At 58.5% G+C, this 55,455-nt stretch carries 64 protein-coding genes, 1 tRNA gene and 2 pseudogenes (1 of these 67 only partly in view); 6 read left to right on the top strand and 61 right to left on the bottom strand.

All coding sequences use genetic code 11. The features are described from left to right. The 6 genes from aroB to pilM form a co-directional block, all read right to left on the bottom strand. Positions 1–182 carry the 5' portion of a 3-dehydroquinate synthase gene (gene aroB, locus ASG35_RS08465; RefSeq protein WP_056355634.1) on the bottom strand. It extends 895 nt beyond the left edge of the window, so the window shows 182 of its 1,077 coding nt (coding positions 1–182); the start codon lies at positions 180–182; the stop codon falls past the left edge of the window. Between the two features lie 8 nt (positions 183–190). Next, positions 191–697 carry a shikimate kinase gene (locus tag ASG35_RS08460; RefSeq protein ID WP_442854819.1) on the bottom strand — a complete coding sequence of 169 codons (507 nt, stop codon included), beginning with the start codon at positions 695–697 and terminating at the stop codon, positions 191–193. 174 nt (positions 698–871) lie between these two features. After that, positions 872–2,383: a type IV pilus secretin PilQ gene (locus ASG35_RS08455; protein WP_056355486.1), complete on the bottom strand. Its 1,512-nt coding sequence runs from the start codon at positions 2,381–2,383 to the stop codon at positions 872–874. 80 nt (positions 2,384–2,463) lie between these two features. After that, positions 2,464–3,318: a type 4a pilus biogenesis protein PilO gene (gene pilO / locus ASG35_RS08450; RefSeq protein ID WP_056355483.1), complete on the bottom strand. Its 855-nt coding sequence runs from the start codon at positions 3,316–3,318 to the stop codon at positions 2,464–2,466. Beyond that, positions 3,315–4,016, bottom strand: coding sequence for a hypothetical protein (locus ASG35_RS08445; RefSeq protein ID WP_056355480.1), 702 nt, complete (start codon positions 4,014–4,016; stop codon positions 3,315–3,317). The genes pilO and ASG35_RS08445 overlap by 4 nt, the downstream gene beginning before the upstream one ends. Further along, a complete protein-coding gene (gene pilM / locus ASG35_RS08440; protein WP_056355475.1) occupies positions 4,013–5,002 on the bottom strand; it encodes a type IV pilus biogenesis protein PilM in 990 nt (329 codons plus the stop codon). The genes ASG35_RS08445 and pilM overlap by 4 nt, the downstream gene beginning before the upstream one ends. Before the next feature lie 301 nt (positions 5,003–5,303). On the opposite strand from pilM, the gene ASG35_RS08435 reads away from it, so the two are divergent. Then, the gene (locus ASG35_RS08435) at positions 5,304–7,721 is read left to right on the top strand and encodes a penicillin-binding protein 1A (RefSeq protein WP_056355473.1); all 2,418 of its coding nucleotides are present in this window, start codon (positions 5,304–5,306) and stop codon (positions 7,719–7,721) included. Between the two features lie 32 nt (positions 7,722–7,753). Here the strand turns inward: ASG35_RS08435 and cyaY are convergent, their stop codons facing one another. Further along, positions 7,754–8,071: an iron donor protein CyaY gene (cyaY, locus tag ASG35_RS08430; protein WP_056355470.1), complete on the bottom strand. Its 318-nt coding sequence runs from the start codon at positions 8,069–8,071 to the stop codon at positions 7,754–7,756. Between the two features lie 35 nt (positions 8,072–8,106). Here cyaY and lptM point away from each other — a divergent pair, with 35 nt between their 5' ends. Together lptM and lysA are read left to right on the top strand one after the other, a co-directional pair. After that, on the top strand, positions 8,107–8,406 hold the full coding sequence (gene lptM / locus ASG35_RS08425) for an LPS translocon maturation chaperone LptM (RefSeq protein ID WP_056355467.1): 300 nt from the start codon (positions 8,107–8,109) through the stop codon (positions 8,404–8,406). A gap of 65 nt (positions 8,407–8,471) precedes the next feature. Continuing rightward, positions 8,472–9,734, top strand: coding sequence for a diaminopimelate decarboxylase (gene lysA, locus ASG35_RS08420; RefSeq protein WP_056355464.1), 1,263 nt, complete (start codon positions 8,472–8,474; stop codon positions 9,732–9,734). Between the two features lie 63 nt (positions 9,735–9,797). Here lysA and msrQ read toward each other — a convergent pair whose 3' ends face one another. From msrQ to ASG35_RS08395, 5 genes are all read right to left on the bottom strand, one after another. Then, a complete protein-coding gene (gene msrQ / locus ASG35_RS08415; RefSeq protein WP_056355461.1) occupies positions 9,798–10,469 on the bottom strand; it encodes a protein-methionine-sulfoxide reductase heme-binding subunit MsrQ in 672 nt (223 codons plus the stop codon). A gap of 10 nt (positions 10,470–10,479) precedes the next feature. Beyond that, positions 10,480–11,469 (bottom strand): protein-methionine-sulfoxide reductase catalytic subunit MsrP, encoded by a 990-nt coding sequence (gene msrP, locus ASG35_RS08410; protein ID WP_056355632.1) that lies wholly within the window; start codon positions 11,467–11,469, stop codon positions 10,480–10,482. 159 nt (positions 11,470–11,628) lie between these two features. Further along, entirely contained in the window at positions 11,629–12,831 is a 1,203-nt protein-coding gene (gene ccsB / locus ASG35_RS08405; protein ID WP_056355458.1) for a c-type cytochrome biogenesis protein CcsB, read from the bottom strand. A gap of 4 nt (positions 12,832–12,835) precedes the next feature. Then, positions 12,836–15,061, bottom strand: a complete 2,226-nt coding sequence (locus ASG35_RS08400) for a cytochrome c biogenesis protein ResB (protein ID WP_056355455.1) — start codon at positions 15,059–15,061, stop codon at positions 12,836–12,838. A 206-nt stretch (positions 15,062–15,267) separates the two neighbouring features. After that, positions 15,268–15,954: a c-type cytochrome gene (locus tag ASG35_RS08395; protein ID WP_056355452.1), complete on the bottom strand. Its 687-nt coding sequence runs from the start codon at positions 15,952–15,954 to the stop codon at positions 15,268–15,270. Positions 15,955–16,275: 321 nt separating this feature from the next. Here ASG35_RS08395 and yihA point away from each other — a divergent pair, with 321 nt between their 5' ends. Beyond that, positions 16,276–16,941 carry a ribosome biogenesis GTP-binding protein YihA/YsxC gene (gene yihA / locus ASG35_RS08390; protein WP_056355450.1) on the top strand — a complete coding sequence of 222 codons (666 nt, stop codon included), beginning with the start codon at positions 16,276–16,278 and terminating at the stop codon, positions 16,939–16,941. A gap of 286 nt (positions 16,942–17,227) precedes the next feature. Continuing rightward, on the top strand, positions 17,228–18,226 hold the full coding sequence (hemB, locus tag ASG35_RS08385; RefSeq protein WP_056355447.1) for a porphobilinogen synthase: 999 nt from the start codon (positions 17,228–17,230) through the stop codon (positions 18,224–18,226). A gap of 68 nt (positions 18,227–18,294) precedes the next feature. On the opposite strand, the gene dsbD is transcribed toward hemB, so the two are convergent. The 40 genes and pseudogenes from dsbD to rpoB all read right to left on the bottom strand — a co-directional run bounded on the left by dsbD (position 18,295) and on the right by rpoB (position 50,829). Continuing rightward, a complete protein-coding gene (gene dsbD / locus ASG35_RS08380) occupies positions 18,295–20,148 on the bottom strand; it encodes a protein-disulfide reductase DsbD (RefSeq protein ID WP_082508291.1) in 1,854 nt (617 codons plus the stop codon). Next, entirely contained in the window at positions 20,141–20,473 is a 333-nt protein-coding gene (gene cutA, locus ASG35_RS08375) for a divalent-cation tolerance protein CutA (protein WP_056355444.1), read from the bottom strand. The genes dsbD and cutA overlap by 8 nt, the downstream gene beginning before the upstream one ends. Positions 20,474–20,635: 162 nt before the next feature. Then, positions 20,636–21,031, bottom strand: coding sequence for a 50S ribosomal protein L17 (gene rplQ / locus ASG35_RS08370; protein WP_056355441.1), 396 nt, complete (start codon positions 21,029–21,031; stop codon positions 20,636–20,638). Positions 21,032–21,194: 163 nt separating this feature from the next. Next, the gene (locus ASG35_RS08365) at positions 21,195–22,172 is read right to left on the bottom strand and encodes a DNA-directed RNA polymerase subunit alpha (RefSeq protein WP_047845349.1); all 978 of its coding nucleotides are present in this window, start codon (positions 22,170–22,172) and stop codon (positions 21,195–21,197) included. Between the two features lie 124 nt (positions 22,173–22,296). Continuing rightward, positions 22,297–22,920 carry a 30S ribosomal protein S4 gene (gene rpsD / locus ASG35_RS08360; RefSeq protein ID WP_056355438.1) on the bottom strand — a complete coding sequence of 208 codons (624 nt, stop codon included), beginning with the start codon at positions 22,918–22,920 and terminating at the stop codon, positions 22,297–22,299. Positions 22,921–23,078: 158 nt separating this feature from the next. Further along, the gene (gene rpsK / locus ASG35_RS08355; RefSeq protein ID WP_006052224.1) at positions 23,079–23,483 is read right to left on the bottom strand and encodes a 30S ribosomal protein S11; all 405 of its coding nucleotides are present in this window, start codon (positions 23,481–23,483) and stop codon (positions 23,079–23,081) included. Between the two features lie 26 nt (positions 23,484–23,509). Continuing rightward, complete coding sequence (gene rpsM, locus ASG35_RS08350) at positions 23,510–23,875, bottom strand: 30S ribosomal protein S13 (protein WP_047845347.1); 366 nt, start codon at positions 23,873–23,875, stop codon at positions 23,510–23,512. A gap of 41 nt (positions 23,876–23,916) precedes the next feature. Beyond that, positions 23,917–24,033: a 50S ribosomal protein L36 gene (rpmJ, locus tag ASG35_RS08345; protein ID WP_004199844.1), complete on the bottom strand. Its 117-nt coding sequence runs from the start codon at positions 24,031–24,033 to the stop codon at positions 23,917–23,919. 20 nt (positions 24,034–24,053) lie between these two features. Then, positions 24,054–24,128: pseudogene (gene infA / locus ASG35_RS31235) on the bottom strand (translation initiation factor IF-1); the annotation flags it as partial. Between the two features lie 62 nt (positions 24,129–24,190). Continuing rightward, positions 24,191–25,537 carry a preprotein translocase subunit SecY gene (secY, locus tag ASG35_RS08340; RefSeq protein ID WP_056355435.1) on the bottom strand — a complete coding sequence of 449 codons (1,347 nt, stop codon included), beginning with the start codon at positions 25,535–25,537 and terminating at the stop codon, positions 24,191–24,193. A gap of 41 nt (positions 25,538–25,578) precedes the next feature. Beyond that, on the bottom strand, positions 25,579–26,013 hold the full coding sequence (gene rplO / locus ASG35_RS08335; protein ID WP_056355432.1) for a 50S ribosomal protein L15: 435 nt from the start codon (positions 26,011–26,013) through the stop codon (positions 25,579–25,581). 29 nt (positions 26,014–26,042) lie between these two features. Further along, on the bottom strand, positions 26,043–26,225 hold the full coding sequence (rpmD, locus tag ASG35_RS08330; protein ID WP_056355429.1) for a 50S ribosomal protein L30: 183 nt from the start codon (positions 26,223–26,225) through the stop codon (positions 26,043–26,045). 14 nt (positions 26,226–26,239) lie between these two features. Next, the gene (gene rpsE, locus ASG35_RS08325) at positions 26,240–26,758 is read right to left on the bottom strand and encodes a 30S ribosomal protein S5 (RefSeq protein ID WP_031361566.1); all 519 of its coding nucleotides are present in this window, start codon (positions 26,756–26,758) and stop codon (positions 26,240–26,242) included. 14 nt (positions 26,759–26,772) lie between these two features. Beyond that, complete coding sequence (rplR, locus tag ASG35_RS08320) at positions 26,773–27,138, bottom strand: 50S ribosomal protein L18 (RefSeq protein ID WP_056355425.1); 366 nt, start codon at positions 27,136–27,138, stop codon at positions 26,773–26,775. 12 nt (positions 27,139–27,150) lie between these two features. After that, positions 27,151–27,684, bottom strand: a complete 534-nt coding sequence (gene rplF, locus ASG35_RS08315; protein ID WP_056355422.1) for a 50S ribosomal protein L6 — start codon at positions 27,682–27,684, stop codon at positions 27,151–27,153. 19 nt (positions 27,685–27,703) lie between these two features. Then, positions 27,704–28,099: a 30S ribosomal protein S8 gene (gene rpsH, locus ASG35_RS08310; protein ID WP_031361569.1), complete on the bottom strand. Its 396-nt coding sequence runs from the start codon at positions 28,097–28,099 to the stop codon at positions 27,704–27,706. 14 nt (positions 28,100–28,113) lie between these two features. Continuing rightward, entirely contained in the window at positions 28,114–28,419 is a 306-nt protein-coding gene (gene rpsN / locus ASG35_RS08305; RefSeq protein WP_031361570.1) for a 30S ribosomal protein S14, read from the bottom strand. Positions 28,420–28,426: 7 nt separating this feature from the next. Continuing rightward, positions 28,427–28,966 carry a 50S ribosomal protein L5 gene (rplE, locus tag ASG35_RS08300; protein ID WP_035933066.1) on the bottom strand — a complete coding sequence of 180 codons (540 nt, stop codon included), beginning with the start codon at positions 28,964–28,966 and terminating at the stop codon, positions 28,427–28,429. 13 nt (positions 28,967–28,979) lie between these two features. Beyond that, complete coding sequence (gene rplX, locus ASG35_RS08295; protein WP_056355419.1) at positions 28,980–29,288, bottom strand: 50S ribosomal protein L24; 309 nt, start codon at positions 29,286–29,288, stop codon at positions 28,980–28,982. 9 nt (positions 29,289–29,297) lie between these two features. Next, positions 29,298–29,666, bottom strand: a complete 369-nt coding sequence (gene rplN / locus ASG35_RS08290) for a 50S ribosomal protein L14 (protein ID WP_006052212.1) — start codon at positions 29,664–29,666, stop codon at positions 29,298–29,300. Between the two features lie 288 nt (positions 29,667–29,954). Then, on the bottom strand, positions 29,955–30,227 hold the full coding sequence (gene rpsQ, locus ASG35_RS08285; protein WP_056355415.1) for a 30S ribosomal protein S17: 273 nt from the start codon (positions 30,225–30,227) through the stop codon (positions 29,955–29,957). Beyond that, positions 30,224–30,418, bottom strand: a complete 195-nt coding sequence (gene rpmC / locus ASG35_RS08280) for a 50S ribosomal protein L29 (RefSeq protein ID WP_047845339.1) — start codon at positions 30,416–30,418, stop codon at positions 30,224–30,226. Before rpmC ends, rpsQ begins: the two co-directional genes overlap by 4 nt. A gap of 9 nt (positions 30,419–30,427) precedes the next feature. Beyond that, positions 30,428–30,844, bottom strand: a complete 417-nt coding sequence (gene rplP / locus ASG35_RS08275) for a 50S ribosomal protein L16 (protein ID WP_031361576.1) — start codon at positions 30,842–30,844, stop codon at positions 30,428–30,430. A 2-nt stretch (positions 30,845–30,846) separates the two neighbouring features. Continuing rightward, entirely contained in the window at positions 30,847–31,665 is an 819-nt protein-coding gene (gene rpsC, locus ASG35_RS08270) for a 30S ribosomal protein S3 (protein WP_056355412.1), read from the bottom strand. Between the two features lie 11 nt (positions 31,666–31,676). Next, positions 31,677–32,006 (bottom strand): 50S ribosomal protein L22, encoded by a 330-nt coding sequence (gene rplV / locus ASG35_RS08265; protein ID WP_031361578.1) that lies wholly within the window; start codon positions 32,004–32,006, stop codon positions 31,677–31,679. A 12-nt stretch (positions 32,007–32,018) separates the two neighbouring features. Next, positions 32,019–32,294, bottom strand: a complete 276-nt coding sequence (gene rpsS / locus ASG35_RS08260) for a 30S ribosomal protein S19 (RefSeq protein ID WP_031361579.1) — start codon at positions 32,292–32,294, stop codon at positions 32,019–32,021. A 10-nt stretch (positions 32,295–32,304) separates the two neighbouring features. Then, positions 32,305–33,132 carry a 50S ribosomal protein L2 gene (gene rplB / locus ASG35_RS08255; RefSeq protein ID WP_056355410.1) on the bottom strand — a complete coding sequence of 276 codons (828 nt, stop codon included), beginning with the start codon at positions 33,130–33,132 and terminating at the stop codon, positions 32,305–32,307. 2 nt (positions 33,133–33,134) lie between these two features. Beyond that, positions 33,135–33,449 (bottom strand): 50S ribosomal protein L23, encoded by a 315-nt coding sequence (gene rplW, locus ASG35_RS08250; protein WP_031361581.1) that lies wholly within the window; start codon positions 33,447–33,449, stop codon positions 33,135–33,137. Continuing rightward, a complete protein-coding gene (gene rplD, locus ASG35_RS08245) occupies positions 33,446–34,066 on the bottom strand; it encodes a 50S ribosomal protein L4 (RefSeq protein ID WP_056355407.1) in 621 nt (206 codons plus the stop codon). The genes rplW and rplD overlap by 4 nt, the downstream gene beginning before the upstream one ends. Continuing rightward, positions 34,066–34,725: a 50S ribosomal protein L3 gene (rplC, locus tag ASG35_RS08240; RefSeq protein WP_056355628.1), complete on the bottom strand. Its 660-nt coding sequence runs from the start codon at positions 34,723–34,725 to the stop codon at positions 34,066–34,068. The genes rplD and rplC overlap by 1 nt, the downstream gene beginning before the upstream one ends. 183 nt (positions 34,726–34,908) lie before the next feature. Further along, positions 34,909–35,220 (bottom strand): 30S ribosomal protein S10, encoded by a 312-nt coding sequence (gene rpsJ / locus ASG35_RS08235; RefSeq protein ID WP_056355405.1) that lies wholly within the window; start codon positions 35,218–35,220, stop codon positions 34,909–34,911. Between the two features lie 138 nt (positions 35,221–35,358). Next, a complete protein-coding gene (locus ASG35_RS32595; protein ID WP_088249726.1) occupies positions 35,359–35,439 on the bottom strand; it encodes a hypothetical protein in 81 nt (26 codons plus the stop codon). 51 nt (positions 35,440–35,490) lie between these two features. Next, positions 35,491–36,649, bottom strand: a 1,159-nt coding sequence (tuf, locus tag ASG35_RS08230) for an elongation factor Tu (protein ID WP_235527492.1), incomplete at its 3' end; no start/stop codon positions are given. Positions 36,650–36,684: 35 nt separating this feature from the next. After that, positions 36,685–36,880, bottom strand: a 196-nt coding sequence (locus tag ASG35_RS31230) for a GTP-binding protein (protein ID WP_229448425.1), incomplete at its 3' end; no start/stop codon positions are given. A gap of 52 nt (positions 36,881–36,932) precedes the next feature. Beyond that, complete coding sequence (gene fusA, locus ASG35_RS08225; RefSeq protein ID WP_056355401.1) at positions 36,933–39,035, bottom strand: elongation factor G; 2,103 nt, start codon at positions 39,033–39,035, stop codon at positions 36,933–36,935. A 132-nt stretch (positions 39,036–39,167) separates the two neighbouring features. Beyond that, the gene (rpsG, locus tag ASG35_RS08220) at positions 39,168–39,638 is read right to left on the bottom strand and encodes a 30S ribosomal protein S7 (RefSeq protein WP_031361587.1); all 471 of its coding nucleotides are present in this window, start codon (positions 39,636–39,638) and stop codon (positions 39,168–39,170) included. Positions 39,639–39,819: 181 nt separating this feature from the next. Next, positions 39,820–40,200: a 30S ribosomal protein S12 gene (gene rpsL, locus ASG35_RS08215; RefSeq protein WP_035935550.1), complete on the bottom strand. Its 381-nt coding sequence runs from the start codon at positions 40,198–40,200 to the stop codon at positions 39,820–39,822. A gap of 213 nt (positions 40,201–40,413) precedes the next feature. After that, the gene (gene recQ, locus ASG35_RS08210; protein ID WP_056355624.1) at positions 40,414–42,261 is read right to left on the bottom strand and encodes a DNA helicase RecQ; all 1,848 of its coding nucleotides are present in this window, start codon (positions 42,259–42,261) and stop codon (positions 40,414–40,416) included. A gap of 192 nt (positions 42,262–42,453) precedes the next feature. Beyond that, positions 42,454–46,701 (bottom strand): DNA-directed RNA polymerase subunit beta', encoded by a 4,248-nt coding sequence (gene rpoC, locus ASG35_RS08205; RefSeq protein WP_056355400.1) that lies wholly within the window; start codon positions 46,699–46,701, stop codon positions 42,454–42,456. 21 nt (positions 46,702–46,722) lie between these two features. Continuing rightward, positions 46,723–50,829, bottom strand: a complete 4,107-nt coding sequence (rpoB, locus tag ASG35_RS08200; protein ID WP_056355397.1) for a DNA-directed RNA polymerase subunit beta — start codon at positions 50,827–50,829, stop codon at positions 46,723–46,725. Positions 50,830–50,951: 122 nt separating this feature from the next. Here rpoB and ASG35_RS31225 point away from each other — a divergent pair, with 122 nt between their 5' ends. Continuing rightward, the gene (locus ASG35_RS31225; RefSeq protein ID WP_156393055.1) at positions 50,952–51,167 is read left to right on the top strand and encodes a hypothetical protein; all 216 of its coding nucleotides are present in this window, start codon (positions 50,952–50,954) and stop codon (positions 51,165–51,167) included. 30 nt (positions 51,168–51,197) lie between these two features. On the opposite strand, the gene rplL is transcribed toward ASG35_RS31225, so the two are convergent. The 9 genes and pseudogenes from rplL to ASG35_RS31895 form a co-directional block, all read right to left on the bottom strand. Further along, a complete protein-coding gene (rplL, locus tag ASG35_RS08195) occupies positions 51,198–51,566 on the bottom strand; it encodes a 50S ribosomal protein L7/L12 (protein WP_056355393.1) in 369 nt (122 codons plus the stop codon). A gap of 75 nt (positions 51,567–51,641) precedes the next feature. Next, positions 51,642–52,172, bottom strand: a complete 531-nt coding sequence (gene rplJ, locus ASG35_RS08190) for a 50S ribosomal protein L10 (RefSeq protein ID WP_056355392.1) — start codon at positions 52,170–52,172, stop codon at positions 51,642–51,644. Positions 52,173–52,469: 297 nt separating this feature from the next. Further along, positions 52,470–53,165, bottom strand: a complete 696-nt coding sequence (gene rplA / locus ASG35_RS08185; protein ID WP_056355390.1) for a 50S ribosomal protein L1 — start codon at positions 53,163–53,165, stop codon at positions 52,470–52,472. Further along, entirely contained in the window at positions 53,166–53,597 is a 432-nt protein-coding gene (gene rplK, locus ASG35_RS08180; protein WP_056355388.1) for a 50S ribosomal protein L11, read from the bottom strand. Positions 53,598–53,752: 155 nt separating this feature from the next. Then, on the bottom strand, positions 53,753–54,310 hold the full coding sequence (gene nusG / locus ASG35_RS08175; protein ID WP_047845328.1) for a transcription termination/antitermination protein NusG: 558 nt from the start codon (positions 54,308–54,310) through the stop codon (positions 53,753–53,755). Position 54,311: 1 nt separating this feature from the next. Next, positions 54,312–54,692 (bottom strand): preprotein translocase subunit SecE, encoded by a 381-nt coding sequence (gene secE / locus ASG35_RS08170; protein WP_056355385.1) that lies wholly within the window; start codon positions 54,690–54,692, stop codon positions 54,312–54,314. Between the two features lie 34 nt (positions 54,693–54,726). After that, positions 54,727–54,802: transfer RNA gene (locus ASG35_RS08165), tRNA-Trp, on the bottom strand. 74 nt (positions 54,803–54,876) lie between these two features. Further along, a pseudogene (locus ASG35_RS32590) lies at positions 54,877–55,007 on the bottom strand (elongation factor Tu); the annotation flags it as partial. A gap of 1 nt (position 55,008) precedes the next feature. Beyond that, positions 55,009–55,455 (bottom strand): EF-Tu/IF-2/RF-3 family GTPase (locus ASG35_RS31895; RefSeq protein ID WP_268761113.1); only part of this gene is annotated, 447 nt, incomplete at both ends.

Below are 55,455 nucleotides of genomic sequence, written 5' to 3'. Positions count from 1 at the left end.
CCGAGCGGTTTAAGCGCCGCGCGCAGTGCATCGCCATAAAGCGGATCGACCGTCGTGTTGGTGACGATCGCAACCGACGACCCCGCAATATGCGGCGCATACAGCTCCGTGCGGCCAATCAGTTCGGCACCAATATGGATGGGATAGGCGCGATCGCCCAGTTCGACATTTACGGTAATCATGGCCAACATTATGACGTAGCCGGCTTGGCGATGCCGGCCATCTCCAGTTGCATCAACACCATGTTGACGAGGTTGTTCACCGTCGGCCGCCCCGTTTCCACGATGAAATGCGCGCACTCCTGATACAGCGGATCGCGCGCCTTGTAGAGCGCTTCCAGCTTGCCGCGCGGGTCGTCGGTCTGCAGCAGCGGCCGGTTTTTGTCGCGCCGCGTACGCTGCCACAGTTCGTGCGGCGTGGCGCGCAGATAGATCACGAGGCCGCGACTCTTCAGATGATTGCGGTTCTCCGGCCGTAGGATCGCGCCGCCGCCCGTCGCGAGCACTATATTCTCGCGTCGCGACAACTCCTCGATCACATCCGCTTCCCGTTGCCGGAAACCTTCTTCGCCCTCGACTTCCCAGATCACGGGAATGCGCGCGCCCGTTCGCGCCTCGATCTCGAGGTCGGAATCGATGAACGAACGCTGCAAACGGCGCGCAACCGCCCGCCCCACGGTGGTCTTCCCTGCCCCCATGAGTCCGACGAAAAATACGTTCGAGTTCGTTTGCCCGGCTTCCAACTCGCTTACCTTTGCATTGATTCCGGTCCCGATTCTGGTCCCGTTCGTGCGGGAGCTTAAAGGCAAAAGGACCGCTTTGTCGAGCCGAAGGGGGGCGCCGAACGCTCGCCACAGGCTTGCCGGCGGCCTTCACAAGCGCGCCGGGACGATATGTGGGGTGATGAAAATGACCAGTTCGCTGCGCGAATTGCGGCGCGCGGAGTGACGAAAAAGCCAGCCCAATCCCGGAATTTTACCGAGTAGCGGAACGCGGGTAACGTCATCGCGCTCGTCGCTCGAATATATCCCGCCAATCGCCACCGTGCCGCCGTCTTCCACTTCCACGCGCGTCTGGACGTGTTTCGTGTTGATCGCCGGACCCGCGGCGGTCTGCTCGCCAACACTGTCCTTCGATACATCCAGGTCCAGGATCACATGCCCATGCGGCGTAATTTGCGGCTCGACCTCCAGTTTTAGCGCGGCGCGGCGGAACTGCACGCCCGAAACGCCGTTTCCGACCTTCGCCTGATACGGCAATTCCGTGCCCTGCTCGACAATCGCCTTCACGCGGTCGGCCGTGACCACGCGCGGACTCGACACGATCTCGCCGCGCCCTTCTGCTTCGAGCGCGCTCAGCTCGACATTCAGCAGCCGCGTCGCCTGCGCGGCGAAGAGCGTGAGGCCCGCCGTCGCTGCATCGAATCCGCCGATGGGCCGCGCCGACAGATCAAGCACCGCGCCGTCCGGGCCCGCCACGAGGCCACGCGCGGTGCCCTCGCCCGTGGGTGTCATCGACAGCTTCACGCCGAGATTGCGCGAAAAGCCGGTATCGCCTTCCACGATGCGCGCCTCGATCATCACTTGCGGCGTCGGCTGGTCGATCCGCGCGATCAACTCCGCAATCTGCGCGACGCGCGCTTCGAGGTCAGTGACGAAGAGCAGGTTCGTGCGGGCGTCTGCCATGACGGAACCGCGCTTCGACAACACTCGCTGGCTGCCCGAGCCAGTGAGCAATTTTCTTACGTCGTCGGCGCGCGGGTAGCGCAGCACGAATGTGCGGCTGCCGAGCGGCTCAAGGTCGGCGGCACGCGCATGAGCCTCGTAGCGAAGGCGCTCGCGCGCTGCCAACTCGGTCAGTGGCGCGACCCAGATCACGTCGCCGTGCCGTTCCATGGCGAGGCCGTGGACGTCGAGAAGCGTGTCGAACGCGCGCCGCCACGGGACATCGACGAGATTGATCGATACCTGTCCGCGAATCTTGTCGCTCGCCACGATGTTCACGCCCGAAAACTTCGCGAACGTTTGAAGCACGGCGCTCAGGTCCGCGTTTTTCAGATTCAGCGAGATCGGCTTGCCGTCGTCGTTCGCCGCGCTCGAAGCACCGGGCGCGCTGCGGCTCATGCGCTGAACAGGCGGCAACGGCGTGGGCGGACCTTCCAGTGGCGGGGCGGCGTCGATGGTTGCAGCGGGTGCGGCGGGTGCGGGAGCTATCACCGGCGCGAGCCAGCCGCCATCGTCCCCGGACGGCTCGGCCGCCGATTGCGTCGGAACTTCCACCGATGTGTTTTCCGCAAACTGATCAGTAGGCAGCGTCAGCGGGAGGTTCGCCGGCAAAGGTGGCAAGGGCGGAATGGCTGCACCAACGCCGAAAGCCTGCAGCATCAAAATAGCGACGACACAACGTACCGTCGTCGTCCGCCAAAGCGCCGCTCGATTCCGCCGAGCCATGAAACGTACACAGCTCATGGCCGATCCTCGACAAAACCAATCGTCCGCACAGCGCCATCGCCACGACGCAATTCGATTGATCGCGCACGAACGCGGCCAACCTGCTCCTCGCCGACCGTTTGACCCGGTGCAAATCCAGCAACGCCCGCCGCGGTTTCCAGCAGCGCCATCGATCGACTCTGGCTTCGCAAAGTGCCGACGAGAAGCATCTCGCCAGCTTCGCCAGTGCCGGCGCCGTTTTTCACGCCGAATGGATCGATCGCGAATGCGTCCCGCCGCGATGGCTCCGGACGCGATACTGCCGGCAACGTCTCGAATACCCGCAGCGTCGCGTCGAGTCCAAGCGAATTACTGACCAAAGGATCTCGCTTCATTTGCACATCGGCGGGAACGACCAGACGCGGCAATCCCTCGAGCGCATCCATGAAGCGCCGGATCTCGCCGAACGAACCTTCCGCGCGAAACCGCAACGGCCGCTCGATTTCGATGCCCTCGCCCTTTTGGACCGATGGCTCCACTGCCCCGATCCGCAATCCGCTTTGAGCGGCGAGCGCAGTGATTTCGTGAAGCGCGTCGGCGATGGTCCAGCGCAACGGACTCGCGTCACGTCCGAGCCGCGTGCGCATGGCGGGCAGTTCGCCGGCCACGGCGCGAGCGCGATCAAGCCGATGCTGGACATCGGCAAGCGCCGAACGGCTTGCTTGCGTGCCGCTCAGATCGGACGAGCGCCATAACGCAACACCCGATGCAAACACCAGAGCGCCCACGGCAACGCCTGTCACTGCAATCCTGCAGTTGCTCCAGGCATCGAGAGGCTCGGCCAGCAGTGCGAAAATACTTGCGCGCTGAAGTACATGTGGCGTTTTCATCGCGCGTCTCTCCGGGCCGCAGATTTAGACGAAGAAAGCCCGCGCTTGCCAACCTTGAGCTCCTTCGCGTTCTTCGCGCTGGCAATGCCGTCGGTCCATCGAACCACCGCGATGAAGTCATACCCGCCAGACTTGTCCTGCATGCCCGCCGAAGCTGCCCGCAGGTCTTTTACTGACGGCGACCGCACTGCAGTCACTCGCCGGCGCATATCGATAATCTCGACAGCCCGCACACCCGGCACATCTTCAAGCGCCTTTAGCCAAGCTGCAGCCGCCTGGGAATCCGGCGCGCTTGCGGCAAGCTCTACCTCGCTCGAGCGTTGCGTGACGCGCTGCAAACTCACGTTTCCCTGCGACGCGCCTTGCGCCAGCGCATCGAGCAAACCGAGAAACCACGCACGTGGCTCGGCGATCGGCACAGCGGCACTTTCGGCGCGCCGCCGCGACGCTTCCTGCTCGACCAGACGCGTGTGCTCTGCCAAAGGCCCGTTCAACCTGGTAAGCGCCTGATCAAGCACAGCACGATGTTCCTCCAGCCGAGCGCGCGTCAGCGCATCCCAACCGGCAACGGCGCCGACCGCGCCGCATCCCGCAACGCTCGCACCGGCGAGCAGCGCCAGCGCGCGATTGCGCGCCCGACGCCGTGCACCCGGCCGATACGGCAGCAAATTGAAAGCATGCAATGCGACTGCGCTCATGGCATGACCTCGCGCAGCGCAAGGCCTAGCGCAACGGCAAACAAAGGTGAATGTGCGAGGCGTTCGTCCACGCGTTGCGCGCCATTGCAAAACGGCGCGCATTCGAACGGCATGACGGGGCACCCGAACGCGGCGACGAGCATTTGCGTCGATACCCCCGCTCGCTGCAGCAGCTCGATATCGCCGCCTATGTAAATCCAGTTCACGCGCGGCCCACTGCCGACAAGATCCGTCAACGCCTCGATCGCGCTCGAGTATTCCGGCGACGGATATCGCATCTCGTTCTCAACGCCGTCTTCGCCGACAACCCACGCATGCAGCCCCGAACTTTCAACCCAGCACGCGATAAAACGCTCCTCCCGATCGATCTCCATAGCAGCCGAATAACACAACGCGCGCAACGCGGCGCCGGGCTCGCCATCGATTGCGCTCAGCACAATATCGGCGCCCGCCGCCGCCTCCACGCGCGACTCCACGTATTGGCGCGCAGTGGCGGCAATCGAAACCTCGGTACAGCCGTCATCGCGTTCATAAATTGCCCAATCCACGGACAGCGCGCCACGTTCGATACCCGCCAGGCGCTCGGCCTCGGCCAGAACTGCCGGTTCGAGCACGCCCCGCGGATCGCGCCCGGGCTTCTGCCGCTCGTTCGTCAGCTTGTCGAGCAATACGCGCGTAGTGAGCGTCGCCGAAGCAGGCAACGCCATGGCGCACCGAAGCGAGCGCAGGGCGCCCCGCGCCGGCAGCCGCGAAAACGCCTCGCGCAACGCCGCTGAAATAATGGCGCGATCGATAAAATCGCCACTAACCACAGCGCCCCTTGGCAACAAGACTTCCTCCAGCCGCTCGACACAAACCGGCCGGTTTGCCTGCAGCCGCTTGCTGACGACCGCCAATCGAACGGCCCGCTCGCTCACGTCGATACCCGCCGCGAACCGCCGCGTCACCGTCAAAACCGATCCACGCAATGCCGCTTGCGTACCCATGCTCTACCTCACTTGTCCGGCCGCGCGCCGAACTGTTCGGGCACTGGCAATGACAGAATTGTGAGCAGCAAGAGCGGTTGTCACCATTCAGCCAAATGGCTAACGTAAAGGCATTAAGTGTCTGCAAACGGCGGCATTACGGCTCCGATACACGCGTCGCAAACGTTAGACTTCGTCATTCAGTCAACGCTTATTCCAACAAAATCAACGCTTCCGAGACCTCCGCGCAACAGCCGAGTAAGCCGGGCGAAAGCCGCAAAGTCGGGCGGCTATAATCGCGGGACCGTTTTTTGGTGGTGCCATGCAATCTCAGTCTCCGTCGTCCCCGCCGTCCCGTCAGTCCGAACCTGGCAAGCGTCGTCCGCTCTGGATCAGGCTTCTGCTCGGGCTGATGATCTGTATTTTCGGATTGATCGCCAGCGCGGTACTCGTGCTCGGTTACGCGCTCGTTGTAGCGCAGCCGAACCTGCCGTCGCTCGATGCGCTCACCGACTATCGTCCGAAAGTGCCGCTGCGGGTGTACACCGCGGATCACGTGCTGATCGGAGAGTTCGGCGAGGAACGGCGCAGCGTCGTGCGCATCCAGGACGTGCCGGATTATCTTAAAAAGGCGGTACTCGCCATCGAGGACGCCCGTTTCTACGATCACGGCGGCGTCGACCTGACCGGCATCCTGCGTGCCGGCACGGTTGCGTTGACAAACGGCCATGCATCGCAAGGCGCGAGCACGATCACCATGCAGGTCGCGCGCAATTTCTTCCTGTCGAGCGAAAAGACCTACACTCGCAAGATTTACGAGATGCTGCTCGCGTACAAGATCGAGCGCGCCCTGACAAAAGACCAGATTCTCGAGGTCTATATGAACCAGATTTACCTGGGACAGCGCGCGTACGGTTTCGCAAGCGCCGCCCGGGTTTATTTCGGCAAGGACATCAAGGACATCACGCTTGCAGAAGCCGCAATGCTCGCCGGCTTGCCGAAAGCGCCGTCGGCGTACAACCCGGTCGTTAATCCGAAGCGCGCCAAAGTGCGTCAGCAATACATCCTCGAGCGCATGTACGAGTTGCGCTACATCACGCGCGAACAGTACGAGGAAGCCGCGAAACAGCCGCTGGTCGTGAAAGGCGCGGGGCGCGAGTTCAGCGTGCACGCCGAGTACGTGGCCGAAATGGTTCGCCAGATGATGTACGCGCAATATCGGGAAGAGGCTTATACGCTCGGCCTCAACGTGGTGACGACCATCGATTCCGCCGATCAGGACGCGGCCTATCGCGCCGTGCGAAAAGGGCTGATGGACTATGAACACCGGCATGGGTATCGCGGGCCGGAAGGTTTCATCGATTTGCCGGCCGATCCCGACGATCGCGAACAAGCCATTGACGACGCCCTCGTGGACCATCCGGATAACGGCGAGATCGTTGCAGCGGTCGTGACATCGGCGAACGTGAAGCAGGTCAAGGCGAGTTTTATCGATGGCAACGTGGCCACGGTTCAAGGCAACGACTTGCGCTTCGTCGCGAGCGCGCTGAGCACGCGCGCACAGCCGAATCAGCGCCTGCGCCCAGGCGCCATCGTGCGCCTGATGAAAAACGAAGACGACAACTGGGTCATCACGCAGCTTCCGCAGGTTGAAGGCGCGTTCGTTTCCATCGTGCCGCAGGACGGCGCAATTCGCGCGCTCGTCGGCGGCTTCGATTTCAACAAGAACAAGTTCAATCACGTCACGCAGGCGTGGCGCCAGCCGGGCTCCAGCTTCAAGCCGTTCATCTATTCGGCATCGCTGGAAAAAGGCTTGTCGCCGGCGACCATCATCAACGACGCGCCGCTTTATTTCAGCGCCTCCGAGACCGGCGGCCAGGCATGGGAACCGAAGAACTACGGCGGCGGTTTCGACGGCCCCATGCCCATGCGCACCGCGTTGATGAAGTCGAAGAACCTCGTGTCCATTCGCATTCTGAACAACATCGGCACGAAGTACGCGCAAGGTTATGTGACCAAGTTCGGATTCGATGCCGCCCGCCAGCCCGCCTACTTGCCCATGGCGCTCGGCGCCGGACAGGTCACGCCGCTGCAAATGGCGACGGGATATTCGGTGTTTGCCAACGGTGGGTATCGCGTGAATCCGTATCTGATCGCCGATATCACCGACCCGCGCGGCGCCGTGGTCTCGCATCCGCAGCCGCTGGTTGCCGGAGAAAGCGCGCCGCTCGCGATCACCCCGCGAAACGCATACGTGATGAACAGCCTGCTGCAAAGCGTGGCGCAGCGCGGCACGGGCGCTCGCACGAATCAGCTGAAGCGTTCGGATCTTGCGGGAAAAACGGGAACGACCAACGACTCGCACGACGCGTGGTTCGCCGGCTACCAGCATTCGCTGGTCGCGATTGCGTGGATTGGCTACGACTCGCCGCGTAGTCTCGGCGACAAGGAAACGGGCGGCGGTCTCGCCCTGCCCGTCTGGATGGATTACATGACCCGGGCATTGCGCGGCGTGCCGGAATACAAGTCGAGCATGCCACCTGATGTGGTGTCGCTGGGCGGCGAACTGTACTTCGATGACCTCACGCCGGGGCATGGATTTATTGCGACCATCGGCGTGAGCCAGGCGCCGCCGGAAGGCGCAAGCGGTGCATTGCCTGGAATGCCTGCAGCGCCCGCGCCGCAAGTTGGCGATCAGGAAAAGCAGGACATCATGAATCTGTTCAAAGGCGGCAATTAAAGACGCGCAGGCCTGAGCTTTTTACATAAATCTCAGGCTGAAAAGCGGACTGGCTCACCGGCCTGTTCCGTGGCGTACTGGCTGAGCGCTTCGAAGAACTCGCTGCCATCGCGTGTGTTGCGCCATGCGCCATCCACGTATTTGTAGTGAAATCCGCCCGACTTCGCCGCGAGCCACAACTCGTGCATGGGCGGCTGCAAATTGACGATCAGCTTCGTGCGATTCTCGAATTCCAGCGTCAGCACATTGCCGCTTCGCTCGAATTCCACGTCGGCATCCAGGCCGTCCACATCGCGCTCGATGGCCGCCAGCGCGGCCTCGGCGAGCGTCAGGTATTCGTTGTCGGTCATGCTAAACTCCGTCGATTAATTATTCAGGGACAGTGATGCAAGTCGTCTTCAGGATGAGCGCGATTGTAGCGGCTTTGGCCATTTCCGCCGGGACGCTGCTCACCGCGTGTGGTCAGCGCGGACCGCTTTATTTGCCCGTCGCTCCGCCCATTCCGCCGCGTCCCGCCAGCATGCAACCGTTGCCCGCAACCAATGCCGTTGCACCGGTCGCCGCGTCATCAGCGTTCGATTCCAGCGACGTCCCGGACACCTCCGGCGAGGCGCTGTCGCTTTCCCCCGACGACAACCTGAAACCGTCCGCGTCAGTACCCAAAGCCGCTTCAGCCGGCTACTAACATTTCGCCACGCCGCGCCTGGGGCTTCCATCTAGCGTCAAGCGCGTCAGCCGGACCAAAAAGTCATGACTCAATCCGTATTTTCGCGCGCCGATGGCGTGCTGCAAGTCGAAGGCGTTTCGGCGGCGTCGCTGGCCGAACAGTTCGGCACGCCGCTTTACGTATATTCGCGCAGCGCGCTGACCGACGCGTATCAAGCTTACGCCGATGCCGCGAAAGGTCACCGCGCCACGATCCACGTCGCCGTAAAAGCGAACAGCAATCTTGCCGTGTTGAACGTGTTCGCGCGATTGGGCGCGGGCTTCGACATCGTTTCCTCGGGGGAACTGGCGCGCGTTCTGGCTGCCGGCGGCAAGGCGGAGAACACGGTGTTTTCGGGCGTGGGCAAGTCGGCGCCGGAAATGCGCGAGGCGCTCGATGCAGGCGTGAAATGCTTCAACGTCGAGTCGATTCCCGAACTGCACGCGCTTAACGAAGTCGCCAGATTGGCGGGCAAAAAAGCGCCGGTTTCACTGCGCGTGAATCCCGATGTCGATGCCAAGACGCATCCGTACATTTCTACAGGCCTGAAGTCGAACAAATTCGGCGTCGCGTTCAGCGACGCGCGCGCGACCTACGCGCAAGCCGCGGCCATGTCGAACCTGAATGTGATTGGCATCGACTGCCATATTGGTTCGCAGATCACGGAAGTGAGCCCGTATCTCGATGCCGTGGACAAACTGCTCGATCTCGTCGAGCAAATCGAAGCAGACGGCACGAAGATTCATCACGTCGATGTAGGCGGTGGTCTCGGCATCACGTACGACGACGAAACGCCGCCGGCTATCGGCGAGTTCGTGAAAGCGGTGCTCGCGCATATTGAAAAACGCGGACACGGCGAGCGTGAAGTGTATTTCGAGCCAGGCCGTTCGCTGGTCGGCAACGCGGGCTTGTTGCTCACACGTGTGGAATATTTGAAGCCGGGCGCGGAGAAGAACTTCGCAATCGTCGATGCCGCCATGAACGACCTCGCGCGTCCCGCGATGTACCAGGCGTTTCACCGCATTGAAGCAGTGGCCACGAACGCAGCGAAGGCCGAACTCTACGACGTCGTCGGCCCAGTTTGTGAAAGCGGCGACTGGTTGGGCAAGGATCGCTCGCTTGCCATCGAACAAGGCGATCTGCTCGCGATTTTCTCGGCCGGCGCGTACGGCTTCACAATGAGCTCGAACTACAACACGCGTCCGCGCGCCGCTGAAGTGATGGTCGATCACGAACGCGCGCGGCTGGTGCGTGAACGCGAAGAAGTGAAGGATCTGTTCGCCGGGGAATCCATCTTTCCGGATTGATTCATCGGCTTCAATTAAAAAGGGCGGCGCCTTCAAAGCGCCGCCCTTTTTGCATTTGCAGATTCACGCCGTGCGAGTCTTCGTCATTCGTCCGTGCAGCCAGACAATCACGCGCCACGCGAGCAACACGACCACGATAGCGCCGTAGATCTTCGGCAAGATCAGATCGTGCTTGCCTGCCTTCATCCACCAGAAATGCAGGATGGCGAGCGCGGCGATCGGGTAGATCAACTTATGCAGCGTCTGCCAGCGGCGGCCGAGTTTCCTGACCATCGCTTTTGGCGACGTGATCGCGAGCGGGATCAACAGCACGAATGCCGCGAACCCGACCATGATGAACGGCCGCTTGGCGATGTCCTTCAGGATTGCGAAGACATCGAACCATTTGTCGAACCAGATGTAGGTCGTGAAGTGCAGCGCAACGTAGAAGAACGCGAACAGCCCGAGCATTCTCCTGAATCGCAGCAGCGCGTTGAGTCCTGTCAGACGGCGAACCGGCGTCACGGCAAGCGTGATGCACAGGAAAACGAGCGTCCAGAGGCCGGTCGATCGCGTAATGAATTCGATTGGATTGGCGCCCAGGCCGCCCGTAAATCCGAGCAGAACAATGCGCGCGAGCGGATACAAGCCGCTCAGGAACACGGCAATCTTCGCCGGCTTGATCCAGTTCGTTTTCGCGCCCGGAACGGCGACGCGCGCCGCCGGCCGAGGTTTTACATCGGAAGCCGAAGCCATCCGTTGCTCCTTAGAAATTGGCCTTCAGGTTCATGCCCTGATACAGCGACGCAACCTGATCGCCATAACCGTTAAACATCAGCGTTTTACGCTTCGGCGTGAAAAATCCGTCCTCGCCGATACGCCGCTCGGTCGCCTGGCTCCATCGCGGATGATCCACGTTCGGATTCACATTCGAATAGAAACCGTACTCGGCGGGCGCGTATTCGTTCCAGCTTGTCTTCGGTTGCTTCTCGACAAAGCGGATCTTCACCAGCGACTTCGCGCTCTTGAAGCCGTACTTCCAGGGCACGACAATCCGCACGGGCGCGCCGTTCTGATTCGGCAGCACTTCACCGTACAAACCAACTGTCAGCAGTGTCAGCGGATTCATGGCTTCATCCATGCGCAGACCTTCGGAATACGGCCAATCGAGAATCGGCGTGGACAAGCCCGGCATTTGCGACGGATCGGCGAGCGAAATAAATTGCACGTACTTGGCGTTGCCCGTCGGCTGCGCGCGCTTGACGATCTCGGCGAGCGGAATGCCAATCCACGGAATCACCATCGACCAGCCTTCCACGCATCGCAGCCGGTAGATCCGCTCTTCGAGCGGCGCGAGCTTTAGGATTTCATCGATGTCATACACCTTCGCGTTCTTGACCTCGCCTTCCACCGAGATCCTCCACGGGCGCGGCCGCAGCGAATGCGCGTTCTGAACGGGATCACCTTTATCGGTGCCAAATTCGTAGAAGTTGTTGTAGCTCGTAATGTCCTTGAGCGGCGTGACTTTGTCCATGGCGACGAACTTCGTGTTCGTGGTCGCGGCGAGCTTCTGGCCCTTTGCATCGGGCGATGTCATGGCTGCGAACGCTTCCCCGTTGACGCCGACCAGCCCCGTCGCGGCGAGCGCGCCCGCGGCTTTCAACACACGCCGCCGATTCTCGAAAAACGCTCGCGGCGTAATTTCGCTGCGCGGAATCTCGTCGCCATAAAGCCCATCTTTGCTTTTGATAAACATCTCGATGCTCCTGAATGCGTTGCGCCCAGCATGAGCGCGGCCGCTGTACATCTATATTCGTGGCAAACACCCATTTGGTTTCACGTATTCCGCCCGCGCAATAAAAAAACCGCCAGCAAATAATGCATGGCGGTCTTTAAACGCTACTAAAGGGCAAATTTACAGCTTGCCGTAGCTGTGAAGACCGGAAAGGAACATGTTGACACCAAGGAAAGCGAAAGTGGTGACCAGCAAACCGGTCAGCGCCCACCACGCGGCAACCGAGCCACGCAGGCCTTTCATCAGCCGCATATGCAGCCACGCGGCGTAATTCAGCCAGACGATCAACGCCCATGTTTCCTTCGGATCCCAGCTCCAGTAGCCGCCCCACGCTTCGGCGGCCCAAAGCGCGCCGAGAATGGTCGCAATGGTGAAGAACGCGAAACCGACGGCGATCGACTTGTACATAACGTCGTCGAGCACTTCAAGCGACGGCAGCCGATCCGCCAGAATGCCGCCTTCCTTGACCAGATAAGCCACGCCGACCATGGCGGCCAGCGCAAAACTGCCATATCCGATGAAATTCGCCGGCACGTGGATCTTCATCCACCAGCTTTGCAGCGCGGGCACGAGCGGCTGGATTTGCTGTGCATCACGCGCAATGGAGTACCACATCAGGAAGCCGACGGCCGCGCTGATCACGAGCAGGACGAACGCGCCCATTGCGCGCGTGCTGTAATGCTCTTCGTAATACAAATAAAACAGTGACGTGATCAGGCAGAACAACACGAACACTTCGTAAAGGTTCGAGATTGGAATATGGCCAACGTCCGCGCCGATCAGGTACGACTCGTACCAGCGCACCATCAAGCCCGTGAAGCCCATCAGCACGGCAACCCACGTCATCTTCGAACCGATCGCACCGCCGGTCGCCGAGCGCGTGACCAATCCGATCCAGTAGAACACGGTGGCGATCACGAGCAGCGCGCTCATCCAGAGAATCGCGGACTGGCTCGACAGGAAATACTTGAGGAAGAAGTTGGTATCGGCGCGAGCGAGATCCGAGTGATAAAGCTGCAACGACGACAGCGACAGCAGCGCAATGCACGCAATCAACAGCCGCACCGGTTTCCATCGCCAACCGAGCACGACGAACGTCGGCACGGCAGCGCAGAGCACCAGCTTGTCGTAGTAGTTCATGAACGGGTAATACCGATACAGCGCGAAACCCGCGCCGGCGACCATCGCGAGCGCGAATAGCCAGTCGGTTATGCCGAGACGCTTGAGAAACGGCCGTTCATCGAACAGGTCAGCATCGACAGGCACTTTGCCCGCGCGCTGCTGCGCCTGTTTTGACTGCGAAGAGGCTTGTGTGAGGTCCATGTTCTTACCGAGTTGAATCTTGCGAGCCGGTGGACTTGGTGTCCGCAGGCAGTTCCGACGCTGACGATGACGCCGCCGGTTGCGATCTGACACCCAGGGCGGCGCCTATCGCGTCGCGCGTTTGCGCGAATTCTTTCTCGAAATCGAGCGTCCGGCGCGCGGTGGACATTGCCATCAAAACGCTGGTGCCGCCCGTTGCGGAATCTTTGAGCCAGAACCAGAGACGGCGTTCCCGTACGTAAAACATCGAGAAAATGCCGAGTACGAGCAAGGCGCTGCCAAGATACACCACTTTTTTACCTGGCGCGCGCGTCAACTGGAACACGGACGCCTGGATCTGTTTGAACGAATCCAGTTGCAGGAAAACGGGTGATCCATACAAAAAGCTGTCAGAAAGCGCGTTAATCGATGACTGCACGAACTGCGTGTTCTTCGCGTCCGCCTGCGCTTCCGGCATGCCGTTCTGAGCGCGCGAGATTTGCCACAAATCCCACGTCGCGCCTTCCAGCATGCGCAGCAACAAGCCAGCCGCTTTTTCCTGTTCGCCTTTCGGCACCGATTTATCGATGAAAGTGGCGATCGCCTGAAAACCACCGACCGGCGCGCCAGGTTGAGCGGTGGCGCCGGTTTCATCGGCGCCCGCGAACAGGTTCAGCACGCGCAGCGCGCTTTCATCCAGATGCGTCTGCAGATCCGCGTTGGCTTCAGGCACCGAGCGCTTCGCAAACCGATGCGCGGCTTCAACCCGCATTGCCGGCGTTTCCAGCGCGGCGCGCAGGTTCATCCATTGTTTGATCGAGCTTTGTTCGTCGGCGGGAATGCGCAGATAGCGGAATGGATCGTTCGGGCTCAGGCGCATGCCGGCGAGGAACATCGGCTGGCCTTGTACGTCGACGGGCAGCATGTAGTTGTTGAACTCGCGCGCCTGGCCGTCGGTGCCGCGTACCTTGTATTGCACCGACGGCCCGACGTTGCGCAAATCCGTTGGCCGCGATGTCTTTGCGCCGGAGCCGAGCCGTTCATCGAATGCCTGACGCAATGTTTGCGTTTTGCCGACGCCGCGTGCGTCGATGGCGCCGTTGCCGTCGGTGATGTTTTCGACGTTGATCGCGCGGAAATCGGTGAACTCGACGCTCTCGCCCTTTCCGCCGATGATCTGCGGACTCATCGGCGCTGTTCCGCCGATGGCGCCTTCGAACGGCACCGTTTTCGTGCTGCCGCCGGACATGGGCCACGCGGTCATCGAAAGTTTGGAGCCGCCGTCCTGGAAGCTCGATTGATAGATGGAAATGTTGTCGTAGGTGAACGGCTTGTTCACTTCAACGCGCGCCGGAATGCGCTTGCCGGTCGCATGATCGATCACGACGATATCGCTCGCGAACAGCTTCGGCATGCCTGTCGAGTAATAATCGACGATGAATTTATCGAGCTGGATGGAAAACGGCAGATCCTGAATCAGCGAACCGTCCTGCTGGTTGAGGATGGCGGTCGCGACATGCTGACCTTCCGGCACCCAGGCATAACCACGAAACGTAGGATTCGACGTCGATAACCGGTGCGACGCCGGAATGTCGTTGATGATTTCGTTCGATGCAATCGGCGTCTTGTTGAAGAGCCACATTTGCAGCTTGATGGGCAGGTTGCTGTCGAGCAAGCCGCCAATACAGATCACCACGATAGCCAGATGCGCCGAGATATAACCGAGCTTCGTCATCGCGCCGCGCTTTGCCGCGATCAGCGTTGCGCCGCTTTCGGTCTCGAGCGTCTTGAATTTGTAGCCCATCTTGCCGGAAAGCCGCTGCAACTTGGCGGCGGTTTCGGCGCGCGAACCCGGCACCGGCGGATATTCGCCCTTGTGATGAAACGCACGCAGACTGCCTTCCCGCACGCGATCCTTCCAGCTCTTCATGTCCGCGATCATCTTCGGGCCATTGCGGATCACGCACAGCGAGACCGAGATCACGAGGAAGATCAGGATCAGCATGAACCACCACGCGCTGTACACGTTGTAGAGGCTCAGGCCGCGGAAAATATCGGCCCAGAACGGACCGAACTGATTGACGTAATTCGGGTACGGATCTTCCTGCGTAAGCACGGTCCCGATGATGCTCGCTATCGCAAGAATCACGAGCAGCGCGATGGCAAAGCGCATCGAACTGATCGTTTCGATGGCATGGCGTACGCTGCTACGGCTCGACTTCGACTGCAATCCCGACGTGGTGACGCTCATTCAAACTCCGGCTGAACAGCAAAAAAGGGTGGAGACGCACCGGCACATGACCGGCGTCCCACCCTTTTTTCTTATTTGCACCGGCCTCGTTGGACCGGCTTCGTGATGCTTTTTATACTGGGTTCGCACTATGCCGGACGCTCGTGACGTCCGGACGACGCTGCGCGCATCTTAAAGCAGACCTTCGCGCGCCGCAGATTACCGCTTCAATGCAATCCCGCGATGTAGTCCGCAACCGCTTTCACTTCCGCTTCATTCAAACGCAACGCAATGGTGTGCATGGGCTCGCTGTTGTTGCGCGTACCTTGCGCAAACGCGGTGAGCTGCGCCGCCGTGTAATCGGCCCACTGCCCCGACAACCGCGGATACTGCACCGGCACGCCCATACCTGTTGCACCGTGACATGCAGCGCAAGCAGGAACGCCCCTATCTGTCACGCCGCCACGGTAAATCTTCATCCCGAGCGGCACGGTGTTCTTGTCCCGCGCGAAGCCCGGCTTGGCCTTCTGCGTCTCAAAATATGCAGCCACGTTGACCATATCTTGATCGTTCAACGCACCCGCAATACCGGCCATGATTGCATTCTTGCGCGCCGGCTCTTGTGCGCCCGGCTGCGTCTTGTAATCCTTCAACTGCTTGACGATGTACTCGGCATGCTGACCCGCGAGCTTCGGAAATGCGCCACCGGCGCTGTTGCCGTCTGCTCCGTGACACGCCGCGCAGACCTGGGTGGCAATCGCCTGGCCCCGCGCGACATCAGGTTTGGCTGGCGCCGCGGCCGCTGCGGGTTCCGCTGCGATTGCCGTCTGCGCCGTGAGTGTCCAGCCTACCAACCCCGCTCCGAATGCTGCTGCTAATTCCAAGGCCATCAGAGTCTTGTACAGTCGGTTCATTCGCGTACCCTGTTATTCGTCTTGTGAGAATTGTGAGGTTCTGCAAAACGACGGTTACCGATGCACTGCAAGACACCCGACAGAGGACGCGATACGAGTTCGGTACGGGCTAAAAATTCACCCGCCGCGCGCCCCGAAATCTGCCTTCAAACCTGTCTCACTCCTTATCCCGCTTGGGTCTTGCGTGCCCTGGCTGGTCTTCGTACGACCGTCGTATTGTACAATAACTCGCTAAACGCAAAGACGCCAGTCGGGGCAAGCCCAGTATTCAGTGGCTCCTTACAGCTCGAGTTTCCACAGAATTTCACTTTCGGTCTTCCCATGTCGTCATTCCTGCTCCATCAAGCCCGTTTCTTCACGACGGTCAATCACTTACGCGATCTGCCTCCCACGCCGCAGCCGGAGATCGCGTTCGCTGGACGCTCGAACGCCGGCAAGTCGACGGCCATCAACCTGTTGTGCAATCAGAAGCGGCTCGCGTTCGCGAGCAAGACGCCCGGGCGCACGCAGCACATCAATTACTTTGCAATTGGCCCGGCTGATCAGCCCAAGGCCCACGTGGTGGATTTGCCGGGCTATGGCTACGCGGAAGTATCGGGCAACGCGAAGCTGCATTGGCAGGCATTGTTGTCCACGTATCTGCAGAGCCGCGCGCAGTTGGTCGGCATGATCCTGATGATGGATTCGCGCCGTCCTCTGACCGAGCTCGACAAAATCATGCTCGAGTGGTTTGCGCCGACTGGAAAGCCAATCCACGCTTTATTGACGAAATGCGACAAATTGACGCGGCAGGAAAGCATCAACACGTTGCGTGCGACCAAGAAGGCCTTCGAGGAATACACCGCATCCGGGTATCGCGGCGAACTGACGGTCCAGCTTTTTTCAGCGCTGAAGCGTGTTGGCCTCGATGAAGCCCACGAGAAAATCGAAAGCTGGCTGATTCCCAAGGCCATTGAGGAAAGTGATCCGGCGGACGAAGCGCAGTAAGCAGGCCTCGGGCGCTCCACGCTCCCGGCATAAAAAAACCCGCCGCATGACGGCGGGTCAAACAGCCTGATCGGATCCTTTACGAATCACCACAGGCACCCGCTCAGGGAGGAGAAGCGGGGAGGTCGGCGTCAAGCGCCTTGCTCGATCGGTATGATATACCATTGTCTCGAAATGGTTCTGGAGCCGCCTCCCGCCGGGCATTTGGGCGCTGCTGATGCACGCGTCGGCTGGTCTCCCACCTGTTTCCGATCATCCTTCGCATTCCAACATCCGAGCAAATTCCATGAGCTTCTATCCGCATCATCGTCCGCGCCGCATGCGCCGTGACGACTTTTCGCGCCGTCTGATGCGTGAAAACCTCTTGTCCACCAACGACCTGATCTATCCGGTTTTCATCACCGAAGGGACAAATCTGCGTCAGGCCGTCCCGTCGATGCCCGGCGTCGAACGCACTTCAGTCGATCTGCTGATGAAAGTCGCCGAGCAGTGTATGGAACTGGGCGTGCCGGTCATCTCGCTATTCCCGGCCATCGAGCCATCGTTGAAGACGCCCGACGGTCGTGAGGCAACGAATCCCGAAGGTCTGATTCCACGCGCCGTTCGCGAATTGAAGAAGAATTTTCCCGAACTCGGCGTGCTGACCGATGTTGCCCTGGACCCGTACACCAGCCACGGCCAGGACGGCGTTCTGGACGAACAAGGCTACGTCATCAACGACGAAACCAGCGAGATTCTCGTCGACCAGGCGCGGGCTCAGGCCGAAGCGGGTGTGGATATCGTTGCGCCCTCGGACATGATGGACGGGCGTATCGGCGCGATCCGCGAGATGCTTGAAAGCGATGGCCACGTGCACACGCGGATCATGGCGTACGCGGCAAAGTTCGCATCGGCGTTCTATGGTCCGTTCCGCGATGCTGTCGGCTCGGCCACGAATCTGGGCAAGAGCAACAAGATGACGTACCAGATGGACCCGGCCAATTCCGATGAAGCCATGCGCGAAGTTCGCATGGACATCGAGGAAGGCGCGGACATGGTGATGGTCAAGCCGGGCATGCCGTACCTGGATATTGTGTATCGCGTGAAGGAGGAGTTTCGCTTTCCGACTTATGCGTATCAGGTCAGCGGCGAGTACGCCATGATCAAGGCTGCTGCGCAAAACGGCTGGCTCGATCACGACAAGACCATGATGGAATCGCTGCTGGCGTTCAAGCGTGCGGGCGCGGATGGCGTGCTGACGTACTTCGCTTTGGATGCCGCGCGGATTCTGCGGGCTGCGAAGTAATAACTCGGCTTGAATGCAAAAGGCGACGCAGATGCGTCGCCTTTTTCGTTTCGGCGAGAAGTAGAGCTTTACGTCGTGGGCGCTGCGAGCTTATCAAGGCTCTGCAAAAACTTGTCGGCGGATTCATAACCTACGACCCGTGCGACCTCGTTCCCCTGCGCATCGAAGAAAATAATGCCCGGTGGCCCGAAGAGCTTGAAACGTTTCAGCAACGCCTGGTCATCGATGTTGTTCGCCGTCACATCCGCCCGCAACAAATTGAGTCGCGCCAAACGCGCACGCACTCGGGGATCGCTGAACGTGAGGTGCTCCATTTCTTTGCACGACACGCACCAATCGGCATAAAAATCGAGCATTGCCGGGCGCCCCGCGGCTTTCAGCGCGAGATCAAGTTGTGTTGATGACTTGACCGGTGCGAAGGTCTCGCCCGATGCCGACGCTTGAGTGGCGATCGCCGTGCCAGTTCCGGCGCGTGCAGCGAAGACAGCGAGTGGGCGCAGCGGATCGGTTGAACCGGCAGCGAGGCCTACTAGCAGCGCAGCGCCCCAAATCGCCAGCAGCGCGCCGAATCCACGGCCAAGCCGCCGCCAGATCGACATGCCCGCCGCGCCCGACGAAAACAGCCCCAGCGCCGCCGCGGCTATCAACAGCCACAAGGCAGCCAACGCCATCTGCGCAACTGCCGCCAGCACCGGCCATACGATCCACAGCGCCGCTGCGAGCAGGATCACGCCGAAGAAGACCTTGACGCCGTCCATCCAGTTGCCGGCGCGCGGCAGCATCGTCCCCGCGCCAAGCCCGATGATCAGCAGCGGTACGCCCAATCCCACGCCCATCGAAAAGAGCGCAGCGCCGCCCAGCAGCGCATTACCCGTGTGCGCGATGAACGCCAGCACCGCAAAAAGCGGCGCAGTCATGCAAGCGCCGACCACGAGCGCTGAAAGCGCGCCCATTATGATCACGGCTAAAAGCTTGCCCCCCGAACGTTTCTGCGACGCCGCGTTGACGCTGTTCTGCCAGCGCGCCGGCAAGGCGATATCTACCCCGGCGATCAGCGTAAGCGCGAAGATCGCCAGGAGCACTCCGAACGCGCCGAGTACCCACGGATTCTGCAACCATGCTCCGAGGCTTTGCCCGATCATCGCCGCGAGCACGCCAAGCGCGGTGTAGACGAGCGCCATGCCGAACACATAGGCGGCCGACAAGCCGAACCCGCGAGACCGCGTAACCCGCGCGCCTTCGCCGATGATGATCGCTGAAAGGATCGGAATCATCGGATAGGAGCACGGCAGCAAACTCAGCACGACGCCTGCAACAAAGTACAGTCCGACGATCGCGAAAAAACCTCCGCTTTCGAGCAACGATTGCGCGTAGTCCGCGTTGGTTGCGCGCTCGTACCAGGGAACATCGCTGACATTGGCGGCAAGCGTCTGCGTGCTTGCAGAACCGGCGGCCTGCAATGCCGCGCCCGTCACGTGATAAACATGCTCCGCCGGCGGATAGCAAATGCCCTGATCCGCACACCCTTGCGACGTGACCGCAATATCAAACGGCCCCGATGCCTGCTTCACGGGAATCCGGATGATCAGTTCCCCGCGATACGTCTCCACGTCCTTGTTAAAGGTTTGGTCGAAGTGGACCTTTCCGGCCGGCAATTGCGCTTCGCCCAAGGTCGCCGTACCGCTTTTCACGGCAAACGCGAAACGCTCCCGGTACATGTAGTAGCCATCTGCGACCTTATATCGCACATCGATTTCGCCCGGCTTTTCGCTCGCGCCGAATTTAAATGCGACGGCCGGATCCAGAAAATCGTCGGCGGCATGCGCCATCGAGATCGAACCGAACATCAGAACCGAGCACGACAATAATATGAGCGCGACGTCGAGTAACCGGCGCGCGTGAAGAGCGAAGGACTTATACATTAATAGGACGCTGAGTTTGCGCGATGATCCACTGCCCGTAAGCCGCCGATGCATCGGCCTGCCACGCGACAATTTCAGGTGTTTCATAAGGATGATTCGACTCTATGAAACGCGCGAGTTCGTCGCCGCGCGCAAGACTCGTCTTGAACAGGAGTTGAAGCTCATCAGCCACCTCGACTTTCCCCTCCCATCGATACCGCGACTTCACCACGCCCAACTCGGTCACGCAGGCTGCAAGCCGTGCATCGATCGCCTGCTGCGCGAGCACCGATGCGGCATCACTGTCAGGTAGCGTCGTAAGAACAAGGACGACGGGCGTATCCACGGAAAGCTCCGATTCAATTGATATGAACGCAATCGTAGCATCCGAAGCCAGCCGCCAACATTCAGCCGATCGGCCTAGAGGTGTCCCGCCGTTCGCCCGGCAGCAGGCGTAAAAAAGCCAAGCGAAGCTTGGCTTTTTCCGATCCAACGAACGCTCTAAAGCTTATTCAGCTTCTTGAACGTCGTCAGCCTCAGCAAGTTCCGGGCGATCCATCAACATGACCAGCGCCATCGGCGCATTGTCGCCTTGACGGAAGCCGAACTTCAGAATGCTCAGGTAGCCGCCCGGACGCGTTTCGTAACGCGGGCCGAGCACGTCGAACAGCTTCGCGACGGAATCACGATCGCGCAGGCGGTTGAACGCCAGGCGACGATTTGCCAGCGACGGCTTCTTGCCGAGCGTGATCAGCGGCTCAACGACTTTACGGAGTTCTTTGGCTTTCGGCAGCGTCGTCTTGATGACTTCGTGCTCGATCAGCGAGTTCGACATATTACGGAGCATAGCCAGACGGTGGCTGCTCGTGCGGTTCAGTTTCCGCAAACCATGTTTATGGCGCATTTTGAATTTCCAGATTAATCAAGTTTAGATCCAGCTCTTCTATTACGTCTCATGAGTGTCTTTTTAAACAACTCACGAGCGCACGGGCCGGTCGTAGAAAAAGCAAGATGCGGATTTTAAAGGAAAATCCGCATCTTTGCCAGTCAAGCGTACAGCTTGAACCTTACTTGTCGAGACCAGCCGGCGGCCAGTTTTCGAGCTTCATACCCAGCGTCAAACCACGCGATGCCAAAACTTCCTTGATCTCGTTCAGCGACTTGCGACCGAGGTTAGGCGTTTTCAGCAATTCGTTTTCCGTACGTTGGATCAAATCGCCGATGTAATAGATGTTCTCGGCCTTCAGGCAGTTCGCGGAACGAACCGTGAGTTCGAGATCATCGACCGGACGCAGCAGGATCGGATCGATCTGCGGCGCGCGCGACGGTGCTTCTGCCGCTGCTTCCGTGCCTTCCAACGCTGCGAACACCGACAACTGATCGACCAGGATACGTGCTGACTGACGAATCGCTTCCTCGGGCGAAATCACGCCGTTGGTCTCGATGTTCATCACGAGCTTGTCGAGGTCGGTACGCTGCTCAACGCGAGCGCTTTCGACAGCGTAGCTCACGCGGAGAACCGGCGAAAACGAAGCGTCTAGCACGATACGGCCAATGATCTTTGCCGAATCTTCACCGTAACGACGCACGTTGCCCGGCACATAACCGCGGCCCTTTTCAATCTTGATCTGAACGTCGAGCTTGCCGCCCTTCGAGAGATGCGCAATCACGTGACCCGGATTGATGACTTCGCAATCGTGCGCGAGTTCAATATCACCCGCCGTAACAACGCCTTCGCCTTCCTTACGCAGCGTAACCGTGACTTCGTCGCGGTTATGCAGCTTGAAAACGACGCCCTTCAAATTCAGCAGCAGGTTGACCACATCTTCTTGCACGCCGTCGAGCGTAGAATATTCATGCACGACGCCTGCAATCGTCACTTCGGTCGGCGCATAACCAATCATCGACGACAACAGCACGCGCCGAAGCGCGTTACCCAAGGTGTGACCATAGCCCCGTTCGAACGGCTCCATGACCACTTTCGCGTGGCTGTCGCCAAGCGATTCGACTGCAATAATCTTGGGCTTCAACAAACTGGTTTGCATAGGTTTTCCTTTTCAATACCCTCGGCTCGTTACGCCGATAAGGCTGACCGGTGACAACCCGAAAATAAACAGCCGAGGCAACCCCTTGCCTTCCGCAATCAGGGTGCCCCGGCCGCTAATCCGATTAACGCGAATACAATTCGACGATCAGGCTTTCGTTGATATCGCCTGCGATGTCAGCGCGATCCGGCATGGCTTTGAACGTGCCTTCGAACTTCTTGGCATCGACCGTAACCCAGCTCGGCATTCCGCCTTGCTCAGCCAAGTTCAGCGCTTCCAGAATCCGCACTTGCTTCTTCGACTGTTCACGAACCGCAACCACGTCGCCTGCCTTAACTTGCATCGACGGGATGTTGTTCACTACGCCGTTCACCGTGATCGACTTGTGGCCGACCAACTGACGCGCTTCAGCGCGCGTCGAGCCGAAGCCCATGCGATACACGACGTTGTCGAGACGCGACTCGAGCAATTGCAGCAGGTTTTCACCCGTCGGGCCTTTGCGGCGATCAGCCTCAGCGAAGTAACGGCGGAATTGACGTTCGAGCACGCCGTAAATACGCTTAACTTTTTGCTTTTCACGCAACTGCGTGCCGTAGTCAGACGTACGAGCGCCTGACGTGCGACCATGCTGACCCGGCTTGCTATCGAGCTTGCACTTGTCGGCGAGCGAACGACGCGCGCTCTTCAGGAAAAGATCAGTGCCTTCACGGCGAGCCAGTTTGGCTTTAGGACCGGTATAACGTGCCACTTTGCATCCTTAGTAATTGATCACGCGAAATACGTTCGCGCTAGTTCGAACTCGGTGGATCGAACGGTGGGCTTAGTCAGTATTCTTAACGCAGATTTCATAACGCAAGCAACCTGTCGACGCGCGAGCGTCAACAGGTCAAAGCGTTACGCGACGCCTTAGATACGACGACGCTTCGGCGGACGGCAACCGTTGTGCGGAACCGGTGTCACGTCGGAAATTGCGGTGATCTTGATGCCAAGACCATGCAGCGCACGCACCGCCGATTCACGGCCAGGACCAGGGCCCTTGATCCGCACTTCGAGGTTCTTCACGCCGTATTCCATCGCCACGCGGCCAGCCGATTCAGCTGCGACCTGAGCCGCAAACGGGGTCGATTTACGCGAACCCTTGAAGCCCTGGCCTCCCGACGTTGCCCAGGCAAGTGCATTGCCTTGACGATCGGTGATCGTGATGATGGTGTTGTTGAACGACGCGTGAACGTGAACCACGCCCTCGGCGACGTTCTTCTTGACCTTCTTGCGAACGCGTTGCGCCGCGGAGTTGTTCGAAGCCTTAGCCATTACGTTTTCCTGTAACTATATTCCGCTTACTTCTTCAGCGATTGCGCTGCACGACGCGGACCCTTACGGGTACGGGCATTCGTACGCGTGCGCTGTCCACGCATGGGCAAGCCCTTGCGATGGCGAACGCCACGGTAGCAGCCCAAGTCCATCAGGCGCTTGATATTCATCGTCACTTCGCGACGCAGGTCGCCTTCTACGATGAACTTACCCACTTCTTCTCGCAGCTTTTCGAGGTCTGCGTCAGTGAGGTCTTTGACCTTCTTCGAAAACTCCACACCAGACGCTACGCAAATGTTGCGAGCGCGCGTGCGGCCTACACCGAAAATTGCCGTGAGGCCGATTTCAGTATGCTGGTGATTCGGGATGTTAACCCCTGCGATACGAGCCATTGTTTTTCCTCAAACAAAAAGCGCAAGCAAAAGCGCGGCGTTCAGCCTTGACGCTGTTTGTGGCGCGGATCAGAGCTGCAAATCACGCGCACAACGCCCTTGCGCTTGATGATCTTGCAATTGCGGCAAATGCGCTTAACCGATGCCATCACTTTCATGATATTACCCTTTTTTCAAATCACTTCGCCCGTAACACGATCCGTGCACGAGACAGATCGTAAGGGGTCAACTCAACCGTTACCTTGGCGCCAGGATATGCGACGGTGAACGGCAGAGCCACCTTCAACTCATGCCGTCTCCGACCATCGTCCTTGTTTAGCGCATCGGGACGTTGCTGCCTTTGAAGTTCGCCTTCTTGAGCAGCGATTCATACTGTTGCGACATAACGTAGGACTGCACCTGCGCCATGAAATCCATCGTAACCACCACGATGATCAGCAGCGATGTTCCACCAAAGTAAAACGGCACGTTCCAACGCAACACCAGGAATTCCGGCAGCAAGCAAACGAACACGATGTAAATCGCACCAGCCAGCGTCAAACGCGTGAGGATCCGATCGATATAACGCGCTGTCTGATCGCCCGGACGAATCCCGGGAACGAACGCACCACTCTTCTTCAGGTTGTCGGCCGTTTCTCTGCTGTTGAACACCAACGCGGTGTAGAAGAAGCAGAAGAAAACGATCGCCATCGCGTACAGCAACACGTACACCGGTTGACCAGGCTTGAGCGCCTCGGCAACGTTGTGAAGCGTGTTCGCAAACCATCCGGTCCGCGTACCCGAACTGAACCAGTTCAGGATAGTTGCCGGGAAGAGGATGATCGACGACGCGAAGATCGGCGGAATCACACCCGACATGTTCAACTTCAGCGGCAAATGCGAAGACTGACCGCCGTAAATCTTGTTTCCGACCTGACGCTTGGCGTAGTTCACGAGGATCTTGCGCTGGCCGCGTTCGATGAAAACCACCAGGAACGTAACCGCTGCAATCAGCACGACAATGATGATCGCCGAGATGATGCTCATGGAGCCGGTGCGAACCAGTTCAAAGAGACCACCGATTGCGTTCGGGAAGCCCGCCGCAATACCGCCGAAAATGATGATCGAGATACCGTTGCCAAGTCCCCGTTCCGTGATCTGCTCACCCAGCCACATCAGGAACATCGTGCCCGTCACCAACGTCACTACCGTCGTCAGCCGGAACACCATGCCAGGATCGATAACAAGCCCAGCTTGATTTTCCAGCGCCACCGCAATACCGAAGGCTTGAAACGTAGCCAGCACAACTGTGAAGTAACGCGTGTATTGCGTGATCTTCCGTTGCCCTGCCTGCCCTTCTTTCTTCAGCGCTTCCATTTGCGGCGAAACGATCGACAGCAACTGCATGATGATCGACGCCGAGATGTACGGCATGATCCCAAGCGCGAAGATCGTGAATCTTGACAGCGCGCCACCCGAGAACATGTTGAACATGCCAAGAATGCCGCCTGACTGACTCTGGAAAAGCTTCGCCAGCTGATCCGGGTCGATACCCGGCACCGGAATATGCGCACCGATACGGTAGACGATCAACGCCAGCAGCAAGAACATTGCACGCCGACGCAGATCGCCGAACTTCGCAGCGCTTCGACCGGATTTTGCGAGACTCGGGCTATTAGCCAAGAACCTTCTCCGATGCTTTCGCTAACAACAACACGCGCACGTTACTCAGCGAACGAGCCGCCGGCGGCTTCAATCGCAGCACGGGCACCCTTCGTAGCGCTAAGGCCCTTTACCGTGATCTTGCGCGTCAACTCGCCCGTCTTGATGATCTTTGCGCTCGTAATGAGCACGCCGAGCAGACCAGCTTGCTTCAAAGCCAACAAATCGACTTCGTCGACCGGCAACTTCTCGATGTCCGACAAACGCACTTCACCAACGAACTCACGCGTCAGCGAGCTAAAACCACGCTTCGGCAGACGACGTTGCAGAGGCATCTGACCGCCTTCAAAGCCGACTTTATGAAAGCCGCCCGAACGCGATTTCTGACCCTTGTGACCGCGACCCGCAGTCTTGCCGAGGCCCGAACCGATACCGCGGCCAACGCGACGCTTTGCGTGCTTCGCGCCTTCTGCCGGCTTGAGGTTATTCAAATCCATATTCAACTCCTTGATCCCTGGTCAGCCGCTTAGCTGAGGACTTTGACAAGGTACGAAACCTTGTTGATCATCCCGCGCACTGCTGGCGTGTCCTGCAGTTCGCTGACCGAGTTGAGTCGGCGCAGGCCCAGACCACGCACCGTTGCACGATGCGTTTCGCGGGTCCCAATCAGGCTCTTCACGAGCTGAACCTTGACAGTTTTTTCAGACATGGTGACCACCTGGCTTAGCCCAAAATATCTTCGACGGACTTGCCGCGCTTCGCCGCGATATCACCCGGCGTGGACTGCTTGCGCAGACCGTCGAGCGTTGCACGAACGAGGTTGTACGGATTCGTCGAACCGTGGCTCTTCGCCACAACGTTTTGAACGCCCATCACGTCGAACACTGCGCGCATCGGACCGCCAGCGATAACACCCGTACCGTCCTTGGCCGGAGCCAGGAGAACAGCGGATGCGCCATGCTTGCCGTGCACTTCGTGTTGCAGCGTACCGTTCTTCAACGGCACCTTGAACATGTTGCGGCGTGCTTGTTCCATTGCCTTTTGAACAGCAACCGGAACTTCCTTCGCTTTGCCTTTGCCCATGCCGATGCGGCCGTCGCCATCGCCAACCACGGTCAGTGCGGCAAAACCGAGAATCCGGCCACCCTTCACAACCTTGGTCACGCGATTGACCGCGATCATCTTTTCACGGAGGCCGTCGTCGCGTTCTTCAGCCTTAACATTCGCTTGCATCTTTGCCATGACGAATTCTTCCCTTAGAACTTGAGTCCGGCTTCGCGCGCCGCATCAGCCAGCGCTTTCACGCGGCCGTGGTAACGGAAACCTGAACGGTCGAAGGCGACGGATTCGACGCCGGCTGCCTTGGCTTTTTCAGCAATACGCTTACCGACCGCGATCGCAGCATTGACGTTGCCGCCCTTGCCGGTCTTGTCAGCCAGTTCGGCACGCACTTCAGCTTCGAGCGTCGACGCGCTTGCCAGCACTTTGGTGCCGCATGCCGAGAACACTTGTGCATAGATATGCGTGTTCGTGCGATGCACAGCCAGACGTGCGACCTGCAGCTCAGCGATCTTGACGCGCGTCTGTTTAGCGCGGCGCAGGCGAGATTGAGTCTTATCCATGATTGCGCACCCTTACTTCTTCTTCGTTTCTTTGAGGATGACGACTTCGCCGAAGTAGCGCACGCCCTTGCCCTTATAGGGCTCCGGCGGACGGTAACCGCGAACTTCCGCAGCGACCTGGCCAACTTTCTGCTTGTCGATCCCCTTGATCACGATTTCGGTTTGCGTCGGGGTTTCAACTTTGACGCCTTCCGGCATCGCGTGCACCACGGGGTGCGAGAAACCCAGCGACAGATTCAGCTTGTCGCCCTGCGCCTGCGCGCGATAACCAACGCCAACCAGCGTCAGCTTGCGCTCGAAACCCTTCGTAACGCCATTCACCATGTTCGCCACGAGGGCGCGCATCGTGCCCGACATCGCATTCGCTTCACGGCTTTCGTCAGCCGGTGCGAAGTTGAGCGTGCCGTTGTCGTTTGCTACCGTAACAAGCGGGTTGGCCGCTTGCGTAATCGTACCCAGCGGGCCCTTGACGGTAATTACTTCGCCGCTAAAGGCCACTTCCGCGCCTTGCGGCAGCGTAATCGGGCTTTTACCTACTCGAGACATGTTTCTTCTCCTTTTCGGCTTAAGCGACGTAGCAGAGGACTTCGCCGCCGACGCCAGTCTGGCGCGCCTTGCGGTCGGTCATCACACCCTGGGGCGTCGACACGATTGCAACGCCAAGACCGTTCATCACAACCGGAATGTCGTTACGACCGCGATACACACGCAGACCAGGCTTCGAGACGCGTTCGATGCGCTCGATAACCGGACGGCCAGCGTAGTACTTCAACGCGATGTTTAATTCCGACTTCGCACCTTCAGACTTCACTGCGAAATCGTCGATATAACCTTCGTCCTTCAAAACCTGCGCAATCGCAACCTTGACTTTCGACGAGGGCATTGTCACCGACACTTTCTCAACCATCTGCGCATTGCGGATGCGAGTCAGCATATCGGCGATAGGATCACTCATGCTCATTTACGTATCTCCTATTACCAGCTCGCCTTGGTCAGGCCAGGGATTTCGCCGCGGAAAGCGATTTCGCGAATCTTGCTGCGTGCCAATCCGAATTTGCGGAACGTGCCACGCGGACGACCCGTGATCGCGCAGCGGTTACGCTTGCGAGTAGGGTTCGAGTTGCGGGGCAGTTGCTGCAGTTCGAGACGAGCGGCGTAACGCTCTTCGTCCGACTTGCTCGCGTCATCGATGACCGCCTTCAGCGCTGTACGCTTGGGAGCGTATTTTGCAGCGAGGCGTGCACGCTTCTTTTCACGTTCGATCAGTGCCAGTTTAGCCACGGTAACCTCAGTTTCTGAACGGGAACTTGAAGCTGGCGAGCAGTGCCTTCGCTTCGTCGTCAGTCTTCGCGGTCGTCGTGATGCTGATGTTCAGCCCACGAAGCGCGTCGATCTTGTCGTAATCGATCTCGGGGAAAATGATCTGCTCTTTCACACCGATGTTGTAGTTGCCGCGACCATCGAACGCACGACCCGATACACCGCGGAAGTCACGAACCCGGGGGAGCGCGACGGTCACGAAACGATCGAGGAATTCGTACATGGCTTGGCCGCGCAGCGTCACCATCGCGCCGATCGGGTAGCCCTGACGAATCTTGAAGCCAGCGATTGCCTTGCGTGCCTTCGTGATAACCGGCTTCTGGCCAGCAATCTTCGTCAGGTCGCCAACGGCGTTTTCGATGATCTTCTTGTCGGCGACGGCTTCACCAAGACCCATGTTGAGGGTGATCTTGGTGATGCGCGGCACTTCCATGATGGACTTGTAGCCGAACTTCTCAACGAGGCCGGGTACAACCTTCTCTTTATAAAATTCTTGCAGACGTGCCATTTTTTACTCCGCGTCAGACGCTAAGCGTGGCACCGGTCGACTTCAAGAAGCGAACCTTCTTGTCGCCTTCGACCTTGATGCCCACACGTGACGCCTTGCCATTCGCGTCGACCAATGCGACGTTCGAAATATGCAGCGGCATCGTCTTGGCTTCTACGCCGCCCGTAGTACCCTTCATCGGGTTCGGCTTGACATGCTTCTTGACGAGGTTGATCCCCTCGACCGTCACACGCTCTTCGCCAACGGACAGCACGACGCCGCGCTTGCCTTTATCTTTGCCAGCGGTAACGATAACTTCGTCACCTTTGCGAATCTTATTCATCGCGACTCCTTACAGCACTTCCGGCGCGAGCGAAACGATCTTCATAAATCGTTCACTACGCAATTCACGCGTAACCGGTCCGAAAATACGCGTACCGATAGGCTCGAGCTTGGCATTCAAAAGTACGGCGGCATTACCGTCGAACTTGATCAGCGAGCCGTCCTGGCGGCGCACGCCCTTGGCCGTACGAACGACCACGGCGTTGTAGATTTCGCCCTTCTTCACGCGTCCGCGCGGCGTTGCTTCCTTGACGGTCACCTTGATGATGTCGCCAATGCTAGCGTAACGACGCTTCGAGCCGCCGAGCACCTTGATGCACATCACTTCACGTGCACCCGTGTTGTCGGCAACTTCAAGCCGAGTTTCGGTCTGAATCATGGTTTATCTTTCCCAACTTAATCCAGTTACGCCACCATGGCGCACCCGGTCAGTCTTGGTCCCGTCAGCCTGGTGGCTGCTTGGGTTAGAACAGGCAGCGAGGGCAGACGAAACCCGCCATCGCAATCCGGTGAATCTGTCAGCACAAGCTTGGCGCCTGCACCGGCTTCCCCCACCTACTTCGCCCGCGATGGGGCTCCCACAAAGAGGGAAGACCGAAATTATAACGCATAATTCCGGTCTTGCAAGCGAAAGTTACTGCGACACTTCTTTGTTGCGATTTGCCGCTTAGATGACGCGCGCTGCTTCCAGCAATTTCGACACAACCCAGGCTTTCGTCTTCGAAATCGGACGGGTTTCCTGGATCTCGACGAGATCGCCTTCGTTATACGTGTTCGCGTCGTCGTGAGCGTGATACTTTTTCGACCGTACGACGTACTTGCCGTAGATCGGGTGCTTTACGCGATGCTCGACCAGCACGGTGACCGTCTTTTCCATCTTGTTGCTGACGACCTTGCCGACCAGCGTCCGCTTGAGCGAGGTTTTTACGCTATCGTTCATTTCTGGTTCGCCTTCTCAGTCAGGACGGTCCGCACACGAGCGATGTCGCGACGAACCTTCTTCAATTGACTGTTGTTGGTCAATTGCTGGGTCGCGAGTTGCATGCGCAGGCCGAATTGCGCCTTCAGCAGGTCCGTCAGCTCTTGATTGAGAGCGGCCTGGTCTTTCTGGTGAAGTTCGGAAGCCTTCATCATTGCTCCTTAGGCGCCGAGCTGGCGAGAAACGAAATACGTCTTCAGCGGCAGCTTGGCTGCAGCCAGACGGAACGCTTCGCGTGCCAACTCTTCAGTAACACCGTCCATTTCATACAACATCTTGCCCGGTTGAATCTCTGCGACGTAGTACTCAGGGTTACCTTTACCGTTACCCATCCGTACTTCAGCCGGCTTTTGCGAGATCGGCTTGTCCGGGAAAATGCGGATCCAGATACGGCCGCCACGTTTAATGTGACGCGTCATTGCACGACGCGCCGCTTCGATTTGGCGCGCGGTCAAACGGCCGCGACCGATAGCTTTCAGACCATATTCACCGAACGACACTGCGTTGCCGCGCGTCGCCTTGCCGGTGTTACGACCCTTCTGCTCTTTGCGATACTTTCTGCGTTTCGGTTGCAGCATCGTTATTCTCCAGTCTTCCCGTCGCCGCCGGCACCGCCAGCACGACGGGGAGCGCCTGCGCCACGGCGCGCGCCTGCGTTTGCCGGGCCACCACCTTCACCATCACGACGCGGACGGCGATCGCCACCCGGACGTGCGTTGCGGCGCGGACGCTTGTCTTCGGCTACTTCTTCGACCACCGGTGCATCGTTGCGGCCCAGCGTGTCGCCCTTGTAGACCCACACTTTGACGCCGATGATGCCGTAGGTCGTCTTCGCTTCCGAAGTCGCGTAGTCGATATCCGCACGCAACGTGTGAAGCGGAACGCGACCTTCGCGATACCACTCCGTACGAGCGATTTCGATACCGTTGAGACGGCCCGCGCTCATGATCTTGATGCCTTGAGCACCCAGACGCATGGCGTTTTGCATCGCACGCTTCATTGCGCGGCGGAACATGATCCGGCGCTCGAGTTGTTGCGTGATCGAATCGGCGATCAACTGCGCATCGGTTTCCGGCTTGCGGATTTCTTCGATATTGACGTGGACCGGAACGCCCATGCGGCGTTGCAGTTCCGACTTCAACAATTCGATATCCTCACCCTTCTTGCCGATCACAACGCCCGGACGCGAGCTATAAATCGTGATACGTGCGTTCTTCGCCGGACGCTCGATGACCACCCGACCAACCGAAGCGTTCTTCAGCTTCTTCTTCAGGTATTCACGAACACCGATGTCTTCCTGCAGCATCGACGCGAAATTGGTGTTGTTCGCGTACCAACGCGACGCCCAATTTCGGCTGACAGCCAGACGGAAGCCTGTCGGATGAATTTTTTGTCCCATCGTATGGCTCCTTAATTCCCGACCGTCACAGTGATGTGACAGGATTGCTTCTCGATACGATTACCACGGCCTTTTGCGCGCGCGGTAAAACGCTTCAGGGAAGCGGCCTTGTCGACCATGATGCTCGTTACTTTGAGCTCGTCGATATCGGCGCCTTCGTTGTGTTCCGCATTCGCGATCGCAGACAGCACGACCTTCTTGACAATACCCGCCGCCTTCTTCGGCGAGAACGTAAGAACGTTCAGCGCCTTGTCGACCGGCAAACCACGGATCTGGTCAGCCACAAGACGCGTTTTCTGCGCCGAGATGCGGGCACCGCGATGAATAGCTTTTACTTCCATCTTGATAGCCCCTTATTTCTTGGCCTTCTTGTCGGCTGCATGACCCTTGAACGTACGGGTCAATGCGAACTCGCCAAGTTTGTGGCCGACCATGTTTTCCGAAACATAAACCGGGACGTGTTGACGGCCGTTATGCACGGCGATCGTCAGACCAATGAAGTCCGGGAGGATCGTAGAACGACGCGACCAGGTCTTGATTGGTTTCTTGTCACGCGCAGCTGCGGCAGCCTCAACCTTCTTCAGCAAATGAGCGTCGCAGAACGGACCTTTTTTAACAGAACGTGCCATTGCTTACTCCTTAGCGCTTGTGACGGCGCTGAACGATCATCGTCGTCGTGCGCTTATTGCTGCGGGTGCGATAACCCTTAGCCGGGGTTCCCCACGGGCTGACCGGATCGCGACCTGCTGCCGTCTTACCTTCACCACCACCGTGCGGGTGATCAACCGGGTTCATTGCAACGCCACGCACCGTCGGGCGGATACCGCGCCAGCGGTTAGCACCAGCCTTACCGATTTGACGGAGGCTATGCTCTTCGTTGCCAACTTCACCAATCGTCGCGCGGCACTCGATGTGCACACGGCGAATTTCACCCGAACGCAGGCGAACCTGAGCGTACGTGCCTTCACGAGCCAGCAGCATTGCCGACGTACCAGCCGAACGCGCAATTTGCGCGCCCTTGCCCGGCAGCATCTCGATGCAGTGAATCGTCGTACCGACCGGAATGTTGCGGATCGGCAGGGTGTTACCCGAGCGGATCGGCGCTTCCGAACCAGACATCAACGACTGACCCACCGTCGCACCCTTCGGGGCGATGATGTACTTACGCTCGCCGTCTGCGTACAGAACCAGCGCAATGTTCGCGCTACGGTTCGGATCGTACTCAAGACGTTCGATTTTTGCCGGAATTCCGTCCTTGTTGCGACGAAAATCGACCATACGGTAATGTTGCTTGTGACCGCCACCCTTGTGACGCGTCGTGATGCGACCGGAGTTGTTCCGGCCGGCGGTCACGGACTGTGAGTCGAGCAGCGCTGCGTGCGGCTTGCCTTTGTACAGATCCTTGTTGACCACCTTGACCATCGCGCGGCGACCCGGCGAAGTCGGCTTAACTTTTACGATTGCCATGATTACTTGGCCTCCGCTTCAAAGTTGATTTCCTGGCCGGGCTTCAGGCAGACATACGCCTTCTTCACGTCCTTGCGCTTGCCCATGAAGCGGCCAAAGCGCTTGGCTTTACCTTTCGTGACCAGCACATTGACGGAATTGACTTCCACCTTGAACAGCAGCTCGACGGCAGCCTTCACTTCCTGCTTCGTGGCATCGGGCGCGACTTCGAACACGACTTGCTCGTTCTTGTCGGCCACCAGCGTCGCCTTTTCGGAGATCACCGGCGCGAGCAGGACCTGCATCAAACGATGATCGTTCTTGCGAATCTCGCTCATGACAGCAACTCCTCGATCTGGGCGACCGCAGCCTTCGTAATCAGGATCTTCTTGAAGTAGATCAACGAGAGCGGGTCGGCGTAACGCGGCTCGACAACGGCCACGTGGGCCAGATTGCGCGACGCGAGGTACAGGTTTTCGTCGACCGTGTCAGTAATGACCAGGACCGATTCCAGACCCATTGCCTTGAATTTTTCGGCCAGCAGCTTGGTCTTCGGCGCTTCGAGCGTAAGCTCGTCGACTACCGAGATACGGCCTTCACGGGCCAGCTGCGAGAAGATCGAGCAGAGACCTGCGCGATGCATCTTCTTGTTGACCTTGTGCGAAAAGTTTTCTTCCGGCGAATTCGGGAAGATACGGCCACCGCCGCGCCACAATGGGCTCGACGACATACCGGCACGAGCGCGGCCCGTACCCTTCTGGCGCCACGGCTTCTTGGTCGTGTGCTTGACTTGCTCACGATCCTTCTGCGCGCGGTTACCGCTACGTGCGTTGGCTTGATAGGCCGTGACAACCTGATGGATCAGTGCTTCGTTGTAATCGCGACCGAACACGACGTCCGATGCGTTCACACCCGTGCCTTCCTGACCATTGGCGTTCAGGAGCTTAAGTTCCATTATTTCGCTCCTTTCACAGCGCGCGTCTTGACTGCCGGCGTCACGAATACCTTGCCGCCCTTGGCGCCAGGAACGGCACCACGAACCAGCAACAGATTGCGGTCAGCGTCAATGCGAGCGATCACGAGATTTTGCACCGTAACCGTTTCGTCGCCCATGTGACCCGTCATGCGCTTACCCGGGAAAACACGACCCGGATCCTGCGCCATACCGATCGAACCCGGAACGTTGTGCGAACGCGAGTTACCGTGCGATGCGCGGCCTGAAGCGAAGTTGTGACGCTTGATGGTACCGGCGTAGCCCTTACCGATCGACACGCCTTGCACGTCGACTTTCTGGCCCACTTCGAAAATGTCCGTACCGATCACGGTACCGTTCGACAACTCGGCAGCCTTCGTGGAATCGATTTGGAATTCTTTGAGAACTTCACCAGCTTGAACGCCGGCTTTGGCAAGGTGACCTGCCAGCGGCTTCGTCACGCGCGATGCGCGGCGAGTACCGAATGCTACTTGAACGGCGATGTATCCATCCGTTTCTACAGACTTGATCTGCGTCACTCGGTTGTCCGACACGTCCAGTACGGTGACGGGAATCGAATCCCCTTCAGGCGTAAAGATACGGGTCATGCCAACCTTGCGACCTACGAGTCCAAGGCTCATCGTTTTCTCCATTCCCAACTGCGATTGGTCGGGGCTGATTTACAAAATGCCGGTCAATTCCAAAGAATCACGCCGACTTTTTTGCGCAAATGCGCGAAAAGCCTTGGAGTATAACAAGGCTTTTCGTTTTCCGCAAGCAATCAAAGACTTAGCGCTCCTCTTCGCGAGAGGGCGCGGTGAAACTTACTGCAACTTGATTTCGACGTCGACACCCGCCGGCAGGTCGAGCTTCATCAACGCGTCAACGGTCTTGTCCGTCGGGTCGACGATGTCCATCAGGCGCTGGTGCGTACGGATTTCAAGCTGATCGCGCGACGCCTTGTTAACGTGCGGCGAACGCAAAATGTCAAAACGCTGGATACGCGTCGGCAGCGGCACCGGACCACGTACGATTGCGCCAGTCCGCTTGGCCGTATCGACGATCTCAGCTGCCGATTGATCGATCAGACGATAGTCGAACGCCTTCAGGCGAATGCGGATTTTCTGGTTTGCCATGACAATTCCTTGAAAAGAGCGAGACGATGTTGCACCGTCGATTTGGTAAAAGAGCAAGGAGCCGAGCGCGCGTAAGGCACGTGCGCCCGGCTCCGGGCACGACTACGAACTACTGCTTTTTAAAGCAAGCACAGGATTTTACTCGAGAACCTTGGCGACGACACCCGCGCCGACGGTACGACCGCCTTCACGGATAGCGAAGCGCAGACCTTCTTCCATGGCGATCGGTGCAATCAGCTTCACCGTGATCGACACGTTATCGCCCGGCANCGACGGTACGACCGCCTTCACGGATAGCGAAGCGCAGACCTTCTTCCATGGCGATCGGTGCAATCAGCTTCACCGTGATCGACACGTTATCGCCCGGCATGACCATTTCCTTGTCCTTTGGCAACTCGATCGAACCCGTCACGTCCGTAGTACGGAAGTAGAACTGCGGACGATAGTTGTTGAAGAACGGCGTGTGACGACCGCCTTCGTCTTTGCTGAGCACATACACTTCAGCCGTGAAGTGCGTGTGCGGCGTGATCGAACCCGGCTTGGCCAGCACTTGRCCACGTTCCACGTCTTCACGCTTCGTGCCRCGCAACAGGATACCCACGTTGTCGCCCGCTTGACCYTGGTCCAGGAGCTTGCGGAACATTTCCACGCCCGTGCACGTCGTCTTCACCGTCGGCTTGATACCGATGATTTCGATTTCTTCGCCGACCTTCACGATACCGCGCTCGATACGACCCGTCACCACCGTGCCGCGACCCGAGATCGAGAACACGTCTTCCACCGGCATCAGGAACGTGCCGTCCACTGCGCGCTCSGGCGTCGGGATGTACGTGTCCAGCGCATCGGCCAGGTTCAGRATTGCCACTTCGCCCAGCTCGCCCGTGTCGCCTTCCAGCGCCAGCTTGGCCGAACCYTTGATGATCGGCGTGTCGTCGCCCGGGAAATCGTACTTCGACAGAAGCTCRCGCACTTCCATTTCAACGAGTTCCAGCAACTCGGCGTCGTCCACCATGTCGCACTTGTTCAGGAACACGATGATGTACGGCACGCCAACCTGACGGGCCAACAGGATGTGCTCACGCGTTTGCGGCATCGGGCCGTCTGCAGCCGARCACACCAGGATSGCGCCGTCCATCTGCGCGGCACCCGTAATCATGTTCTTCACATAGTCGGCGTGACCCGGGCAGTCAACGTGCGCGTAGTGACGCGCYTGCGTTTCGTACTCGACGTGGGCCGTATTGATYGTGATRCCACGTGCCTTTTCTTCCGGCGCCGCGTCGATCTGGTCATACGCCTTCGCTTCGCCGCCGAACTTCTTCGACAACACCGTTGCGATTGCTGCTGTCAGCGTGGTCTTGCCGTGGTCGACGTGACCAATCGTGCCTACGTTGACGTGCGGCTTGGTCCGTTCGAATTTACCTTTTGCCATTTTCGACTCTAACAGGAATTTTTCCGTACCTTGCNCCGTATTGATCGTGATACCACGTGCCTTTTCTTCCGGCGCCGCGTCGATCTGGTCATACGCCTTCGCCTCACCGCCGAACTTCTTCGACAACACCGTTGCGATTGCTGCTGTCAGCGTGGTCTTGCCGTGGTCGACGTGACCAATCGTGCCTACGTTGACGTGCGGCTTGGTCCGTTCGAATTTACCTTTTGCCATGATTACCTTCTTTCAAATTTGTTGATCGGTTAAAGACTTTTGGCCTGCCGAATTACTTGGATTTCGCGTTGATGATCGCTTCAGAGACGTTACGGGGCGCTTCCGAATAATGCTTGAATTCCATCGTGTACGTAGCGCGACCTTGCGTCGCCGAACGCAGCGACGTCGAGTAGCCGAACATTTCCGACAACGGGACTTCAGCGCGCACGATCTTGCCGCCGCCAATCATGTCTTCCATGCCCTGGACGATACCGCGACGGCTCGACAAGTCACCCATCACGTTGCCCATGTAGTCTTCCGGCGTTTCGACTTCGACGGCCATCATTGGCTCGAGGATAACCGGGTTTGCACGGCGCATTGCTTCCTTGAACGCCATCGAACCTGCCATGCGGAACGCATTTTCGTTCGAGTCAACGTCGTGGTACGAACCGAAGGTCAGGTGAACCTTCACGTCGACCACCGGGAAGCCAGCCAGCACGCCTGCCTTCAGCGTTTCCTGGATACCCTTGTCCACAGCCGGGATGTACTCGCGCGGAATCACACCGCCCTTGATCTCGTCCAGGAACTCGTAGCCCTTGCCTTGCTCGTTCGGCTCAAGCGTGATGACAGCGTGGCCATACTGACCGCGGCCGCCCGACTGCTTGACGAACTTGCCGTCAACGTCTTCTGCCTTGCCGCGGATCGTTTCGCGATACGCAACCTGCGGCTTGCCGACGGTTGCTTCAACGCCGAATTCGCGACGCATACGGTCAACCAGAATTTCCAGATGCAGCTCGCCCATACCCGAAATGATGGTCTGGCCCGACTCTTCGTCGGTCTGGACGCGGAACGACGGATCTTCCTGAGCCAGGCGGTTGAGCGCGAGGCCCATCTTTTCCTGGTCAGGCTTGGTCTTCGGTTCCACAGCCTGCGAAATCACCGGCTCCGGGAAAATCATGCGCTCAAGAACGATCGGATGCGCCGGATCGCACAGCGTATCGCCAGTGGTTGCGTCTTTCAGGCCAACCGCAGCAGCGATATCGCCAGCATGCACTTCCTTGATTTCTTCGCGCTGGTTCGCGTGCATCAGGAGAATACGACCCAGACGTTCTTTCTTGTCTTTGGTCGCGTTCAGCAGTGTGTCGCCCGACTTGGTCGTACCCGAATAAACGCGGAAGAAGATCAACTGGCCGACGAACGGGTCGGTCATGATCTTGAACGCCAGTGCCGAAAACTTTTCGTCGTCAGCTGCACGACGCTCAGCGCGTTCGCCGTCTTCGAGTTCGCCCAGAACCGGCGGAATGTCGATTGGTGAAGGCAAGAAGTCGAGCACAGCGTCCAACATGCGCTGCACGCCCTTGTTCTTAAACGCGGTGCCGCACAACATTGGCTGGATTTCACAAGCGATCGTACGGTCGCGCAGACCCTTCACGATTTCCTCTTCGGTCAACTCGCCCGTTTCGAGGTACTTGTTCATCATCTCTTCGTTGGCTTCGGCCGCGGCTTCAACCATCTTTCCACGCCATTCTTCGCACGTAGCCTGCAGTTCTGCCGGAATTTCTTCGTAGGCAAACTTAGTGCCTTGGGACGCTTCATCCCAAATGATCGCCTTCATCTTGATCAGGTCGACAACGCCCGTGAACGTGTCTTCCGCGCCGATAGGCACGACGACCGGAACCGGGTTTGCCTTCAAACGCAGCTTGAGCTGGTCGTAGACCTTGAAGAAGTTCGCGCCGGTGCGGTCCATTTTGTTGATGAACGCGAGACGGGGAACCTTGTACTTGTTAGCCTGGCGCCACACGGTTTCCGACTGGGGCTGAACACCGCCCACAGCGCAATAAACCATGCATGCACCGTCGAGCACGCGCATGGAACGCTCGACTTCAATGGTGAAGTCAACGTGTCCCGGCGTGTCAATGATGTTGATGCGGTGCTCGGGGCGGTCGCCAGCCATGCCTTTCCAGAAGGCCGTCGTTGCTGCCGACGTGATGGTGATGCCGCGCTCCTGCTCCTGCTCCATCCAGTCCATCGTTGCTGCGCCGTCGTGAACTTCGCCGATCTTGTGGTTCACGCCTGTATAAAACAGGATACGTTCGGTCGTCGTCGTCTTGCCAGCATCGATGTGAGCGCTAATACCGATATTACGGTAGCGCTCGATAGGTGTCTTGCGAGCCACTTTGAATCCTTAATTGGGTCGACGCAACCAGCACATGCCAGTCACGCCCTAACACAAACGGGCGAGGCGCTTTGTAAGCGCACCCGCCCGGAGGTTTTCCGTTCGTCCCAGGTCGGGAGGCTAGATTCAGCCTTAGAAGCGGAAGTGCGAGAACGCCTTGTTGGCTTCTGCCATCCGGTGAACTTCGTCGCGCTTCTTCATCGCGCCGCCACGGCCTTCCGCGGCTTCCGAAAGCTCACCTGCGAGACGCAGAGCCATCGACTTCTCGCTGCGCTTTTTCGCAGCTTCGCGCAACCAACGCATCGCCAATGCCATACGACGCGACGGACGCACTTCCACTGGAACTTGATAGTTCGCACCACCAACGCGGCGGCTCTTCACTTCCACAACCGGCTTCACGTTGTTGAGCGCACCCGTGAACACTTCCAGCGGGTCCTTGCCACCCTTGGTCTGGATCTGTTCAAAAGCACCATAAACGATACGCTCGGCAACTGACTTCTTGCCCGACAGCATGATCACGTTCATGAACTTGGCTACATCTACGTTGCCGAATTTCGGATCCGGCAAAATGTCCCGCTTGGGGACTTCGCGACGACGCGGCATGATTCTTCCTTTGATTTTTCAGTTGGAGCCACTTCGGCTCCACGGTCACCAACTAACCCGATCTATCTGTCGACTAACCAGCTTGGCCGGGTGACCACTTACTCGACAGCACCGGCATTTCCGGCACCACCGCTTGAACGCCCTGTTAGGGGCAACCTGTACCGCTCAATCCAGCGAAAACTTACTTGCCGGCCTTGGCGCGCTTCGCACCGTACTTCGAGCGAGCTTGCTTACGATCCTTGACGCCCTGAGTATCCAGCGAGCCGCGAACCATGTGATAACGCACACCCGGCAAGTCTTTCACACGACCGCCGCGAATCAGCACGACCGAGTGTTCCTGCAGGTTGTGGCCTTCACCACCGATGTACGAAATAACTTCGAAACCGTTCGTCAGACGAACTTTTGCAACTTTACGAAGTGCCGAGTTCGGCTTCTTCGGCGTCGTCGTGTACACGCGAGTGCACACGCCGCGACGCTGCGGGCAGTCCTGCAAAGCCGGCGACTTGCTCTTCACTGTTTCTGAAGCGCGGCCTTTGCGAACCAATTGATTGATGGTTGGCATTGTCTATTCCTAAATTGATCAAAATCGACGCCTCCGTTTCGGGCAAAGCAAAACGGCCTGCGCATCGAACTTTCCCGCCGTGTCATGCGTGCGTGGAGAACCCCGAGGGAACCCTGCGAGCAGATTCAAGAACGAGAACCTAACATCATAATCCGAAATTCCCAATACGGTCAATAGCTTGGGGGTGGTCCGAAGTGATCAGCGGAAGTAAAACTAATCTGCACCAACGACTTGAAGTAATTCGTCGCCAAAACGATCCAGTTTGCGCGCGCCGATGCCCGGAATGTGCCGCAAATCTTCGATGGAATCCGGCTCGTTGCGCGCGATTTCGGCGAGCGTTGCATCGTGGAAAATGACGTATGCCGGCACGCCGTCGCTTTTGGCCATGCTCGCGCGCCAGGTGCGCAACCGCTCCCACCGCGCTTTGATACGCGGCGACATGCCTGCGGTCGGATCGGCTCGCTCGCCTGTGCGGCTGGAGGACTGGCGGCTGCGCGTCGGCTTTACATATTTACGCAGCGTGACATTCTGCTCGCCCTTGAGCACCGCCTTGCTTGCCTCGGTGAGGACCAGCGCGCCGAATCCGTCGTGATCGACAGCGAGGTAACCGAACGCGACCAGTTGGCGAAACACAGCTCGCCATTCCTGCTCGGACAACGCGGCACCCAGTCCGAACGTGGAAAGCTTTTCGTGACCACGTTGGAGCAATTTTTCAGAGCGGCTGCCGCGCAGGATATCGATCAAATGCCCCGCGCCGAAATGGAAGCCACTGGCTTTGTACGCGCGATACACACAGGACAGCGCCATTTGCGCCTCGCGGGTCGCGTCCCACGATTCAGGCGGCTCGAGGCACGTGTCGCAATTGCCGCACGGCTGGCTGGCTTCGCCGAAGTAGCCGAGCAGCCGCACGCGCCGGCATGACGCGGCTTCGCATAGCCCAAGCAACGCGTCGAGCTTGCCGCCCTGGACGCGCTTGTGGGTATCGTCGGCGTCCGATTCGTCGATCATCTTGCGTTGCTGGACAACGTCGCCGAGGCCGTAAGCCATCCACGCATTCGCCGGCATGCCGTCACGTCCAGCGCGGCCTGTTTCCTGGTAATAACCTTCCACGCTCTTGGGCAAATCCAGATGTGCAACGAAGCGCACGTCCGGCTTGTCGATACCCATCCCGAAAGCAATCGTCGCGCACATCACGATGCCCTCTTCGCGCTTGAACATTTCCTGATGGCGCTGGCGCGTCTCGTATTCCATGCCCGCGTGATAAGGCAGCGCACGCACGCCTTGGCTCTTCAGCCAATCGGCGGTTTCCTCCACTTTGCGCCGGGACAGGCAATAGATCACGCCGGCGTCGGTGGTTTTATCGGGATTCGTGTGCTCGGCGCGGATGAAATCGAGCAACTGCGCACGCGCGTTGTCTTTCTCCACGATCCGGTATCGAATGTTCGGCCGGTCGAAGCTCGAAACGAAAATCCGTGCGTCGTCCAAAGCCAGACGATGCACGATTTCATCGCGCGTAATTGCGTCGGCGGTGGCCGTCAGTGCGATCCGCGGCACCGAAGGAAACCGCTCATGCAGCACCGATAACTGAATGTATTCCGGCCGGAAATCGTGTCCCCATTGCGACACGCAATGGGCTTCGTCGATGGCAAACAAACCGATGCGCACGCTCTCGATCAGTTCGAGAAAGCGCGGCGTCATCAAGCGTTCGGGCGCAACGTACAACAGATCGATCTCGCCATTGCGCAGCGCGCGCTCGGTCGCCGCGGCTTCGGCGCCGGTCAGCGTGGAATTCAGGCAGGCGGCACGCACCCCGACTTCACTGAGCGCAGCCACCTGATCCTGCATCAACGCAATCAACGGCGACACCACGATTCCCGCACCGAATCCCGCCTCGCGTCTTAACAAAGCCGGAATCTGATAACACAGCGACTTGCCGCCGCCGGTTGGCATCAATACGAGCGAATCGCCGCCCGCGGCAACATGTTCAACGATATCGCCCTGCTGCCCCCGGAACGCGGGATAGCCAAATACTTCCTTGAGAATTTCGAGCGAACGGGACATTGAGAAGACGGAGTGCGTCGGAAGCGTGAGTACTTCGATTTTACCAACGTAGAGCATGCTTAAACGGGCATCGGCTCGACGTTAGCCAATCGATAGAGCAAAAAAAGCCGTCCGGTATAAACCGGACGGCTTCTTGTACGAGCGGATTGGTCGCCAGGGATCAGGCCCGTAAAAAGGCCCGATCCTCAGAACTTATTCCGCCGGATGCTGCTGTTCTGCGGGTGCGACAGGTGCGGCTTCGGGCGTGCCGAACTCGAACGATTCTTCCGCTGCGATCTGGTCGAAACGTTGACGATCCGACAATTCGCGGCTCTTGCGTGCCTTGTGGAACGCGAGACCCGTACCGGCCGGAATCAGACGGCCGACGATCACGTTTTCCTTCAGACCGCGCAGATCGTCGCGCTTGCCCATGATTGCGGCTTCGGTCAGCACGCGCGTGGTTTCCTGGAAGGAAGCCGCCGAGATGAACGAATCGGTCGAGAGCGATGCCTTCGTGATACCCAAAAGCACGTTCTCGTAGGTCGCGGGGATCTTGCCTTCCGCGGCCATCCGGTCGTTCTCGTCCAGCATGTCCGAACGTTCAACCTGTTCGCCCATGATGAAACGCGTATCGCCGTTGTCGGAGATCTGCACGCGGCGCAACATCTGACGCACGATCACTTCAATGTGCTTGTCGTTGATCTTCACGCCCTGCAGACGGTACACGTCCTGCACTTCGTCCACGATATAACGCGCCAGCGCCTCGATACCCTGCAAACGCAAGATGTCGTGCGGATCAGCCGGGCCGTCAACGATCATTTCGCCCTTGTTGACGACCTGACCGTCATGCACCAGCACCTGCTTTTCCTTCGTGATCAGGAACTCGTGCTGTTCCCCTTCCACGTCGGTAATGACGAGACGCTGTTTGCCCTTCGTGTCCTTACCGAACGACGTCGTACCCGTGACTTCCGCCAAGATGCCGGCGTCCTTCGGCGAGCGCGCTTCGAACAACTCGGCCACGCGCGGCAGACCACCGGTAATGTCACGCGTTTTCTGCGCTTCAACCGGGATACGTGCCAGCACTTCACCAACCTGCACTTGCTGACCATCCTTCACGGTGATCAGTGCGCCAACCTGGAAGCCGATCTGCACCGAATGCTCGGTGTTCGGGATCTTGACTTCTTCGCCTTGCGCGTCGAGCAACTTCACTTGCGGACGAACGCTCTTCGACGCCTGCGAACCACGACGCTTCACGTCGATCACGACGAGCGTTGAAAGCCCCGTCACATCGTCGATCTGCTTCGCCACCGTCACGCCTTCTTCGACGTTTTCGAACTTCACCGTACCGCCCCACTCGGTGATGATCGGACGGGTCAACGGATCCCATTGAGCCAGTTGTGCACCAGCCTTGATCTGGACGCCGTCGAGTTGCAGCAACGTTGCGCCGTACGGAATCTTGTGACGTTCACGCTCACGACCGAGGTCGTCGGCAATGATCGCCTCGCCCGAACGCGAAATGACGATCTGCTCGCCCTTCGCATTCGTGACGTAACGCATGGTTGCCGTGAAACGCACCGTACCGTTCGACTTCGCTTCCACCGAAGAAGCGATCGCCGCACGCGACGCCGCGCCACCGATGTGGAACGTACGCATGGTCAACTGCGTGCCCGGCTCACCGATCGACTGCGCAGCGATCACACCAACCGCTTCGCCGACGTTCACGCGCGAACCACGACCCAGGTCGCGGCCATAGCACGATGCGCACAGGCCGTAACGCGTTTCGCATGTCAACGGCGTGCGCACGCGCACTTCGTCGATACCCAGGCGTTCGATTTCATCGACCGCGTCTTCGTCGAGCAGCGAACCCGATTCAAACAGCGTTTCCTGCGTTTCCGGGTTGACGACGTCAGCCACCGCCACGCGACCCAGAATCCGGTCACGCAAGGCTTCGACGACTTCACCACCTTCAACCAGCGCCTTCATGGCAACGCCGTTGGTTGTGCCGCAATCGTCTTCGACCACGACCAGATCCTGCGTCACGTCAACGAGACGACGTGTCAGGTAACCCGAGTTCGCCGTCTTCAACGCCGTATCGGCCAAGCCTTTACGTGCACCGTGCGTCGAGATGAAGTACTGCAACACGTTCAGGCCTTCACGGAAGTTCGCCGTGATAGGCGTCTCGATAATCGAGCCGTCCGGCTTCGCCATCAGGCCACGCATACCGGCCAGCTGACGAATCTGAACTGCCGATCCACGTGCGCCCGAGTCGGCCATCATGTAGATCGAGTTGAACGATTCCTGCTTCGTCTGATTACCGTCGCGGTCGACCACGGGTTCCGTAGCCAACTGCTCCATCATCGCCTTGCCGACCGCTTCCGACGTTGCCGACCAGATGTCGACCACGTTGTTGTAGCGCTCTTGCGAAGTCACGAGACCCGACATGTACTGACGGTCGTATTCCTTCACCTTCTTGGCTGCGTCGCCGACGATCTGTTCTTTTTGCGGCGGCACGAGCATGTCGTCGACGCAAATCGAAATACCGGCGCGCGTAGCCAGACGGAAACCCATCTGCATCAGCTGGTCGGCGAAGATCACCGTTTCGCGCAGACCGCACTTGCGGAATGCCGTGTTGATCAGGCGCGAAATTTCCTTCTTCTTAAGCGGTCGGTTCAGCACCGAGAACGGCAGTCCTGGCGGCAGAATTTCCGACAGAATGGAACGGCCAACCGTGGTTGCATACAACGTGATCTTCGGCACGAACTTCGGTGCGCCTTCGCTTTGATCCGGGTTGTGAATGTTTTCCGTAATCCGGACATTCACCCGCGACGCCAGCTCGACTTCCTTGTTTTCGTACGCACGAATCGCTTCCGACACGCCCGTGAACGTCATGCCTTCGCCCTTGCCATTCACCGCTTCACGCGATGCGTAGTAAAGACCCAGCACGATATCCTGCGACGGCACGATCGACGGATCGCCGTTAGCCGGGAACAAGACGTTGTTCGACGCCAGCATCAGCGTGCGCGCTTCCATCTGCGCTTCGAGCGACAGCGGCACGTGAACGGCCATCTGGTCACCGTCGAAGTCGGCGTTGAACGCCGCGCAAACGAGCGGATGCAGCTGAATCGCCTTACCTTCGATCAGCACCGGCTCGAAAGCCTGAATACCAAGACGGTGAAGCGTAGGCGCGCGGTTCAGCATCACCGGATGTTCGCGGATCACCTCTTCCAGGATGTCCCACACCACGGCCGTCTGGTTCTCGACTTCCTTCTTCGCGGCCTTGATGGTCGTAGCAACGCCCATCACTTCCAGCTTGTTGAAGATGAAAGGCTTGAACAGTTCCAGCGCCATCAGCTTCGGCAAACCACACTGATGCAGCTTCAACGTCGGGCCCACCACGATCACCGAACGGCCCGAATAGTCAACGCGCTTACCGAGCAAGTTCTGACGGAAACGACCGCCCTTACCCTTGATCATGTCAGCGAGCGACTTCAGCGGACGCTTGTTCGCGCCAGTCATTGCCTTGCCGCGACGACCGTTGTCGAGCAGCGAATCGACGGCTTCCTGCAGCATCCGCTTTTCGTTACGGACGATGATTTCCGGCGCCTTCAATTCGAGCAGACGCTTCAACCGGTTGTTACGGTTGATCACCCGACGATACAAGTCGTTCAAATCAGACGTCGCGAAACGGCCGCCATCGAGCGGCACGAGCGGACGCAGTTCCGGCGGCAGCACCGGCAGCACTTCCAGCACCATCCAGTCAGGCTTGATGCCCGAACGCTGGAATGCTTCGAGCACTTTCAGGCGCTTCGCATACTTCTTGATCTTCGCTTCCGAACCCGTGTTCTTGAGTTCGGTGCGCAGCAACTCGACTTGTTCGTCGATGTTGATTGCGCGCAGCAGTTCACGCACGCCTTCCGCGCCCATCTCGGCACGGAATTCGTCGCCATATTCTTCGACCTTGTTGTAGTAATCCTCTTCCGTCATGATCTGCCGCGCTTTCAGCGGCGTCATGCCCGGTTCGATCACTACATATGCTTCGAAATACAGCACGCGTTCGATGTCGCGCAGCGTCATGTCGAGCACCATGCCCAGACGCGACGGCAACGACTTCAAAAACCAGATGTGCGCAACCGGCGAGGCCAGTTCAATGTGGCCCATCCGTTCGCGACGCACCTTGGCGAGCGTCACTTCGACGCCGCACTTTTCGCAGATCACACCGCGGTGCTTCAGGCGCTTGTACTTGCCGCACAGGCACTCGTAGTCCTTGATCGGGCCAAAAATCTTGGCGCAGAACAGGCCATCGCGCTCCGGCTTGAATGTCCGGTAGTTGATGGTTTCAGGCTTCTTCACTTCGCCGAAGGACCACGAACGGATCTTGTCTGGCGACGCCAGACCGATCTTGATCGCGTCAAAAACTTCAGGTTGTTGGACTTGCTTGAATAGATCGAGCAGAGCTTTCATTGCGTCTCTCCAGTAGTCCGATTAGTTCCGGTCCAGGTCGATGTCGATACCGAGCGACCGGATTTCCTTCACCAACACATTGAACGACTCAGGCATGCCGGCGTCGATCACGTGGTCACCCTTGACCAGGTTTTCATACACCTTGGTACGACCCGCCACGTCATCCGACTTAACAGTCAGCATTTCCTGCAGCACGTACGAAGCGCCATAAGCCTCGAGCGCCCACACTTCCATCTCACCGAAACGCTGGCCACCGAACTGCGCCTTACCACCCAGCGGCTGCTGCGTGACGAGCGAGTACGGTCCGGTCGAACGAGCGTGCATCTTGTCGTCGACCAGGTGATGCAGTTTCAGGTAGTGCATGTAGCCTACCGTGACCGTGCGTTCGAACGGTTCACCCGTGCGGCCGTCGCTCAACTGCACCTGATTCTTCGACTTCGTCATGCCGAGCTGCTTCGCGATGTCGTCCGGGAACGCCAGGTCCAGCGCGCGTTCCATTTCGCCTTCCGTGGCGCCGTCGAACACCGGCGTTGCAAAAGGAACACCTTCGCGCAGGTTCTTCGCCAGTTCGACGATTTCGTCGTCCGTGAAGTTTTCCAGCTCTTCCTGACGGCCCGACTCGTTGTAGATCTTCGTCAGGAACGCACGAAGCTCTTCGACCTTCGCCTGATGCTGCAGCATCTCGCCGATACGCCAGCCCAGACCCTTCGCGGCCCAGCCCAGATGCACTTCGAGAATCTGACCCACGTTCATCCGTGAAGGCACGCCCAGCGGATTCAGCACGACGTCGGCCGGACGGCCATCGGCCATGTACGGCATGTCTTCGATCGGGACAATCTTCGACACGACACCCTTGTTACCGTGACGGCCAGCCATCTTGTCGCCCGGTTGCAGACGACGTTTCACAGCCAGGTACACCTTGACCATCTTCAGCACGCCCGGCGGCAGTTCGTCGCCTTGCGTGAGCTTCTTGCGCTTTTCTTCGAACGCGAGGTCGAACTGGTGACGCTTTTGCTCGATGGAATCCTTGATGGCTTCCAGTTGCGCAGCGGCTTCTTCATCGGCCAGACGGATGTCGAACCAGTGATAGTGATCCAGATCCTCCAGGTACGGCAGATCGATCGCCGTGCCCTTCGCCAGCTTCTTCGGACCGCCATTCGCGATCTTGCCGTTGAGCATACGGGCGAGACGCGAGAACGCGTCGCCTTCCACAATGCGCAGCTGGTCGTTCAAGTCCAGGCGATAACGCTTCAGTTCGTCATCGATAATCTGCTGTGCACGCTTGTCACGCGTAATGCCTTCGCGCGTGAACACTTGCACGTCGATCACCGTTCCGCTCATGCCCGACGGCACGCGCAGCGACGTATCCTTCACGTCCGACGCCTTCTCACCGAAGATTGCGCGCAGCAGCTTTTCTTCCGGCGTCAGCTGGGTTTCGCCCTTCGGCGTGACCTTGCCGACCAGCACGTCGCCCGCTTCAACTTCAGCGCCGATGTACACAATGCCCGACTCATCGAGACGGCCAAGTTGCACTTCTGCCAGGTTCGAGATGTCGCGCGTGATTTCTTCCGGTCCGAGCTTCGTGTCGCGCGCGACCACATTCAGTTCTTCGATGTGGATCGACGTATAGCGGTCTTCAGCAACGACCTTCTCCGAGATCAAGATCGAATCTTCGAAGTTGTAGCCGTTCCACGGCATGAACGCGACGAGCATGTTCTGGCCAAGCGCGAGCTCGCCCAGATCGGTCGATGCACCGTCGGCCACCACGTCGCCACGACCAACCTTGTCGCCGACCTTCACGATCGGGCGCTGGTTGATGTTCGTGTTCTGGTTCGAACGCGTGTATTTGATCAGGTTGTAGATGTCGACACCGACTTCGCCGGCGACAGCTTCGTCGTCGTTCACGCGAATCACGATACGGCCGGCATCGACGTAATCCACGATACCGCCGCGGAACGCCTGAACCGTCGTACCCGAGTCGACCGCCACCGTACGTTCAATGCCCGTACCGACCACAGCCTTTTCCGGACGCAGGCAAGGAACGGCCTGACGCTGCATGTTCGAGCCCATCAATGCGCGGTTCGCGTCATCGTGTTCAAGGAACGGAATCAGCGAAGCAGCCACGGACACGATCTGCGACGGCGCCACGTCCATGTACTGGATGCGGTCCGGCGTGACCATCAGCGTTTCGCCCGCTTCACGCGACGAAACCAGTTCGTCGGTCAGCGTGCCGCCTTCGCCCAGCGACGCGTTCGCCTGAGCGATCACGTAGCGGCCTTCCTCAATTGCCGACAGGTAATCGATCTGATCGGTCACCTTGCCGTCCACCACTTTCCGGTACGGCGTCTCGAGGAAACCGTATTCGTTCAAGTGCGCGTACAGTGCGAGCGAGTTGATCAGGCCAATGTTCGGACCTTCCGGCGTTTCGATCGGGCACACGCGGCCGTAATGGGTCGGATGCACGTCGCGGACTTCGAAGCCAGCACGTTCACGTGTCAAACCGCCCGGTCCAAGAGCCGATACACGACGCTTGTGGGTGATTTCCGACAGCGGGTTCGTCTGGTCCATAAACTGCGACAACTGCGACGAGCCGAAAAACTCGCGAATGGCAGACGAAATCGGCTTCGAATTGATCAAGTCGTGCGGCATCAGGTTTTCGCTTTCTGCCTGACCCAGACGTTCCTTCACAGCCCGTTCCACACGCACGAGGCCCGCACGGAACTGGTTTTCAGCCAATTCACCGACGCAACGCACGCGGCGATTGCCGAGGTGATCGATGTCATCGACTTCGCCCTTGCCGTTACGCAGCTCGACCAGAATCTTGATGGTCGCGAGGATGTCCTCGTCTTGCAGCGTCATCGGCCCGATGATTTCGTCACGTCCCACACGACGATTGAATTTCATACGACCCACCTTCGACAGGTCGTATGCGTCTTCGCTATAGAACAGACGGTTGAACAGCGCCTCGACGGCTTCTTCCGTCGGCGGTTCGCCCGGGCGCATCATGCGGTAGATCGCGATACGCGCAGCCATGCGGTCGGCCGTTTCGTCGATACGCAGCGTCGACGAAATGTACGGACCTTGATCCAGGTCGTTCGTGTAAAGCGTCTGGATGTCCTTGACCTTCGACTCGCGCAGCTTCTCGAGCACGGTTTCCGTGATCTCGTCGTTCGCGTTCGCGATCACTTCGCCCGTCTCGCCGTCCACGACGTTCTTCGCCAGCACGCGGCCGAGCAAATAGTCTTCCGGCACCGAAATGAACTTCGTCTTCGCGGCTTCGAGATCGCGAATGTGCTTTGCGTTGATCCGCTTGTCCTTCTGGACGATGACGTTGCCTTCGCGATCTTGGATGTCGAAACGCGCGACTTCACCGCGCAGGCGTTCCGGCACGAATTCCATTTGCGCGCCTTCGGCCATCAGGCCGAAGTTATCGAACACGAAGAAGTTCGCGAGGATCTGTTCCGGCGTCAGGCCGATGGCCTTCAGCAAGATTGTCACCGGCATTTTCCGGCGACGGTCGACGCGGAAATACAGTACGTCCTTCGGATCGAATTCGAAGTCGAGCCATGAACCACGGTAAGGGATGATCCGAGCCGAGAAAAGCAGCTTGCCCGAGCTGTGCGTCTTGCCCTTGTCGTGTTCGAAAAACACGCCAGGCGAACGATGCAGCTGGGAAACGATCACGCGTTCCGTGCCGTTGATGACGAACGAACCCGTCGGCGTCATGAGCGGCATTTCGCCCATGTAGACTTCCTGCTCTTTCACTTCCTTGACGACCGGCTTACTCGGCGATTCCTTGTCGAGCAACACCAGGCGCACCTTGGCGCGCAAGGCGGAGCAGTACGTCAAACCACGCTGCTGACATTCCTTGATGTTGAATGCCGGCGGCGAGAGCATGTAGCTTACGAACTCGAGACGCGCAAACCCGTTGTGCGAAACGATTGGGAACACCGACGAAAACGCTGCTTGCAACCCTTCCGCTTTACGCTGTGTTGCGCTGGTGGTCTCTTGCAGAAAGGTGCTGAATGATTCAAGCTGGGTAGCCAGCAGAAAGGGAACCTGGTGAACGATGGGGCGTTTCGCGAAACTCTTGCGAATACGCTTCTTCTCGGTGAAGGAATATTGCATACGATCTCCGAATCACGGCGGGCGTTGCCGAGGCGGGATACCTCGATGACACGACCCGGTGTTCACCGACTGAGACTCGCCATACGCCCGGGGAGGGACGAACGAGCCTAGAAGCTTGGTGGTTGGCCGCTACCAACCGCTGGCTGACGGCAGCGGATGCCTATGTTTCCCGCTACCCGACCAAACTTGCCTTCTGCAGTCGCTTCAGAAGACAAAGAAAAGAGTCGGTAAAACTTCGCCAACCGACATTTTTCTTTAGCTTCTACGTGGTCATTGTTGCCAAAACCAACGACTTAAAACCTAGTCTCCACAAAGCAGAAAAAGGCCGGCGGTCATAGACCGCCAGCCTTCGCAAAGCGCAGCCAGACTTACTTGATTTCAGCCTTGGCGCCTGCTTCTTCCAGCTTCTTCTTTGCTTCTTCAGCAGCAGCCTTCGGTACCGATTCCTTAACTGCCTTCGGTGCGCCGTCGACCAGGTCCTTCGCTTCCTTCAGGCCGAGACCCGTCAGTTCACGAACAGCCTTAATGACCGAAACCTTGTTCGCGCCCACTTCAACCAGGTTCACCGTGAACTCGGTTTGCTCTTCAGCAACTGCAGCGGCGCCAGCGGGGCCAGCAACAGCGACAGCAGCAGCCGACACGCCAAACTTTTCTTCGAACGCCTTGACTAGCTCGTTCAGTTCCAGAACCGACATCGAGCTTACTGCTTCGAGGATGTCTTCTTTTGCGATTGCCATTTGAAATACTCCTAAATTGAATTCGGATACAGCCAGCGATCTTGTAAGCCTAACCAGGCAACCAAGCGCAGTACGTTAAGCAGTAGCTTCCGGTTGCGCTTCAGCCGGAGCTTCTGCGCCGCCACCCTTCTTCTCGGCAAGCGCGGCCAAAGCGCGCGCGAAGCCGGAAACAGGAGCTTGCATGACGTACAACAACTTGGAGAGCAGTTCTTCGCGGCTCGGGATGTTGGCGAGTGCTTGCACAGCCGCCTTGTCCATCACGTTGCCCTCGTAGGAACCAGCCTTAATGATCAACTTGTCATTGGTTTTGCCGAAGTCGTTAACAACCTTGGCAGCAGCAATTGCATCTTCAGAGATGCCGTAGATCAGGGGACCAGTCATCTGCTCGGCCAGCGGAGCGAACGGCGTACCTTCCACGGCGCGACGCGCCAACGTATTTTTCAATACGCGGAGATACACTTGTTGCTCGCGAGCCTTAGCGCGCAGCTTGGTCAGATCGCCAACCGCAATTCCACGATACTCAGCGAGCACCATCGTCTGAGCCTTCGCGACTTGCGCGGCGACTTCAGCGACAACTGCCTGCTTGTCTTCTTTGTTCAGTGGCACGGTTAAACCTCCAGATTCGATGCGCCAACTTAGCGCACCGCGTTCAACAACGGCGTCCGACCTGTCAGGAGTATTTCGACCGGCTGGTGCGCATCTCACGACACGCGACAACCGACTTCAACCACACCAAAACTGTTCCGGGTTCGCCATCTGCGTTGGCTAATATTAAGGTCACGCCTGACTACTGCGCTTCCGCCAACGGTCTTTGACAACCGGTTGCAAGCCAAACTACAACCTGCAACCGCCCAAAGCCCTTAACACCGGTTCGCGTGCAACGTGAACCGGTGCATGATTCTTTTATTGCGAGAGCGTTGCGTGATCGACGCGCACGCCGACACCCATTGTGCTCGACAATGCGATTTTGCGCAGATAGACACCCTTGCTGGTCGCCGGCTTGGCCTTTTGAAGGGCGTCCACCAGTGCCGACAAATTCTGACGCAACGATGCCGGCTCAAACGATGCACGGCCAATGGTTGCGTGGATGATCCCGCCTTTATCGACACGGAACTGAACCTGACCAGCCTTTGCGTTGCGAACTGCCTGAGCCACGTCAGCCGTCACGGTACCGACCTTCGGGTTCGGCATCAGGCCGCGCGGGCCAAGAATCTGACCGAGCGTACCGACCACGCGCATTGTGTCCGGCGAAGCGATCACAACGTCGAAGTTCAGGTTACCGGCCTTGACTTGTTCAGCCAGGTCTTCCATGCCGACCACTTCGGCACCGGCTGCACGAGCTTGTTCAGCTTTTTCGCCTTGCGCGAACACAGCAACGCGAACCGACTTGCCAGTACCAGCAGGCAACACAACCGAGCCACGAACCACTTGGTCCGACTTCTTGGCATCGATGCCGAGTTGCACAGCCACGTCGATGGATTCGTCGAACTTGGCGCTTGCGCATTCCTTCACGATCGACAGAGCGTCGTCGATCGGGTAAAGCTTCATGCGATCTACCTTGGTAGCGAGCGTTTGAAGACGCTTAGAAAGCTTAGCCATTTATACGCCCTCCACGGTGATGCCCATTGAACGGGCGCTGCCGGCGATCGTACGAACCGCTGCGTCCAGATCTGCCGCCGTAAGGTCAGGCATCTTGGTCTTTGCGATTTCTTCAGCTTGCGCGCGCGTGATATTGCCGACCTTGTCGACGTGCGGCTTCGGCGAACCCTTCTGGATGGCCGCAGCCTTCTTGATCAGAACGGTTGCCGGCGGTGTCTTCATGATGAACGTGAAGCTCTTGTCCGCGAATGCCGTGATAACCACCGGCACGGGCAGACCCGGCTCCATCGCTTGAGTCTGCGCGTTAAACGCCTTGCAGAACTCCATGATATTCAGGCCGCGCTGGCCCAGTGCCGGACCAACCGGCGGTGACGGATTGGCTTTACCTGCAGGAATCTGCAGTTTGATAAAGCCGATGATTTTCTTTGCCATGTTGAAAACCTCTGCAGAACGCGATAGCGTTCGGTGAGTAATAACGCGCGCTCGCCAAGATGGCTACTGGCGCTCCTCAACAGTCATACGCGGACTGTAAGCGCGAACCGCGCTACGAAGTTCACACTTCGAGCGCGGCGAACAGCGAATACTCGTTAAACCTTTTCTACCTGACCAAATTCAAGCTCTACCGGCGTGGAACGTCCGAAAATAGTTACAGATACGCGAACCCGCGACTTTTCGTAGTTCACTTCTTCGACGTTGCCGTTGAAGTCTGTGAACGGACCTTCCTTGACCCGAACCATCTCGCCAACTTCGAACAGCGTCTTCGGGCGCGGCTTTTCCACGCCTTCCTGCATTTGCGACATGATCTTTTCCACTTCACGCGGAGAGATCGGGCTCGGACGATTGCGTGCCCCGCCGACGAAACCTGTCACCTTGGCCGTGTTCTTCACCAGATGCCATGTCTCGTCCGTCATTTCCATCTCGACGAGCACGTAGCCCGGAAAGAAACGACGTTCGGTCACCGATTTGTGACCGCCCTTGACTTCCACGACTTCTTCCGTCGGGACAAGGATTTGACCGAACTGGTCTTGCATGCCGGCGCGGTCGATGCGCTCCTGGAGCGCGCGTTGCACGCTCTTCTCCATGCCGGAGTAGGCGTGCACGACGTACCAACGTTTTCCGCTCGGTGATGCCGGTGCTTCGCTCATATCATCTCCAACCCAGAATTACCGAGAATATCACCCACTCAATCGACTTATCGCTAAGCCACAAGAAGATTGCCATGACAAGCACAAATGCAAAGACCACCAAGGTGGTTTGCGTGGCTTCTTTACGTGTTGGCCACACCACTTTGCGGACTTCTTTGTACGAATCTTTGGCAAAGGCGATAAAACCTTTTCCCGGTGCGGAGAGAAGACCGACCGCAACACCCGCAATCAAGCCGACAGCCAGCGCGGCGCCGCGAACGTACCACTCCTGGCCACTTAGCCAGAAGAAACCTACGAACCCGGCCAAGACCAACAATACGCCCGCGGTCAACATCAACTTGTCGCCGGAAGTATTTACAGTTTCGACGGAAGGATTCGCCATAACACCTTAGACAGCGCCCGGAGACGCAAGATTGTGGCAGGGGCAGAGGGAATCGAACCCCCAACCTTCGGTTTTGGAGACCGACGCTCTGCCAGTTGAGCTATACCCCTAAACCAGTTGGGGTCAGCAATTTCGCTAACCCCGAAAACTACAGACTATCGAGCAATTTCTGGCGTTGCTCGACTTACTCGAGAACCTTGGCAACGACACCGGCGCCGACGGTACGACCGCCTTCACGGATAGCGAAGCGCAGACCTTCTTCCATGGCGATCGGTGCAATCAGCTTCACCGTGATCGACACGTTATCGCCCGGCANGACGGTACGACCGCCTTCACGGATAGCGAAGCGCAGACCTTCTTCCATGGCGATCGGTGCAATCAGCTTCACCGTGATCGACACGTTATCGCCCGGCATAACCATTTCCTTGTCCTTCGGCAACTCGATCGAACCCGTCACGTCCGTGGTACGGAAGTAGAACTGCGGACGATAGTTGTTGAAGAACGGCGTGTGGCGACCGCCTTCGTCCTTGCTGAGCACATACACTTCAGCCGTGAAGTGCGTGTGCGGCGTGATCGAACCCGGCTTGGCCAGCACTTGGCCACGTTCCACGTCTTCACGCTTCGTGCCACGCAACAGGATACCCACGTTGTCGCCCGCTTGACCCTGGTCCAGGAGCTTGCGGAACATTTCCACGCCCGTGCACGTCGTCTTCACCGTCGGCTTGATACCGATGATTTCGATTTCTTCGCCGACCTTCACGAT

It is taken from the genome of Burkholderia sp. Leaf177 (assembly GCF_001424345.1).
Classification (GTDB): domain Bacteria; phylum Pseudomonadota; class Gammaproteobacteria; order Burkholderiales; family Burkholderiaceae; genus Caballeronia.
The sequence above is the reverse complement of the archived record's forward strand: the minus strand, read 5'-3'. Positions and strand labels throughout refer to the sequence as shown.

Excerpts from the sequence above, each read along its gene's own strand:
- ASG35_RS08460 (WP_442854819.1), bottom strand. The coding sequence starts at position 697 with ATGGGGGCAGGGAAGACCACCGTGGGGCGGGCGGTTGCGCGCCGTTTG.
- ASG35_RS08455 (WP_056355486.1), bottom strand. The coding sequence starts at position 2,383 with ATGCTGCAGGCTTTCGGCGTTGGTGCAGCCATTCCGCCCTTGCCACCT.
- pilO (WP_056355483.1), bottom strand. The coding sequence starts at position 3,318 with ATGAAAACGCCACATGTACTTCAGCGCGCAAGTATTTTCGCACTGCTG.
- ASG35_RS08445 (WP_056355480.1), bottom strand. The coding sequence starts at position 4,016 with ATGAGCGCAGTCGCATTGCATGCTTTCAATTTGCTGCCGTATCGGCCG.
- pilM (WP_056355475.1), bottom strand. The coding sequence starts at position 5,002 with ATGGGTACGCAAGCGGCATTGCGTGGATCGGTTTTGACGGTGACGCGG.
- ASG35_RS08435 (WP_056355473.1), top strand. The coding sequence starts at position 5,304 with ATGCAATCTCAGTCTCCGTCGTCCCCGCCGTCCCGTCAGTCCGAACCT.
- cyaY (WP_056355470.1), bottom strand. The coding sequence starts at position 8,071 with ATGACCGACAACGAATACCTGACGCTCGCCGAGGCCGCGCTGGCGGCC.
- lptM (WP_056355467.1), top strand. The coding sequence starts at position 8,107 with ATGCAAGTCGTCTTCAGGATGAGCGCGATTGTAGCGGCTTTGGCCATT.
- lysA (WP_056355464.1), top strand. The coding sequence starts at position 8,472 with ATGACTCAATCCGTATTTTCGCGCGCCGATGGCGTGCTGCAAGTCGAA.
- msrQ (WP_056355461.1), bottom strand. The coding sequence starts at position 10,469 with ATGGCTTCGGCTTCCGATGTAAAACCTCGGCCGGCGGCGCGCGTCGCC.
- msrP (WP_056355632.1), bottom strand. The coding sequence starts at position 11,469 with ATGTTTATCAAAAGCAAAGATGGGCTTTATGGCGACGAGATTCCGCGC.
- ccsB (WP_056355458.1), bottom strand. The coding sequence starts at position 12,831 with ATGGACCTCACACAAGCCTCTTCGCAGTCAAAACAGGCGCAGCAGCGC.
- ASG35_RS08400 (WP_056355455.1), bottom strand. The coding sequence starts at position 15,061 with ATGAGCGTCACCACGTCGGGATTGCAGTCGAAGTCGAGCCGTAGCAGC.
- ASG35_RS08395 (WP_056355452.1), bottom strand. The coding sequence starts at position 15,954 with ATGAACCGACTGTACAAGACTCTGATGGCCTTGGAATTAGCAGCAGCA.
- yihA (WP_056355450.1), top strand. The coding sequence starts at position 16,276 with ATGTCGTCATTCCTGCTCCATCAAGCCCGTTTCTTCACGACGGTCAAT.
- hemB (WP_056355447.1), top strand. The coding sequence starts at position 17,228 with ATGAGCTTCTATCCGCATCATCGTCCGCGCCGCATGCGCCGTGACGAC.
- dsbD (WP_082508291.1), bottom strand. The coding sequence starts at position 20,148 with ATGTATAAGTCCTTCGCTCTTCACGCGCGCCGGTTACTCGACGTCGCG.
- rplQ (WP_056355441.1), bottom strand. The coding sequence starts at position 21,031 with ATGCGCCATAAACATGGTTTGCGGAAACTGAACCGCACGAGCAGCCAC.
- ASG35_RS08365 (WP_047845349.1), bottom strand. The coding sequence starts at position 22,172 with ATGCAAACCAGTTTGTTGAAGCCCAAGATTATTGCAGTCGAATCGCTT.
- rpsK (WP_006052224.1), bottom strand. The coding sequence starts at position 23,483 with ATGGCTAAGGCTTCGAACAACTCCGCGGCGCAACGCGTTCGCAAGAAG.
- rpsM (WP_047845347.1), bottom strand. The coding sequence starts at position 23,875 with ATGGCTCGTATCGCAGGGGTTAACATCCCGAATCACCAGCATACTGAA.
- rpmJ (WP_004199844.1), bottom strand. The coding sequence starts at position 24,033 with ATGAAAGTGATGGCATCGGTTAAGCGCATTTGCCGCAATTGCAAGATC.
- rplO (WP_056355432.1), bottom strand. The coding sequence starts at position 26,013 with ATGGATTTGAATAACCTCAAGCCGGCAGAAGGCGCGAAGCACGCAAAG.
- rpmD (WP_056355429.1), bottom strand. The coding sequence starts at position 26,225 with ATGTCTGAAAAAACTGTCAAGGTTCAGCTCGTGAAGAGCCTGATTGGG.
- rpsE (WP_031361566.1), bottom strand. The coding sequence starts at position 26,758 with ATGGCAAAGATGCAAGCGAATGTTAAGGCTGAAGAACGCGACGACGGC.
- rplR (WP_056355425.1), bottom strand. The coding sequence starts at position 27,138 with ATGGATAAGACTCAATCTCGCCTGCGCCGCGCTAAACAGACGCGCGTC.
- rplF (WP_056355422.1), bottom strand. The coding sequence starts at position 27,684 with ATGTCTCGAGTAGGTAAAAGCCCGATTACGCTGCCGCAAGGCGCGGAA.
- rpsH (WP_031361569.1), bottom strand. The coding sequence starts at position 28,099 with ATGAGCATGAGTGATCCTATCGCCGATATGCTGACTCGCATCCGCAAT.
- rplE (WP_035933066.1), bottom strand. The coding sequence starts at position 28,966 with ATGGCACGTCTGCAAGAATTTTATAAAGAGAAGGTTGTACCCGGCCTC.
- rplX (WP_056355419.1), bottom strand. The coding sequence starts at position 29,288 with ATGAATAAGATTCGCAAAGGTGACGAAGTTATCGTTACCGCTGGCAAA.
- rplN (WP_006052212.1), bottom strand. The coding sequence starts at position 29,666 with ATGATTCAGACCGAAACTCGGCTTGAAGTTGCCGACAACACGGGTGCA.
- rpsQ (WP_056355415.1), bottom strand. The coding sequence starts at position 30,227 with ATGAACGATAGCGTAAAAACCTCGCTCAAGCGGACGCTGGTCGGCAAG.
- rpmC (WP_047845339.1), bottom strand. The coding sequence starts at position 30,418 with ATGAAGGCTTCCGAACTTCACCAGAAAGACCAGGCCGCTCTCAATCAA.
- rplP (WP_031361576.1), bottom strand. The coding sequence starts at position 30,844 with ATGCTGCAACCGAAACGCAGAAAGTATCGCAAAGAGCAGAAGGGTCGT.
- rpsC (WP_056355412.1), bottom strand. The coding sequence starts at position 31,665 with ATGGGACAAAAAATTCATCCGACAGGCTTCCGTCTGGCTGTCAGCCGA.
- rplV (WP_031361578.1), bottom strand. The coding sequence starts at position 32,006 with ATGGAAGTAAAAGCTATTCATCGCGGTGCCCGCATCTCGGCGCAGAAA.
- rpsS (WP_031361579.1), bottom strand. The coding sequence starts at position 32,294 with ATGGCACGTTCTGTTAAAAAAGGTCCGTTCTGCGACGCTCATTTGCTG.
- rplB (WP_056355410.1), bottom strand. The coding sequence starts at position 33,132 with ATGGCAATCGTAAAAGTTAAGCCGACTTCGCCGGGTCGCCGCGCGATG.
- rplW (WP_031361581.1), bottom strand. The coding sequence starts at position 33,449 with ATGAGCGAGATTCGCAAGAACGATCATCGTTTGATGCAGGTCCTGCTC.
- rplD (WP_056355407.1), bottom strand. The coding sequence starts at position 34,066 with ATGGAACTTAAGCTCCTGAACGCCAATGGTCAGGAAGGCACGGGTGTG.
- rplC (WP_056355628.1), bottom strand. The coding sequence starts at position 34,725 with ATGAGCCTTGGACTCGTAGGTCGCAAGGTTGGCATGACCCGTATCTTT.
- rpsJ (WP_056355405.1), bottom strand. The coding sequence starts at position 35,220 with ATGGCAAACCAGAAAATCCGCATTCGCCTGAAGGCGTTCGACTATCGT.
- ASG35_RS32595 (WP_088249726.1), bottom strand. The coding sequence starts at position 35,439 with ATGGAAGAAGGTCTGCGCTTCGCTATCCGTGAAGGCGGTCGTACCGTC.
- rpsG (WP_031361587.1), bottom strand. The coding sequence starts at position 39,638 with ATGCCGCGTCGTCGCGAAGTCCCCAAGCGGGACATTTTGCCGGATCCG.
- rpsL (WP_035935550.1), bottom strand. The coding sequence starts at position 40,200 with ATGCCAACCATCAATCAATTGGTTCGCAAAGGCCGCGCTTCAGAAACA.
- recQ (WP_056355624.1), bottom strand. The coding sequence starts at position 42,261 with ATGTCCCGTTCGCTCGAAATTCTCAAGGAAGTATTTGGCTATCCCGCG.
- rpoC (WP_056355400.1), bottom strand. The coding sequence starts at position 46,701 with ATGAAAGCTCTGCTCGATCTATTCAAGCAAGTCCAACAACCTGAAGTT.
- rpoB (WP_056355397.1), bottom strand. The coding sequence starts at position 50,829 with ATGCAATATTCCTTCACCGAGAAGAAGCGTATTCGCAAGAGTTTCGCG.
- rplL (WP_056355393.1), bottom strand. The coding sequence starts at position 51,566 with ATGGCAATCGCAAAAGAAGACATCCTCGAAGCAGTAAGCTCGATGTCG.
- rplA (WP_056355390.1), bottom strand. The coding sequence starts at position 53,165 with ATGGCTAAGCTTTCTAAGCGTCTTCAAACGCTCGCTACCAAGGTAGAT.
- rplK (WP_056355388.1), bottom strand. The coding sequence starts at position 53,597 with ATGGCAAAGAAAATCATCGGCTTTATCAAACTGCAGATTCCTGCAGGT.
- nusG (WP_047845328.1), bottom strand. The coding sequence starts at position 54,310 with ATGAGCGAAGCACCGGCATCACCGAGCGGAAAACGTTGGTACGTCGTG.
- secE (WP_056355385.1), bottom strand. The coding sequence starts at position 54,692 with ATGGCGAATCCTTCCGTCGAAACTGTAAATACTTCCGGCGACAAGTTG.